Annotated in this window: 49 protein-coding genes, 1 tRNA gene and 1 CRISPR repeat array; of the genes, 28 read left to right on the plus strand and 22 right to left on the minus strand. The window is 40.5% G+C overall.

The genetic code is table 11. The annotated features are described in order from the left end of the window. Nucleotides 1–506: 506 nt before the first annotated feature. Entirely contained in the window at nucleotides 507–1,391 is an 885-nt protein-coding gene (locus QW284_09280; GenBank protein MEM0339856.1) for a cation diffusion facilitator family transporter, read from the minus strand. Nucleotides 1,392–1,548: 157 nt separating this feature from the next. Here QW284_09280 and QW284_09285 point away from each other — a divergent pair, with 157 nt between their 5' ends. Beyond that, nucleotides 1,549–2,880, plus strand: a complete 1,332-nt coding sequence (locus QW284_09285) for a SufS family cysteine desulfurase (protein MEM0339857.1) — start codon at nucleotides 1,549–1,551, stop codon at nucleotides 2,878–2,880. A gap of 1 nt (nucleotide 2,881) precedes the next feature. Here the strand turns inward: QW284_09285 and rpiA are convergent, their stop codons facing one another. The 5 genes from rpiA to QW284_09310 are packed head-to-tail and all read right to left on the minus strand — an operon-like array spanning nucleotide 2,882 to nucleotide 5,400. Next, nucleotides 2,882–3,586 carry a ribose-5-phosphate isomerase RpiA gene (rpiA, locus tag QW284_09290; protein MEM0339858.1) on the minus strand — a complete coding sequence of 235 codons (705 nt, stop codon included), beginning with the start codon at nucleotides 3,584–3,586 and terminating at the stop codon, nucleotides 2,882–2,884. Then, a complete protein-coding gene (locus QW284_09295; GenBank protein ID MEM0339859.1) occupies nucleotides 3,579–4,196 on the minus strand; it encodes a molybdenum cofactor guanylyltransferase in 618 nt (205 codons plus the stop codon). Before QW284_09295 ends, rpiA begins: the two co-directional genes overlap by 8 nt. Before the next feature lie 5 nt (nucleotides 4,197–4,201). Continuing rightward, nucleotides 4,202–4,507, minus strand: coding sequence for a hypothetical protein (locus QW284_09300; protein MEM0339860.1), 306 nt, complete (start codon nucleotides 4,505–4,507; stop codon nucleotides 4,202–4,204). A 14-nt stretch (nucleotides 4,508–4,521) separates the two neighbouring features. Further along, the gene (locus tag QW284_09305) at nucleotides 4,522–4,797 is read right to left on the minus strand and encodes a DUF131 domain-containing protein (protein ID MEM0339861.1); all 276 of its coding nucleotides are present in this window, start codon (nucleotides 4,795–4,797) and stop codon (nucleotides 4,522–4,524) included. Between the two features lie 57 nt (nucleotides 4,798–4,854). Continuing rightward, entirely contained in the window at nucleotides 4,855–5,400 is a 546-nt protein-coding gene (locus QW284_09310) for an NUDIX hydrolase (protein MEM0339862.1), read from the minus strand. A 232-nt stretch (nucleotides 5,401–5,632) separates the two neighbouring features. On the opposite strand from QW284_09310, the gene QW284_09315 reads away from it, so the two are divergent. Beyond that, nucleotides 5,633–6,538 (plus strand): TIM barrel protein, encoded by a 906-nt coding sequence (locus QW284_09315; protein ID MEM0339863.1) that lies wholly within the window; start codon nucleotides 5,633–5,635, stop codon nucleotides 6,536–6,538. A 722-nt stretch (nucleotides 6,539–7,260) separates the two neighbouring features. Here QW284_09315 and QW284_09320 read toward each other — a convergent pair. From QW284_09320 to QW284_09330, 3 genes are all read right to left on the minus strand, one after another. Then, nucleotides 7,261–7,752, minus strand: coding sequence for a 4Fe-4S ferredoxin (locus QW284_09320; protein ID MEM0339864.1), 492 nt, complete (start codon nucleotides 7,750–7,752; stop codon nucleotides 7,261–7,263). Next, nucleotides 7,739–9,067, minus strand: a complete 1,329-nt coding sequence (thiC, locus tag QW284_09325; protein ID MEM0339865.1) for a phosphomethylpyrimidine synthase ThiC — start codon at nucleotides 9,065–9,067, stop codon at nucleotides 7,739–7,741. Before thiC ends, QW284_09320 begins: the two co-directional genes overlap by 14 nt. Before the next feature lie 84 nt (nucleotides 9,068–9,151). Continuing rightward, nucleotides 9,152–10,438: direct repeats of the CRISPR family, unit length 25 nt; unit sequence CTTTCTACTCCCTTATGGGAGTTTC. 639 nt (nucleotides 10,439–11,077) lie between these two features. Continuing rightward, on the minus strand, nucleotides 11,078–11,257 hold the full coding sequence (locus tag QW284_09330) for a hypothetical protein (GenBank protein ID MEM0339866.1): 180 nt from the start codon (nucleotides 11,255–11,257) through the stop codon (nucleotides 11,078–11,080). Nucleotides 11,258–11,479: 222 nt separating this feature from the next. On the opposite strand from QW284_09330, the gene QW284_09335 reads away from it, so the two are divergent. Then, the gene (locus QW284_09335) at nucleotides 11,480–12,631 is read left to right on the plus strand and encodes a CBS domain-containing protein (GenBank protein ID MEM0339867.1); all 1,152 of its coding nucleotides are present in this window, start codon (nucleotides 11,480–11,482) and stop codon (nucleotides 12,629–12,631) included. On the opposite strand, the gene QW284_09340 is transcribed toward QW284_09335, so the two are convergent. From QW284_09340 to QW284_09360, 5 genes are all read right to left on the minus strand, one after another. After that, on the minus strand, nucleotides 12,628–13,419 hold the full coding sequence (locus QW284_09340) for a hypothetical protein (protein ID MEM0339868.1): 792 nt from the start codon (nucleotides 13,417–13,419) through the stop codon (nucleotides 12,628–12,630). The two genes, QW284_09335 and QW284_09340, sit on opposite strands and share 4 nt — an antisense overlap. Before the next feature lie 3 nt (nucleotides 13,420–13,422). Further along, the gene (locus tag QW284_09345; GenBank protein MEM0339869.1) at nucleotides 13,423–14,064 is read right to left on the minus strand and encodes an NAD-binding protein; all 642 of its coding nucleotides are present in this window, start codon (nucleotides 14,062–14,064) and stop codon (nucleotides 13,423–13,425) included. 299 nt (nucleotides 14,065–14,363) lie between these two features. Next, on the minus strand, nucleotides 14,364–15,707 hold the full coding sequence (locus QW284_09350) for a TrkH family potassium uptake protein (protein MEM0339870.1): 1,344 nt from the start codon (nucleotides 15,705–15,707) through the stop codon (nucleotides 14,364–14,366). Nucleotides 15,708–15,886: 179 nt separating this feature from the next. Then, nucleotides 15,887–16,288, minus strand: a complete 402-nt coding sequence (locus QW284_09355; protein MEM0339871.1) for a Zn-ribbon domain-containing OB-fold protein — start codon at nucleotides 16,286–16,288, stop codon at nucleotides 15,887–15,889. Between the two features lie 5 nt (nucleotides 16,289–16,293). Next, a complete protein-coding gene (locus tag QW284_09360) occupies nucleotides 16,294–17,436 on the minus strand; it encodes a thiolase domain-containing protein (protein MEM0339872.1) in 1,143 nt (380 codons plus the stop codon). 159 nt (nucleotides 17,437–17,595) lie between these two features. Between QW284_09360 and QW284_09365 the strand changes: the two genes are divergently transcribed. Together QW284_09365 and QW284_09370 are read left to right on the plus strand one after the other, a co-directional pair. Then, the gene (locus QW284_09365) at nucleotides 17,596–18,738 is read left to right on the plus strand and encodes a radical SAM protein (GenBank protein ID MEM0339873.1); all 1,143 of its coding nucleotides are present in this window, start codon (nucleotides 17,596–17,598) and stop codon (nucleotides 18,736–18,738) included. A gap of 103 nt (nucleotides 18,739–18,841) precedes the next feature. After that, entirely contained in the window at nucleotides 18,842–20,350 is a 1,509-nt protein-coding gene (locus QW284_09370) for a hypothetical protein (GenBank protein MEM0339874.1), read from the plus strand. Here the strand turns inward: QW284_09370 and QW284_09375 are convergent. Then, the gene (locus QW284_09375) at nucleotides 20,286–21,098 is read right to left on the minus strand and encodes a nicotinamide mononucleotide deamidase-related protein (GenBank protein ID MEM0339875.1); all 813 of its coding nucleotides are present in this window, start codon (nucleotides 21,096–21,098) and stop codon (nucleotides 20,286–20,288) included. The genes QW284_09370 and QW284_09375 overlap by 65 nt on opposite strands. A 173-nt stretch (nucleotides 21,099–21,271) precedes the next feature. On the opposite strand from QW284_09375, the gene QW284_09380 reads away from it, so the two are divergent. From QW284_09380 to QW284_09435, 12 genes are all read left to right on the plus strand, one after another. After that, a complete protein-coding gene (locus tag QW284_09380; GenBank protein MEM0339876.1) occupies nucleotides 21,272–22,192 on the plus strand; it encodes an ARMT1-like domain-containing protein in 921 nt (306 codons plus the stop codon). Nucleotides 22,193–22,266: 74 nt separating this feature from the next. After that, a complete protein-coding gene (locus QW284_09385) occupies nucleotides 22,267–23,616 on the plus strand; it encodes a rhomboid family intramembrane serine protease (protein MEM0339877.1) in 1,350 nt (449 codons plus the stop codon). 1 nt (nucleotide 23,617) lies between these two features. Beyond that, nucleotides 23,618–24,130 carry a molybdopterin-binding protein gene (locus QW284_09390; protein MEM0339878.1) on the plus strand — a complete coding sequence of 171 codons (513 nt, stop codon included), beginning with the start codon at nucleotides 23,618–23,620 and terminating at the stop codon, nucleotides 24,128–24,130. 15 nt (nucleotides 24,131–24,145) lie between these two features. Next, on the plus strand, nucleotides 24,146–25,783 hold the full coding sequence (locus tag QW284_09395) for an oligosaccharide flippase family protein (GenBank protein MEM0339879.1): 1,638 nt from the start codon (nucleotides 24,146–24,148) through the stop codon (nucleotides 25,781–25,783). A 67-nt stretch (nucleotides 25,784–25,850) separates the two neighbouring features. Next, nucleotides 25,851–26,954 (plus strand): aminopeptidase, encoded by a 1,104-nt coding sequence (locus QW284_09400; GenBank protein ID MEM0339880.1) that lies wholly within the window; start codon nucleotides 25,851–25,853, stop codon nucleotides 26,952–26,954. A 6-nt stretch (nucleotides 26,955–26,960) separates the two neighbouring features. Further along, complete coding sequence (locus QW284_09405; GenBank protein ID MEM0339881.1) at nucleotides 26,961–27,314, plus strand: MGMT family protein; 354 nt, start codon at nucleotides 26,961–26,963, stop codon at nucleotides 27,312–27,314. 64 nt (nucleotides 27,315–27,378) lie between these two features. Then, nucleotides 27,379–28,143: a hypothetical protein gene (locus QW284_09410; GenBank protein MEM0339882.1), complete on the plus strand. Its 765-nt coding sequence runs from the start codon at nucleotides 27,379–27,381 to the stop codon at nucleotides 28,141–28,143. Nucleotides 28,144–28,261: 118 nt separating this feature from the next. Continuing rightward, on the plus strand, nucleotides 28,262–28,840 hold the full coding sequence (locus tag QW284_09415) for a hypothetical protein (protein MEM0339883.1): 579 nt from the start codon (nucleotides 28,262–28,264) through the stop codon (nucleotides 28,838–28,840). A gap of 117 nt (nucleotides 28,841–28,957) precedes the next feature. After that, a complete protein-coding gene (locus QW284_09420; GenBank protein MEM0339884.1) occupies nucleotides 28,958–30,343 on the plus strand; it encodes a pyridoxal-phosphate dependent enzyme in 1,386 nt (461 codons plus the stop codon). A 154-nt stretch (nucleotides 30,344–30,497) separates the two neighbouring features. Continuing rightward, the gene (locus QW284_09425) at nucleotides 30,498–31,889 is read left to right on the plus strand and encodes a biotin carboxylase N-terminal domain-containing protein (GenBank protein MEM0339885.1); all 1,392 of its coding nucleotides are present in this window, start codon (nucleotides 30,498–30,500) and stop codon (nucleotides 31,887–31,889) included. A 39-nt stretch (nucleotides 31,890–31,928) separates the two neighbouring features. After that, nucleotides 31,929–32,210 (plus strand): transcriptional regulator, encoded by a 282-nt coding sequence (locus QW284_09430; protein ID MEM0339886.1) that lies wholly within the window; start codon nucleotides 31,929–31,931, stop codon nucleotides 32,208–32,210. Nucleotides 32,211–32,274: 64 nt separating this feature from the next. After that, nucleotides 32,275–34,674 (plus strand): DNA polymerase II, encoded by a 2,400-nt coding sequence (locus tag QW284_09435; protein ID MEM0339887.1) that lies wholly within the window; start codon nucleotides 32,275–32,277, stop codon nucleotides 34,672–34,674. Between the two features lie 5 nt (nucleotides 34,675–34,679). On the opposite strand, the gene dnaG is transcribed toward QW284_09435, so the two are convergent. From dnaG to QW284_09455, 4 genes are read right to left on the minus strand one after another with little or no spacing between them, the layout of a single operon-like run. Beyond that, entirely contained in the window at nucleotides 34,680–35,954 is a 1,275-nt protein-coding gene (gene dnaG / locus QW284_09440; GenBank protein ID MEM0339888.1) for a DNA primase DnaG, read from the minus strand. Nucleotides 35,955–35,980: 26 nt separating this feature from the next. Further along, nucleotides 35,981–37,063, minus strand: a complete 1,083-nt coding sequence (locus QW284_09445) for a tyrosine--tRNA ligase (GenBank protein MEM0339889.1) — start codon at nucleotides 37,061–37,063, stop codon at nucleotides 35,981–35,983. Nucleotides 37,064–37,079: 16 nt separating this feature from the next. Further along, complete coding sequence (gene pheT / locus QW284_09450; GenBank protein MEM0339890.1) at nucleotides 37,080–38,741, minus strand: phenylalanine--tRNA ligase subunit beta; 1,662 nt, start codon at nucleotides 38,739–38,741, stop codon at nucleotides 37,080–37,082. A 6-nt stretch (nucleotides 38,742–38,747) separates the two neighbouring features. Further along, on the minus strand, nucleotides 38,748–40,292 hold the full coding sequence (locus QW284_09455) for a phenylalanine--tRNA ligase subunit alpha (protein ID MEM0339891.1): 1,545 nt from the start codon (nucleotides 40,290–40,292) through the stop codon (nucleotides 38,748–38,750). A 117-nt stretch (nucleotides 40,293–40,409) separates the two neighbouring features. On the opposite strand from QW284_09455, the gene QW284_09460 reads away from it, so the two are divergent. From QW284_09460 to purB, 5 genes are all read left to right on the plus strand, one after another. Continuing rightward, a complete protein-coding gene (locus QW284_09460) occupies nucleotides 40,410–41,432 on the plus strand; it encodes an AIR synthase family protein (protein MEM0339892.1) in 1,023 nt (340 codons plus the stop codon). Between the two features lie 199 nt (nucleotides 41,433–41,631). Continuing rightward, nucleotides 41,632–42,111: a 5-(carboxyamino)imidazole ribonucleotide mutase gene (gene purE, locus QW284_09465; protein ID MEM0339893.1), complete on the plus strand. Its 480-nt coding sequence runs from the start codon at nucleotides 41,632–41,634 to the stop codon at nucleotides 42,109–42,111. Continuing rightward, a complete protein-coding gene (locus tag QW284_09470; GenBank protein MEM0339894.1) occupies nucleotides 42,077–43,198 on the plus strand; it encodes a 5-(carboxyamino)imidazole ribonucleotide synthase in 1,122 nt (373 codons plus the stop codon). The genes purE and QW284_09470 overlap by 35 nt, the downstream gene beginning before the upstream one ends. A 961-nt stretch (nucleotides 43,199–44,159) precedes the next feature. Then, a complete protein-coding gene (locus tag QW284_09475; GenBank protein ID MEM0339895.1) occupies nucleotides 44,160–45,269 on the plus strand; it encodes a formate--phosphoribosylaminoimidazolecarboxamide ligase family protein in 1,110 nt (369 codons plus the stop codon). A 10-nt stretch (nucleotides 45,270–45,279) separates the two neighbouring features. Next, nucleotides 45,280–46,623, plus strand: a complete 1,344-nt coding sequence (gene purB, locus QW284_09480) for an adenylosuccinate lyase (GenBank protein MEM0339896.1) — start codon at nucleotides 45,280–45,282, stop codon at nucleotides 46,621–46,623. Between the two features lie 57 nt (nucleotides 46,624–46,680). Here purB and QW284_09485 read toward each other — a convergent pair whose 3' ends face one another. Next, a complete protein-coding gene (locus QW284_09485) occupies nucleotides 46,681–47,448 on the minus strand; it encodes a metal ABC transporter ATP-binding protein (protein MEM0339897.1) in 768 nt (255 codons plus the stop codon). Between the two features lie 72 nt (nucleotides 47,449–47,520). Here QW284_09485 and QW284_09490 point away from each other — a divergent pair, with 72 nt between their 5' ends. The 4 genes from QW284_09490 to QW284_09505 all read left to right on the plus strand — a co-directional run bounded on the left by QW284_09490 (nucleotide 47,521) and on the right by QW284_09505 (nucleotide 50,855). Next, entirely contained in the window at nucleotides 47,521–48,510 is a 990-nt protein-coding gene (locus tag QW284_09490; GenBank protein ID MEM0339898.1) for a zinc ABC transporter substrate-binding protein, read from the plus strand. 4 nt (nucleotides 48,511–48,514) lie between these two features. Then, entirely contained in the window at nucleotides 48,515–49,384 is an 870-nt protein-coding gene (locus tag QW284_09495; protein ID MEM0339899.1) for a metal ABC transporter permease, read from the plus strand. Beyond that, nucleotides 49,377–49,754 (plus strand): ribbon-helix-helix domain-containing protein, encoded by a 378-nt coding sequence (locus QW284_09500; protein MEM0339900.1) that lies wholly within the window; start codon nucleotides 49,377–49,379, stop codon nucleotides 49,752–49,754. The genes QW284_09495 and QW284_09500 overlap by 8 nt, the downstream gene beginning before the upstream one ends. A gap of 441 nt (nucleotides 49,755–50,195) precedes the next feature. Next, on the plus strand, nucleotides 50,196–50,855 hold the full coding sequence (locus tag QW284_09505; GenBank protein MEM0339901.1) for a corrinoid protein: 660 nt from the start codon (nucleotides 50,196–50,198) through the stop codon (nucleotides 50,853–50,855). Nucleotides 50,856–51,065: 210 nt separating this feature from the next. On the opposite strand, the gene QW284_09510 is transcribed toward QW284_09505, so the two are convergent. Both QW284_09510 and QW284_09515 read right to left on the minus strand, forming a co-directional pair. Further along, complete coding sequence (locus tag QW284_09510; protein MEM0339902.1) at nucleotides 51,066–54,074, minus strand: beta-galactosidase; 3,009 nt, start codon at nucleotides 54,072–54,074, stop codon at nucleotides 51,066–51,068. A gap of 178 nt (nucleotides 54,075–54,252) precedes the next feature. Further along, on the minus strand, nucleotides 54,253–56,337 hold the full coding sequence (locus tag QW284_09515; GenBank protein MEM0339903.1) for a Sip1-related alpha-galactosidase: 2,085 nt from the start codon (nucleotides 56,335–56,337) through the stop codon (nucleotides 54,253–54,255). A 484-nt stretch (nucleotides 56,338–56,821) separates the two neighbouring features. Here QW284_09515 and QW284_09520 point away from each other — a divergent pair. Continuing rightward, nucleotides 56,822–56,900 (plus strand) — tRNA-Arg (locus QW284_09520). A 211-nt stretch (nucleotides 56,901–57,111) separates the two neighbouring features. Next, entirely contained in the window at nucleotides 57,112–57,297 is a 186-nt protein-coding gene (locus QW284_09525; GenBank protein ID MEM0339904.1) for a hypothetical protein, read from the plus strand. Nucleotides 57,298–57,610: the final 313 nt, after the last annotated feature.

A 57,610-nucleotide genomic window follows, 5' to 3' on the forward strand; every position in this document is an offset into this window, starting at 1 on the left:
GTTAGAACAGCTGGCAAATACCTCATATACCCACCAAAAGAATACCAAGAAAAGCTATCAAAACTACACAGAAAGAAGGTCAAGGTGATAGTAATAGAAGAAAGTAATTAGAGGTAATTAAAATTCACGAGAAGTGATATAAAACTCCCAACGGCTTAATCAATATTTTTAGCGTGAGATGTGTTCGAGATGTTGAAGATAGTCGTTGTAATGATGATGTTGTTGATCATAGAGAGTGTTAGAGCAATTAGAACAACAAATTCTACTACCTTGGGGCCTACCAATATACAAACTACCTTATTCGAGAACACGCAAAAATCAAAATTTATATAGAGTTTGGGTGAGGTAGAGTCAAGAAATTGCCACAAATATTTTTCAGCTCGAGAAAAGCTCCAACGAAATCAGTGGCAAAGAGAAGTAGCTACATAACCACATAAAAAGGTAGCATCTATGATGAGGGGCCTAAGCACTGATACTATGATGATAATTGCACGTACTGATCAAAGCTATTTCTTTTCCTTTATATTAGGCTCTACATGAACCGTTGCTTCCCAGCCAAGCCTTTCCCTAATCTTCTTTTCTATTTCTGACGCTATCTCATGAGCCTTGTCTAGGCTTGTATTTGGATCTAGCCTTATATGAAGAGTTACCTCAGTGTGCATGCCATATCTGTGTACATGTATATGATGCAAGTCCTTAACCATGGGGCTTACCTCACTAACTATTTTATCAAGCTCTTTAATTTCTTCATTTGTTGGAGCCTTCCCAAGCAATTCGCTAGCCGATTCGGTAACAAGTTTCACTGCAACAACTATTATCATTATCGAGACAACAATTCCGAGAACACCATCAAGCCACCACAACATCTCGCCAAACAGTATTGCCACGGCTAGAAGTGCAGATGCTATGGCATCGCTTCTGTGGTGCCAGGCATCAGCAATAATGGAAGATGCATTATATTTTTTACCTAGCCTTATAGCCCAAATCGCTAAAAGCTCTTTAGCTATAGCCGATGATGCTAGAACTATAACGAGTATCCAGCTAAAAATAAGGCCTTCTCTTGATAGAAGTTTGTTAAAGCTTCTTTGTATAAAGTCTATGCCAACCATTATAAGCATAGATCCGATAACTGTTGATGCAACGAGTTCTGCTCTACCATGTCCAAATGGATGCTCTTTGTCAGCTGGTTTATACCCTATCCAAAATCCAAGTATAACAACAACTGATGTTAATGAGTCCGATAGTGTGTGGATAGAGTCTGCTATAACAGCTATTGAATTGAATAGAACACCGTAGTAAAACTTTACTATGAAAAGTAGGGTGTTCACAATTATTGAGACTAGCCCCTCCAAATACCCTGCATACTTTCTCTCATCTTCTTTGCCATACATAGCTATTCACCAACAGGTTAGCGACCCAATAGGTTTATAAATAATTACAGGATTAGACCAGTCAAAACTATTGAGCTGTCTTTGTAGAGAACACTGTTTTTAGATGTAAACTTATATTTCTTTGGAGAAGAATATTCTGACGCTATGGTGTCTACTTATGCTAAACGTTGATGAAATTAGAAAGGATTTCCCAATACTGAATAGATTGATCCATGAAAGAAAGCTTGTCTACTTCGATAACGCAGCCTCTACATTAAAGCCTATCCAAGTTATAGACGCCATAGCGAATTTCTACAAGAATCACTATGCAAATGTTCACAGAGGCTTTCACACTCTCAGCCAAGAAGCTAGCCAAATGTATGAACAGGCACACGAAACGCTAGCCAAGTTTATAAACGCTTATTCATGGGATGAGATAATATTTGTAAACAACACTACAGAAGGTCTAAACCTAGTCGCATATTCATGGGGGCTTCACAACATCAATGAAGGAGACGAAATAGTTCTGACAGTTATGGATCACCACAGCTCCATGCTACCATGGAGACACATAGCCAAGATGAGAAACGCCAAGGTAAAATACGTGAATGTTACACCTGATGGCTACCTAGACTACAACCACCTAGATGAGATAATCACTGAGAAGACAAAGGTTGTGGCATTTCCAATTGCAAGCAACGTTCTTGGGACGATAAACGATGTTAGCAGAATAGTTAAGAGGGCTAAAGAAGTTGGGGCGCTCGTGGTTGCTGATGGCGCCCAAAGTGTGCCGCACATCCCAACAAATGTTAGAGAGCTTGGGGTAGACTTCCTGGCGTTTAGTGGTCATAAGATGCTTGGTCCCACGGGCAGCGGTGTTCTGTGGGGTAGGAGAGATTTGCTTCAAGAGCTAAAACCGTTCAAGGTTGGCGGAGACACCATAAGGGATGTAACACTAGATGATGTTGTGTGGCTCGACCCGCCATGGAGATTTGAAGCAGGTACACCAAATATAGAGGCGGCAATAGGGCTTGCAACAGCGGCCGAATATCTAATGAAAATTGGTATGGAGAATGTCAGAAGACATGAGATCGAATTGGTTGAACATACACTAAAGTTACTTGTAGAGAGTTTCGGAGATGAGATAAGGTATTATGGACCTAGAAACCCAGAACATAAAACAGGTGTGGTAGCATTCAATGTCAAGAATCTCCATTTCCACATAGTTGCACAAGCACTAGACTACTTTGGCATTGCTGTTAGATCGGGTATGCACTGTGCCCACCCACTTCACTACGCTCTTAGAATAAGTTATGAGGATCCCCCACCAACATCAATACCTAGCAATGTTGATGAAAGGCTCAAGAGATTTGGTAGTGTGAGGGCAAGTTTCTACATATACAACACTAAGGAGGAGGTAGGATACTTCGTAGGGACACTATCAATGATAATATCGTTGAGAGAGCAGCTGAAGACAAAGCCTGTAGAGGCTGTTTGTACAGGAACATAAGCTATACCTTGTTTTTCCTAAGGACCTCCACCCTATCGGGATATCCAACAATAACCTCGTCGGCCATATCCACAAATAGACCTGTTTCAACAACTCCTGGGATGCTCTTTAGGGTATATGCGAGCTCTCTAGCACTAAATTCTTGAGAAGGTCTAACATCGACTATAACACCCCTTGTATCTGAAACGACATAGCCGTACTTCCCACTTTTCACAAATCTTATCGTTGCTTCAAAACCCATCTCCCTAAGTCTCTTATATACAATGCTGAGGGCCTCAGGCAGAACCTCTACTGGTATTGCATGTTTTTCTCCAAGTCTATTCACAAGCTTTGTATAATCAACCATATAGATTCTGTAGTTGGATGCATATGCAATTATCTTCTCTAGTGTTGACGCCCCTCCACCACCTTTAATCATATTCAGTTCTCTGTCAACCTCATCAGCTCCATCAACATACACATCAACCTTATCAACAGTACTCAGCTGTAAAACAGTAAAGCCGTTTTCCACAAGCCTCTGCGCTGTATAGAGAGAGGCACACACAAACTTTGCATCCCCAAGTTCCCGTCTCTTCACCAAAAGATCTAGGAATATATCTACAGTAGATCCGGTCCCAACACCCAGTATCCTAGGCCTCAAATTTAATATCCTCTTCAAGGCCTCTTCAGTCGCTCTATACTTGGCAACATCAATAGAGCTAGACATGGGCATCGCCTAACAGTATATAAAATTGTTTTAGATCTTTAGGGGTATTCAAATTGAATAGCTCTTTATAGGGATCCATAAAAATTTTGTTGACATCTAAATATAGGATGTTTGCCAATCGACCAGAATTATCTAAGCATTTGGTTATGCTCAGCTCCTCTCTATGGAAACACCGTTCCAATAGAGCCAAAAGGCTGTTTCTATAAATAGCGAAAAGAGGTTCTTTATATCCTGTTGACCCCCATTTTGGTATACACGCATCTGCATCATCTGGACACATAGAGACCATTCTTTCAATGCTACTCACATCAACCAAAGGCATGTCACATGCAACGATAAAGACATTGCTAAACATATTCAGAGCCTGGTACACAGCTGGTAGAGGCCCCACCAAATAATTGTCGATTATAACATTCAATCCCAGGCTATAAACTTCTTCAGCATCATTCATTGAGACAATAGCATATACGTCCACAAAAAATCTTGTCTTCAAAATCTTGCTATATATGTAAAGGATCATGGGTCTGCCAAGAACCGGATAAAGACATTTATTAATACCAAACCCAAACCGCGATGATCTCCCACCCGCGAGGATTGCTGCAACCAGCAATTTATTTACACTACCTCATGTTTTTCAAAACTCCTTTGGAGGTTTCTAACATTTCTATATGTAATGTATCCAAAGATCATCAATATAAGTGCGATAATCAGCGCTACTATAATTAGCAGAATAGCCTGCGATCCTACACCAAAACATATTGGTATAAAAAATAGTAGAATGCAGCCACCTCCACTAACCTCGATACTGCCCATACCTGTAGCGGGATTCAAAAGGTAGATGATTAATGGAAGGAGAGCTGCGATGAATAGTAAGATAAACCCTGCTACAATTAAGATTATTCCAGCTCTATACAAATCCATGGCAGCCCACTTCGCTAGCTAGGTGCAAGAAGCTGGTTTAAGACTATAAAAGTAATGGCAACAACTATCGTTAGTACAATGGCTAATATCACAAGGATTTTAGAAACCTCTTTGTTTGTCCCAAAAACAAAGGGTATTGGCCCGATAATGACGACAGCCCCACCTTCAACCTTCTTTTCTTCTCCTCTATACCCCCTTAAAGATTCTATGAAAATGAGTAGAAAGCCTAGGAGAATTAGTGCAAATGCTGTAGCGAGCAACACCATGAATATTATGGGTATAATGCTCATATCCAAAGCCCGGCATCATAAGATACTGTTATTACACTTAAAACATTTTCTGTGTATCTAGCATTTACCACTTTTAGAGCAGTTTAGGTATAGGAGGATTGCCGCTAGAGACTTCAAATCGGCTATGCTATTGTCATTCAAGCTATTCAAATATTCTTGGGGAGTCATATAAACAACATTTATTATCTCCCCAGCCTCTGGCTGAGCACCAACAAATCTAAGCTTCTTAGCAACGAAAATTGTTTGAACCTCGTCACTGTAGCCTGGAGATACAAAAGCTCTTGCAAGGGGTGTGAGCTCCTCGGCTACAAATCCTGTCTCTTCTCTGAGCTCCCTCAAAGCAGCATCTTTCAAATCTTCATTATTTTCAACCCTCCCAGCAGGAACCTCCAAAACCCAGGAGCTGACAGAGGCTCTCCACTGCTTGACGAAAACAATTCTACCATCATCAAGAACAGGCACTATGACTACGGCCTTGCCAAATTTCACAAGATCTTTCTCAATAATGTTGTTCCTCCATCTAACAACTCTTCTATAGAGAGCCACCCTCCTACCTTTGCACACAAACTCGTCACGAAGTATCGTGGGCTCCTCGTCAAACATTTTTGCAACCCCTAACGAATTTTTATGTAATGAGGGCTTAATTAATGTATAAAAGGTGTTTTGATCCATAAAAATTTTGATGATGAAAACCGGTTTCAGTTGATTGATGAGATGGAGTTACCCATCTGAATAAAGCGGCGAATTAATTTCTAAAGGGATTAAATGTAATAAGTGCTGTAATGTTGTATAAGTTTATAACTCTCCCACAACAATAGTTTTGGGTGTGGTAGAAATGGCGAAAATCGTACTTGGCACAAATCTCAGCTGGGCTGTGAAAAGATGGCCAATGCCGGAGGATTGGAGCGAGATCGTGGCGAAGCTTGATATAAAGTATGTGCAGTTCTCATTCGACCTCCTAGACCCGCGCTCTACACAAGATGCAGTAGATCATATGGCGGGGCTCATACTAGATGCTGTCAAGAGGTATGGTATAGTTATACACTCAACGTTTACAGGGCTCGCAGCATACTCATTCAACCTTCTATCACATCCAGATCCTATTATGAGAATGGATGCCCTCGACTGGTATATAAAGGCAGCCGACTTCACAGCAAAGTTAGGTGTAAAGGCTACAGGAGGACACATAGCAGCAAAAAGTGTTAAGGACTACAACGATCCGGGCAGAAGGGCATACATAGACTCAGTTCTATACGATGCTGTAAGGGTTCTGAGAAGATATGCGCAGGCAAAGGGTTTGGAAATGATTCTCTGGGAGCCAATGCCAGTCCCAAGAGAGACTCCGTGGACAATGGCAGAAACAGAAGAGGTTTTGAGGAAGGCCAACGAGGGTTCGGGGGCGGCAGTTAAGCTCAATATTGATGTTGGCCACCAATGCACTTTGCAAGGTGCAGAGGCAAGCCCATATGAATGGCTAAAAAGATTTGCTCCGCAATCCCCAGGCATACACATACAGCAAACCGATGGAAAAGCTGATAGGCACTGGCCATTCACAGAAGAATATAACAAAATCGGTATTATAAAACCAGATAAAATAGTTGAAGCAATAGATCAATCAGGAGCTAAAGAAGTCTACCTCCTTCTGGAATATATACCACCATTCGAAGCACCAGACGATGAAGTTCTAAAGAACTTAGAGATCACAATCAAATACCTAAAGCAGTTTATGCCAACAACATAAATCAACTCATTTTTATCCACATCTTTATTATAAATTAAATTTAGATACTATAAAATCATGAAAATGTAACTACTTATGCCCACATTTCAGCTCCTCTTAAATAGGTTTAGCCAGCAATCTGTTTTTCCTATAAGCCTTTGAATCGCAAATAATTAATTGTCAATTGGGAATTGAAGAAAAGCTTTGGGTTATTATCACTATTCGCTTTAATAAGTTTTAGCTACTGTTAAAATTAAAATTGGGTATAGATATTTCACCTATTGACCGGGGATATTACAGATATCACCAAGTTCAAGACCTGCCATAGTCACTTTTCATCTGTCTCCACATCTGTGAAGCATCATGAGGCAAAATATCATCAATTTTTGCAAGTCCTAACTCATTTTTACTACATATCTTTACGAATTCTCATTTGTCATAGCCAGTTCCCAGCATTCTACAAGTTTGTGTATGTTTCTTGCCTAGGCCCCACAGACTTCTCAGTGAGTGCAAAGGTAAAAGGCAATATTCAGTTGATGCAGAGTTGTCTCTAGGGTAATTATCTTGCTATCGGTCTTGGCACCAAATTTGTTTTTCTCATTGTCTTTAGTAAAATGTTTGTTGTGACCCCAGTTTTCTGGTGTTTATTGTAAATTGTAATAAGCTGTCATCGTGTTATTCCCAATTCTCTTCATCGTAGCGGGCAAGCTCCGAAATTTGTAAGCTTAACATAAGAAAACTTACTAATGTTGCTCAAGTTCAAGCGATTTCTTGTACTCTAAGCTGTGTTGCTTGAGCTCTTCTAAAATCTCTGGACTCCTTTTTAGGAGCTTATCTACTAAGTGAAGATATCTTGCAACCCTTACAGCATCTGGTGATATCTCAATTAGTTTCTCACCATTAACTACAACATAATGTTTTCTATAGATCTTCTCGCCAAGTATATACTCAGCCTCGTTAACAGCTGCGTGAAGCTGAAAGCAGTGGGGGCTTCCATCAACTGTTACAACGGTTATTGACTTCGGCTTAGACGATCTAACTATACTTGCTATCTTCCCATATAGTGCCGGGTGCTCCCTCTCGGGACATGCATACAGAACCGTCTTCCCCTTCGCCATTTCCTCTACAATACGGCTATTTATGTTTCTCAGGCATGCTGATACTATGAGGAGGTCTCCTCTTAGACAAGGTGTTTTAACCCATGTGCTCCAAAGCCAAGATTCACACAAACTCATATGCACCTCCCTTCTCAAGCCTCTTCAAAAGACTCTCTACAGTTACCCCACCCCTATTCTTAAGCCATTTGTCTAGAAGCAGAAAGACGCAGTACTGTCCACACATGGTACAGCTCTTCAAGTTCCCCTCAAACTGTGTTCTAATGGCGAGAGTCTTTTTCGGGTCTGGAGATAGCCTTATCTGCTTCTCCCAATCGAGTACAGCCCTGGCTATGCTAATCTCAGCATCTACCCTACCAGCTCTAGAACCAAGCTTTACCAGATCCCCGGCATGGGCGGCTATCTTAGCCGCTATAAGCCCCTCCTTAACTTGCTCAGGATTTGGCAAACCCAGGTGCTCCGATGGTGTGAGATAGCATATGAGGTCTGCCCCAGCTGCAGAAGCTATTGCAGCACCTATAGCACTTGCTATATGGTCATAGCCAACAGCAGCATCTGTTACAAGTGGTCCTAGAACATAGTATGGGACACCCCCACTCAAGCTCTTCATAAGCTTGATATCCGCAACAACCTTGTCTAGCGTCATATGGCCGGGGCCCTCAATCATTACTTGAACCCCCTTGCTTATAGCATCTCTGGCAAGCCTGGCATTGTTTACCAGCTCAGCTATCTGAAGCTCATCATGAGCATCGAATATTGTTCCAGGTCTAAGAGCATCTCCAAGGCTTATAACAGCGTTGTACTCTCTGAAAAGCTCTAGCAGATACTCCCAGTGCTTGATGTATGGATTCTCAGAATTGTTTTCAAGCATCCACACAGCCAGCATAGAACCACCTCTACTAACAATCGGCATAAGCCTATCACTCTTCAAAGCCTTTTCAGCAAGCTCTTTAGATATCCCAGCATGTATAGTCATAAAGTCTACGCCATCCCTTAACTGCTTCTCAACAACAGAAATGAAGAAATCAGATGGTATAGACAGCCCATACCTAGCAACACCCTCAATCCAAGCCTGATAAGTAGGCACAGTCCCAAAGGGAAGAGGCCTAGAAGCATCAATAAGCCTCTTCCTAACCTCATCAAGATTACCACCAGTTGATAGATCCATTATAGTATCAGAGCCATACTCAACAGCAACCCTAGCCTTCTCAACCTCCATATCAAGATTAACGACAGTCCCACTAGTACCGATATTCACATTAATCTTAGTCGAAAGCCCATCACCAATAGCAACAAGCTTCACATCCCCCCTTCTAACATTACCAAAAACAACAATCCTACCACTTTCAACACCCCTCCTAACAAAATCTACATCAACACCTTCAATACTAGCAACACCCTTAACCACATTCTCATCAACCATCTTCCTAACCATTGCCAAACAACCAAAACAACATAGCATTTATGAATGTAAAACATGAAACACAGATATATAATCTTATCGCTATTCTACGTTAAACTTTCTACTCCCTTATGGGAGTTTCGGCGAAGTCCTCTGGGCTTGGCAGAGACAGATCGTAGCATCTTTCTACTCCCTTATGGGAGTTTCGTTGTTATTCTAATAATATGACCGCCCATATCAACTGTTTCAACAACCTTTCTACTCCCTTATGGGAGTTTCAAAGGGTATTGATTTGGGTAAGCTTAATGTTGATATGTGTAAAGCTTTCTACTCCCTTATGGGAGTTTCGCTTGGCATCATAAAGCTGGTTCTAGCGGGCTTTCTAATATCGATAGTCTTTCTACTCCCTTATGGGAGTTTCACTGGTATCTCGCTATCAGTATGCATACTTTCCAGTCGCTGAAGTTCGCTTTCTACTCCCTTATGGGAGTTTCCCATGAACACACCATATAGAGCCGCGAAAAATGAATAGATCTTTCTACTCCCTTATGGGAGTTTCCGGCTTAAGATATTCTCACGGTCTCACAATAGAGTGTAGAGCCTCACAGTCTCCTTTCTACTCCCTTATGGGAGTTTCGGGGGAGAACGCTGTAGAGAAAGCCCTCTGGCAGCTCTATTCTTTCTACTCCCTTATGGGAGTTTCCTGAGTTGCATCCTCAACAAAGCGTTGGCACCCATCCCAACCCAGCTTTCTACTCCCTTATGGGAGTTTCATGATTCAATTCTTTATATATAAAAACTATATAGCGGTCACTTAGACTTTCTACTCCCTTATGGGAGTTTCAGATGTAGCAGTGAGGCTCTGTGCGAAATGCTCAAACAAGAATCTTTCTACTCCCTTATGGGAGTTTCCACCTTTTTCTTCAGCTCCTCAACCTCTTTTTTGCTTTGCTGAGCTCTTTCTACTCCCTTATGGGAGTTTCTGCAGTCTTTAACAAGGCAATCACTATACACGGCTTCACAAGTTGCCTTTCTACTCCCTTATGGGAGTTTCTGGACGAATTCACATTGATAATACCCAGCGAACTAGCGAAGATAATGACTTTCTACTCCCTTATGGGAGTTTCAGGTTGCGGAGTTCGGCAAGACTGTGCAGGTATGGGGATCAGCTGTAATCTTTCTACTCCCTTATGGGAGTTTCCTGAGTTCTGTTTATATAATGTGTGCAGAGGGGTATATACTTTCTACTCCCTTATGGGAGTTTCAGGGAGAAGATAGTTAGGATGATGGCTGACGGCACATACAGGACTTTCTACTCCCTTATGGGAGTTTCACGTCTACAGACAGCTAGCGTTGCTGGTGAGAAGAGTTGAGCATAACTTTCTACTCCCTTATGGGAGTTTCTTGCATTCACACTTATATCTTTTCTATAAAAGCCTTTTCCTGTTTCTGCTTAAAAAGCTTTTTGACTCTAATCAGAAAGTCCATAGACTCATCGATGGCCTATGCCATGTGTGTTCCGATGGGAAGGAGTTGACTTTATGTAGGTGTTCCGATGATGCGATGAAAAGAATTGAATGTGTTTGTTCCGACGACCAAGAATAGACTGCAATACCGAGAAAGAGTTGATTGGTTGTTCATGGGTGTGGTGAAATTGGTTTTGAATTTGCAGAGGTTTAATGGTGATGACCCTATTAAAAAATATGTTTTCTAGATTACAATGGGGCTTGTATGGTATATGGAGATCTGCGGCTATTCAAGATAACTATTGTTTGATTGTATATTCGATATTTTTCAGTAGCTTCTGTGTTCTTTTTATGTATTAGGGTTTTCTGGGTGCTCTCAATGGGGTTTTAATGTGCTCAGTTGGGTGTGTAGTCATCATCTTCAGTTATTTATCAGATACTGGCGGTTTCATCAGCTAATGTATTTTTAATTGTTGTAGTGAATTAGTTGTTTCACTATGTTTTTAGATATTCTTTTTTGAGAAAAATAAATGGTTTGGTCTTCGGATCATCACGAATTGGAATCATTAATGTTGGGTTAGTCGTAGATTATTGCTTCTTTAAGGGTTGGTTCATGTGATAGTGGTGTTAATATGGGGATTGGGCTACTTGGGGCATATCTGTTACATTTATGTGGTTTGATCTCTCCGAAGATGCTACATATGATGGTGTTGCCGCGGATTATGGCGTGTTTGCAAGAGGAGCATCTAAGACTCATGCTCTCAACCAATTTATATCTAGGCTAATCTGATTTATATATTTTTAAGCTTGATGTGGTTCTGATTAAAACCTGTATAATATTTGCTTTCATTGTAATATAAACTAGTTTAACTAAAATGTGTGTCAATGGCTAACGAATTAACAGATTGTTGGCAGGTCACAGTCTGGGAGGCAAAGCTAAAATAGCTGTAGTGTATAATACAGTAGTGTGGTGGTAGTTTTGCCTACTGTACGTGAATTGTTGACTGAGCCTCCGATTATATTGAAACCTACTATGAGGATAGGTGAAGTATTGCCCAAGATGAAGGAGCATAGAATTGTTGCAGCTCCTGTTGTAAATGATGACAATGTGTTAATTGGTGTTTTGAGCTATAGGAGCATTCTTATGAAGGGTGTTGGCAGGGACACTAAGGTTCAAACTGTTATGGAGCCGCCATACTCACTCGACGAGAACCTAGACTTTGACAGAGCTATTATGGCGTTTGTCAATTGGAGGGCTAGGGAAATACCTGTGATAAATGCTAATGAGGTTGTGGTAGGGATTGTCTCTAGAAACATTGTATTAGATTATATGCTTAGAAATGGGCTGGTGCCATCTGCAACAGTAGACTCTGCAATGAGCAAACCAGCTATAACAATTGAGGAGGGCGAGAGTATAGCTAGGGCAAGGTGGCTTATGCTGAAAAGCGGTATCTCAAGGCTTGTTGTAGTCGATAAGACTGGGAGGGTGGCAGGGGTGATAACATTGAGCGATATAGTTGAGAGGCTCTACACTATTAGACTGAGTAGAAGAAAAGGCTATGAGTGGATACAGAGCGAGGAATCGTTTTTAGCAGCTCCAGTAGCAGACTATATGACCAGCCCCCCAATCACAATTCCATCGGGATCCAGCCTAGCTAAAGCGATAAGCATTCTACTAGAGAATAGAATATCCGGAGCCCCTATAGTCTCAGCCGACGACAAGCCACTGGGGGTTTTCAGCGGGTTGGATGCGCTGAAGCTTTACCTAGACCAGCTAAAGATTTCCATGCCTATAGAGGCTAAGCTATCCCAGGTTGTGAAAGAGGATCTTACTAAGCTTCAGATAGAGAAGCTTGTCAACAGCTACCTATCAAAATTCTCAAGATATGTAAATGTGATAGACTTTAAACTAGCTGTGAAAGAAGAGACGAAGACTGATAAAGAGGGCAGAAGAAGATACAATGTTAGGGTAAGGGTAGTTACAGATTCTGGTGCAGTAACATCACAATCCATATGCTGGGATCTGCCAACATGTGTTAGGGAAGCACTTGAAATCATTGAAAAGAGATTAAGAAAACAGGTTGAGAAAATAGTTACAGCGAAAAGAAAGAAGAAGAGAGAAGGTGACTAGAGAATTTCAACTCTAAACCGATTGGCAATACTTTTTGAAAGAGCTTTGTAGACATCGGATACACACAATGTTGTGGCTCCAGGGGTTCGCAAACCGACTTCTACTAGAAATGATGCTTCCCCCTCTTTCACCTCCAGCAGCCTAATATCGTTAATGCTTGCCACAAACCTTGATCTCGATAGTATTTCCCTAACGGTATTGACAATTCTGTCTATATCCAGCCCATGTCCATATACATCCAATCTGAATTTCAGTATCTGGAGGGACTGTTTAACAATAACAGAGTTTAAAACCTGTCTATACGGTATAAAGACTATTCTATTGTCTGGAGTGAGTATCTCCATAAAGTTTCCCTCTAGCAAAACAACCTTGCCTTCATATGCACCATCATCTACATTGACTTGGATGTACTCGCCATCTCTTAGAAGCCCAGAGGACACAAGTATCAAATAGCTGAAGGTGTTTTCTATGAGCGACCTCAAAGAGATTATCACAACAATGATTATGATGATTGCTATGGAGATAGAGAACCAGAGTGTATACTGAATGAAGCTGGATATGGCTATTGGTATCACAATTAGTGCAGATAGCACTAAAACTATGATTTTTATCAACTCCTCTGCTCTTCTAGATATCACACCCTTTATTCTAAGCCCTCTAAGAATCCTTCCAATGGTAACATATATGGCTATTACTATGGCGATTGCAACAACTATGTAGAGAACCATATATAGAATGCTTAACTCAATTGTTATAGGCCCTAAAGAAATGTTGCTGGCATTACCCACTCGCTACTCACCGAAGAGCTTGCTTATCAACTGCTTTTCACCAAAGATAGCAACTATGTCGCCAGGCTCGATAGTGATGTTATTTTCTAACGATATTGGAGACCCGTTTCTAATTATAGCAATGACTTTTATCCCCTCCTCCTCCAGATCCTTAACAGTTCTCGAAACTATTCGCGAAGCAGTGGAAACAGTGTGGATTATAATGCTTTTATCGCCAAAATCAATAAAATAGGTATCGAAAATCCTTGCTAGAATATCGTTGCTCAGCTCCTTTGACTTCACTATAACCTCGCTTACAATACCATATGTCTTCAGAAACCTCCCAACAATGTTATTGTTGACAACAACTATTATCTTCGGTATTTTCATTTCTTTTGCAAGCATAGAGACAAAAACATTTACCATGTCATTGTCATGGGTGGCCACGACAGCATCTGCCTTGTCAAGCCCCACCTCAAGATAGAGCTTCTCATCAAATAGATCTCCTGTGAATACAGGTATGTCAAATTCTCTAGAAAGCATCTCAGCATCTTTCTGGCTATCTGTAACCACAACAAAATCTCCTTTCTCGTAGTCAAGCTCCCTCCTTATAGATTTAATAAGTTCTACAACCTCTTTTGAACCTCCAACAATGAAAATCTTCATGTTGCTGTCATCTCATCAAATATTTGGTATATGCTACAATAGCATCTAGATATTGAGAATTTGTAACCTCTTTTAAAACTTTTTTGAATCTTTATAGCCTCGCATACCTGCTCCAACGAAACTTACTAAATATATCCCCTAATGCCTCATAACACCCTGGGAATGTTTTTCCACATTAAAAAGCCTGGCAACTGCCTATCAATAAGGTTTGTAGTCAGCCCTACGGGATTGGGGTTTGAGTTTTGTGGAAAATGTTATGTGTAAGTTGCACCAAACATTTCTTTGGCTTGCCCAGAGCTTTACAATAATGCTTTCCTTCTATAGTAATAGCCTATCAACAGGTAGAGGGGTAGGAACTCCAGTCTGCCGAAGTACATTGCCATGATCAGAATTACCTTTGATGCTATAGGTATTGTCGGGGTTGTTATCCCTACGGAGAGCCCTACGCAGGAGAGTGCTGAGGTTACTTCAAACATGCTGTCTACAAAATCGTAATTCGTTATATTGGCTGTTACTAGGCTTAGGTATAATGATAAAGACAAGATGATTTGCATTAAAGCGTATATGATTATATATGTTATTGCCGAGGTTATCTCCTCATCGTCTAGCACCTCCTCTCCTAGCTTTTTAGTGATTCTAAAGCCTTTTGGCAGAACAGATCTCTCTACATCCCACAGAATACTCTTCAACGCTATCAAAACCCTCTTAGTCTTTATCCCACCGGCAGTCGAAAACGTTGCTCCGCCAATGGCCATAGAGATTATTAGTATAATTTTAAATATTGTTGGATATTGTTGTATATCTCCTGCCTGAAAACCCGTTGTTGTGTAACCTGATACCACATGGTATACTAGTGGCACTATGAGACTACCCATATTCAGTGAGATGGACGCCAACATTGTTACTAGAATCAATGCTGAGAGTATTGCGAAGAAGCCTTTTGTTTCAGGGGATTTGGCAAACGCTTTGAAATCTCCTGTCGACAGCTTGTATAGGTCCCTGAAGTTGAGTGCTCCTATAACCATTATTATAGATGTTGTTACCAAGACCATCGAATTTCCTCTAGAGAACCAGTAGCCAATGTTCTGGTCCTTTGTTGACATGCCACCTGTTGCCATAGCTGTCATGGAGTGTGTTAATGAGTCTAGGAAGCCCATGCCACTTGCTATAAGCAGTATAGTGCCGAAAATGGTGTAGGCAGAGTACATCAGAAACAGGTCTATTATAGACCTCCTAATTGTTGCAACTAGTTTAGCTCCTCTCTCAACAGGATATATCCTGATAAGCGATGCATGGAGAAATGGGAGTATTGTACCAGCCACAACAACTGTGCCTAACTCTCCAAGCCACTGAGTCATAGCCCTCCACACAAGAACTACATAGGGTATGGACTCCAAGTTCTCAAGTATCGTTAGCCCCGTTCCACTGAACCCGCTGATAGACTCGAAGAAGGCGTCTAGCGGGTCTATGCCTGGTGTGGAGATGTAGATTATTGATGTTGTTATTGGTACAGTGATCCAAACAAGGGCAACAGAGATCATAGCATCCAATGGATTATCTATTAAATACCTCCTCAGCAAATATGTGATAGAGCCCCAAAAAGCAAGTAGAATGGTGCAAGCCTCTAGATACTCTATCGACACCCCATACCCGTTGAAATTCCCTGTGTACAAGTAGTATAGAAGAAATGAAATGCCATTGACCGTGGCTATGACGACTAGAGCCAGGTTTATTTGGGAAACAGCCGAGGCTATTGCAAAAAATCTTCTCAGCTTTTGTCACCACGGCGATTACTGTCAAAAAATACTGGTTTTGTAGGTGGTTAAGGTATTGCAGGTGTGAATTTGATTCCGTATACTATCAATCCCTCGTCTGACTCTTCCCAAATCCTTCTCAAAGTCGCTTCAACAGGCATGCCTATATATACCTCATCTGGCTTCACATCTGTTAGTGGCGCCAAAACCTTTACACCGTTTTCAAGCTCTATCAACGCTATTATGAGTGGTGCTAGATGTCTATACCCCTCTGGAACTGTATACTCTATTGTATAGCTTATCACCTTTCCCCTCTTCGGCAACTCAACCTTTTCCACCTCAAGAGATCCGCAATATGGGCATGCAGGCTTTGGCGGGTAGAACACCCTACCACATTTTCTGCATTTAGAGCCCTCTAATCTGTATCTAGCCCCCCTTTCTCTCCAAATCCTCGCAGGAGACATCCTCATGTAGATCACCTCTTCAAAATAGTTACAGTTGTTAGTGTTGCAACACCCCCAGTATTCATGGCAAGTCCATAATCAGCTTTGCCCACTTTAACACCCGGGAAATCTCCTCTAAGCTGCATAGCTATCTCAGCCACTTGATAAACCCCTGTAGCGCCAACTGGGTGGCCCCTCGCCTTCAGCCCTCCACTCAAATTGATAGATGGTTTGTCTCCCGCTGCAAATCTACCGTCTTTTATAAGCTTCCACGACTCTCCCAACTCAGCAAAGCCGAGCCCCTCAATCGATAGAAGAGCTGTTATTGTAAATGCATCATGTATCTCTGCAACATCTATATCCCTTGGTCCAACACCAGCCATCTTATACGCTTTTTCAGCTGCTATCCTAACGCTCATTGGGTTGAGCAGATCCTCCCTAGATGCTAGGTCAAGGCCGTCGCTTCCCATGCCAACTCCAACTATCTGGATAGGGGTATCACTAATTTTTCCAGCAACATCCTCTGAAGCTAGTAATACAGCAGCTGCTCCATCGCCTATAGGTGAAGAGTCCATCAATCTTATTGGATCTGCTATAACAGCCGATTTCAAGACATCCTCTACTGTTATTTTATTTCTTAGCTGTGCATAGGGGTTTTGAGAGCCGTGTTCATGCATTCTAACAGGCCATATTGCAAGATCCTCTCTCTTCGCTTCGTATCTATGCATATAGAGCCTCATTACAAGGGCGTTGAGCGCTACAAAACTCGTTCCATATATTGCCTCGTGCTCGAAATCAGCTGCTTGTGCTAGTGCGGCTGTTGTTGTTGTTGTTGGGTAGTCAGACATCTTCTCAACCCCAATAACAAGCACCTGGTTGTATAGCCCTGAGGCAACAAGTGCATAGCCAGCCGCTATAGCATGTCCCCCACTTCCACATGCAGCCTCTACCTTGAATCCCCCTCTACCTCTGAGACCAATTGCATCTGCAACCAATGCAGCTAAAGAGTCTTGCTGGAAAAGCGAGCTGCTCATCATATTACCAACAACTATGGCCTCCGGAGAAAACAGTTTAACGTCGTTAACAAGGTTTTTCACAGCCATGTGAACAAGCTCTTGGAATCCCTTGTCATAGTGCCTATCAATCTTCGCCATGCCAACTCCTGTCACGAACACCCTTCTCAAACTGCATCACATTGCAAATGTTTTTGTACAAGGGTTATATAAAGCATATTTTTCCGTAAGGCCAACCATATACTAGATGTCTTGAGTCATGCCCACTGAACTGTGATGAGTATCGGGGTATAGGAAGAAAAGTTGATGGGTGATGCCACTATGGAGTTTAGGACTCATTATTGGAGTATGCTAAGACCCGATGCCGTGGAGGCGCTACATAACGAGGTGTTTAGAAAGGTTCTAAGCTGGTACTACTCAGTGTTGGTAGAGGACTACCCAGCTAAATTCCACATTGTAAAGGTCGTTCCAATACCAAGTGACATCAATATAAACTCTTGTGATGAGGAATGCTTGTGGGGTGTTCACCGAGAACTTGAGAAGAACTTCCTATCGCTATGGAGAGAGGTTAGGAAAGAGGGCATAAAATTCAGAGAGTTTAAGAAGAGGTATGGAGAAGTGCCTAGAAGCTTCCTCGACTTGAAAATAGCCATAGCTAAGAGCATCCTGAGAAACTGCAGGTTTTGTGAATGGAGATGTGGAGTCGATAGATATGCTGGAAATAGGGGGGTTTGCAGGCTGGATTCGAGGACCTATGTACACAGCTGGTTTCTGCACATAGGTGAGGAAGCGCCTCTAGTGCCCAGTGGAACGATATTCTATGGGAGCTGCAACTTCAGGTGTGTATACTGTCAAAACTGGGATATATCACAGGAAAACCCGTTTAGCGGGGTTGTTGTTGAACCACGGCAGCTAGCATTAATGCAAAAAGAGCTTAGAGATAGTGGTGCGAGGAACATCAACCATGTTGGTGGTGAGCCAACACCGAATCTACACATAATTTTGGAGAGTCTAAGGTATCTAGATGTGAATGTTATACAGTTGTGGAACAGTAATTTCTATATGAGTCTAGAGTCGATGGATCTGCTAAAGCATGTGATTGACATATGGCTTCCAGACTTCAAATATGGTAACAACGAATGTGCCTTGAGGTTATCAAAAGTCCCTAGATACGTCGATGTTGTTGGCAGAAACCATAAGATTGCAGTTGAATGGGGGGACATGATAATAAGGCATCTGGTTCTGCCAAACCACATAGAGTGTTGCTCGAAAAAAGTTTTGAAGTGGATTGCAGACAACCTGCCGCTGGACAGAGTGTTGGTGAACATAATGGATCAGTATAGGCCAGAGTACAAAGCATTTGAATACAAAGACATTTCGAGAAGGCCCTCAGCAAAGGAGTTGGAGGAGGTTTTCGACTATGCAGATAAGCTAGGAATTCTCTGGAGAGATATATCGAGATAGACAAAGCCAAGTTGAGAAGGATTCATCGAAGTGGCAAACAATTTGTGCTCCTGCTTAAAACTCTGTTTTAGAAGATATTGTGTAGTAGCTGAGGATTCTGACTATGGAGTTGAGAGACATATTGAAACACTATTCTAACCCCATAGTGAAAGAGACTATATTTGATTACTGCAAAGACAGGTGGGTTGCGGTAGAGGGAGCAGTCGAGAATAGCAGAATATTCGTTAGATATTTCGGTAAAAAACCTCTGAAGCTCGACAACATGAATACTCTCCTCGATATTCTGACAAAATATAGGCACTTGAATCCTAGAACAGTCTACGCCTCTCTCAACATTTACGGCAAGTTAGGTGCGATAGAAGACATTGAAAACCCCCTCAACATTGCTGCTACAACACCTTTTTGGGATATAGATGTTGAGGGTTTGGAGAACTGGAGACTAGCCATAGATGCTGCAAAAATCATAGTCGACTTTATAACGAGTAGATATGGCCAGCTGAAATCTTTGTACATTGTCTGGAGTGGTGAGGGTGCTCATGTGAGATTGCATGAGAGGGCAATACCCCCAGAGATCTTTGATACCTATAGCCCAGTTGATGTTGCCTATGCCATTGTTGAGTATGTGCTTGAGAATGTGAAGGATAAAATATCTGAGTTGGCTCAGAGGTCTGGGGGCAAGGTCAAGGTGGAGAATCTTGTAGACCCCAAAAGAGTTTTCACAGCCCCGCTATCTATCCACAGAAAGCATGATCTAGTCGCTGTTGTCATAGATGCTAAAAACATGGATTCATTTGATATAAGCTGGGCTAGCATCAGAAACTTCAAAACAGATGACTCATGGAAATATTTTAGCCCTGGAGAGGCCGAAGCTCTTGTTAGAGATGCTATAAAGATTCTCTCAGAGAAGAGACATAGATATAGAATAGCTATAGGATCTGGCAAGAGAGTTTTAGCTGAAGGGGATATAGATAGGTTCAATGTTATGGCAGTTCTCCAGGCTGCCAGATACTACCTCCTGACGGGAGATCTTGAAAAGGCTAAGAGCTTTGGATTGAACAGAGCTATCTTCTATGCATATCTCAAATATTATGGCAGATTCAAAGCCCATAGCAAGAGAAGAGAGGGGCTAAAGGAAATCGAGCCGACAACCCTGGGCCCCGAGGATCTTGCAACCAAAGGGTCTCCCAAATCTCTGCCCATCGAAGATGGCGTTGAAACATCTAGTGATGGCTTTTTCATGATTGGTGGTAGGGTTCAAACACCAGATGAATTCGATAGAAATGTTGTTAGAAAAATAGAGGCAATAGCACCTTTCGACATTGTTTGGGAGGCTACACTAAAATACATCTCAAGGTTTCCTAAACACATTCTAGTCGATCCACAAAAGTTTTACAAACATGTCTATGAGCCTGTAAGAGACGGTTTTACGAAGAAAGTTGTTGAGGAGATTATAGAGCCTCCACCGCAACAACTATACGTTAAAAAGGATGAGAGGAAACCAGTCGATGTTGAGCCTATAATAAAACATGCTTCCCTAATGAAGTGGGCTAAGAAACCCTCGTCTCCAACCTCTCAACAGATGCAGAGTAGGGATGAAGAGAGTCAGCAATGAATTTTGCAACATCTTCAGCTATTTTAATAGCTTTTTCACTGCTCTCATCTGAGGCCATTATATATAGCTCTATAACTGGCTTGCCAAGTTCTTCTCCTCTTGGATGCGACTTGACATATATCCTAGCGAATTTCTTAACGGCTTTCTCGATGAATGGAGCTAAGGAGGCCTCTGGAACACCCACCAACCTAATAGTTATCTCTGCTATGTGAATACTTGGACCAATGCTTTTTAGCCTTGGCTCAACCCAGCCCTCCCACATACTCATCATCTCATTTGGGACGCCAGGCAGGGAAACAATGATGGTGTTTTCATGTTCTATCCAGCTGCCAGGGGCTGTTCCAATAGGGTTTGGAATTGGCTTTGCACCCTCTGGTAGATAGGCCATTTTAATCCTCTCTGGCGTTAGTGGCAAGCCCCTCTTATCGTACTTCTCCTTAACAGCTTTGAAGGCCTCTTCATTTAGAATAAGTCTTCTATTCAAAGCTTTTGCAACGGCTTCCAAAGTTCTATCATCGTATGTTGGTCCAAGACCCCCTGTTGTTACTATGACTCTGGGACTATCATGCAATAACACACTACTTAAATATTTCGAGACAATCTCAACATCATCAACAAGGGTTATTACACCTATGACGTTGAAGCCAAGTAAAGTAAGTCTTCTGCCAATGTAAGCAGCGTTTGTGTTTACAACTCTTCCCTGAACAAGCTCTGTACCGATTGTAAATATCCATGCAGTGTAGCTCATGGATAATTCGCCACGGTGTGCTATCTGATTAAGTTTTAGATTTTGGCTTAATAAATATGTTTAGCAATTTCGTGAAGCTTTTTATAAAAATTCTTTAATCTGGCTATCCTTCTCACTAGGCTACGCATCCAGGTTTGGCCAAGGCCCTGCACAAAAGGTGCCTTGAGTTGAAGATGTATCCACAGTGTGTGGTATGTCAAATTAATGTTCGTTATAGGGATTTGGAGAAAGCGAGGAACATGAACAATAACGAGAAGATAGCTGTGATGAGCAATGTTATTGGCATTGTAAAAGATTTTATCGATGAATGTTCAAAAGAGACAGCATACCCTTGTGTACCAACTATTCTTGCAACAAAGCTATTCAGATTTATGAAAAAGGTTTTAGGCAGCGATGATCCTTATCTAGATGAGAAAATAGCTTCTCATAAAGAGGCTTTAAAGCTTTACGATAGTGTTAAGAAGATTGTTTTTAGCGAAGCTGATGTTGGCAAGCAGTTAGAGAGAGCCATAAGATTTTCTATACTTGGCAATCTCCTCGACATTGGTGTGCTCAATTACACCCCTCCAAAGGTTGAAGAGATTATTGAAAAGGCTTTGAAGATGGATATCTATGGGGATCTCATCAAAGCTATAGACATTTTGCTAAACTCGAAAAATGTTGTTGTGATACTTGATAACGCTGGCGAGGCTGTTTTTGATAAACTGTTAGCGGATGTTCTAAGAGAGAATGGCGCAAAGGTTTACGCCATTGTTAAGGGCAGGTCCTTCCAAAACGATGTAACGATAAAAGATGCTTTTGTAGCTGAACTCGATAAAAGTTTTGATGTTGTGCTCGATACTGGGACTGACGCCTCTAGTATTTTCTTAGATGAGTTGAGGGAGGAGGCAAGAAAAGCTATAGAGGAGGCTAATGTGATAGTTGCGAAGGGTATGGCTAACTACGAGTATATCACAGAGGTTGAGAGGGTCCTCGGCAAAACGGTTATATACCTTCTAGTAGCAAAGTGTATGCCAATATCTATCGACACAGGAATACCGTTGGGCAAAGCAGGTGTTTTAGTCCACAGAGCTAGACGAGTAGATTCTATGTGAATACCAAAGCTTTATAAAACCTGGATAACACTGTGCTTAGACACTTGGAGACTTTGTAGTGGTGCATCAAAATAATGTCATATGAGTACATGTGGATGGGAGAACAAAGAAAAAGGCCTGTAGCTACAATAGCCATTGTAGCCATAAACGTTGCTGTATACCTATACACGTCTTACCAAAACTTCTTCGCTCAGACAACAGATGAATGGGTCAACACCCTCTCATACATACCAGTTCTCCTCCAAACACCGTCTCAATGGTATAGAATTATAACAAGCATGTTTACACATGCAGACATATTCCACATATTCTTCAACATGTGGTTTCTATACTTCTTCGGCTCCGAAGTCGAGAAGAGGTTGGGCAGCCTAAAGTACCTAATACTCTATTTCGCCTCTGGTCTCCTAGCAATAGTTTTCCACACAGCCTTCATACCGATAGGAGGTGGCATAAACCTTGTTATCCCAGCTCTCGGAGCCTCTGGAGCCATAAGCGGTGTGCTTGGAGCATACCTAATGCTTTATCCAAGAAGAAAGCTGTCAGGCTGTTATCTAATACTGATAATACCTCTGTGCTTCACAATGACAGCATCGTGGTTTCTTTTGCTGTGGTTCGCCACACAGGTTATCTACGGCTATCTCAAGTTCGGTGGCGTAGCATTTTTTGCTCATGTCGGCGGGTTTGTGAGTGGAATTGCACTTGTATACCCCTTTGCCAGAAGGAGGGAAGCTACGGTAGAGCCGCTATACCAGCCATTCTTCATGGAGTGGAGGCATAGACCCGGTCTCGGAAGAACACTCAAAGCAGTTCTTGCAATACTTCTACTAGCCGTTATTGGCGGAGCAGCATACGCAACATTGATAGCCCCATCGATGAGCGGAGTCTACATGTACACAATAAGGGTTGTTGAAAATGGTGGGATCATGTCAGAGGACCAGGCATTCTTCTCGCCACCAAGCGACTCTGTGCCTCCATCTACTGACAACCCGAGGATCGTCTTTAACAGGCTTCTATGGTCTGGAATGCTTGTAAATCCTAGCTATCCAAGCAATGAGGTTGTTAGGTTGCAGTTTTCAGGTAGAATTAGAGATCCCAACTATGGTCTGAACATAAGGCTTTCAGTTGATGGTTCAGCCATGTATGACTCGAATCACATTCTAAAAAGCTTCAACGGATCTATAAAAACCGATGTTATTAACGTTGGATACTATTGGCTGTGGCCTGTAGCAAGCATAGGCGAGTACAAAACATTTTCTGTCAGCATCGATGGAGAGGATGTTGCAGGCAATGTCGGCCCCACAATAGTCTTTCCATTTGCAGGGATCTCGACACTTATGTCAATTCTAGCGCTATACATATCCATATACAAGGATCGTGAAATAGCCGAAGAGGAGCTGTGGTTTGTAACACCGTTTCAGATATAGGATGATCGAATTGAGTGCGCATGGACATGAACACCTTTTTGTTGATAGATTCTCTATATGCTTCATAGTCACAAGCGATAGTGTTTTAAGAGGCTTGAAAACCGATGAGATAAGGCCTATAGCAGAGAATCTTGGTAGCCTATGCCCAAAGGCTCTTTTAAATGGCTATGTGGTTATAGGCAATAGTATTGGGGATATAAGGAAGGTTGTTCTAGACAATGCAAATAGATGCGATGTGATTGTCGTGTCTGGGGGGACTGGCATAAGCAGGAAAGATGTTAGTGTAGAAGCTGTCGAGCCTGTTGCAGACAAGGCTCTGCCGGGTTTTGGAGAGCTCTTTAGAGCTATGAGCTATAGAGATGTTGGTGCTAGAGCATATCTATCGAGAGCCTCTGCCTATGTTGTAAACAGCTCCTTGGTCTTCATTGTGCCGGGTAATCCAAGCGCTGTCAAACTGGCGCTGGAGATAATATGTGAAATGGCTCTGCATGCGTTGTACGAGGTAAGGAGATGAATAACTGCTGAGGGTATGCACATATTGACAGACGATGGAAATAGCGGTGAATATTTAATAGAGTCTCTAAGGCTTGCCGCGGGAAACACATTTATTCTATTTCTTGGCGAGTTTCTATACAATTTGATACTAGCAATAGGTTCTTTCTTCATTGCTAGGATTCTTGGTAGCGAGGGATATGGTGCATTTTCTCTAGCTTTGGTGCCCCCGCTCTCACTTGTTTCGCTAATGTCTCTAGGGATAGACACGGCCGCAACTAGGTACATACAAAAATTTCTTGCTGAGAAGAGAAGAGGGTATGCAGTAAGGGTTATTAAAGCATCGCTTCTTCTTAGACTTAGCATAAACCTAGTTGGATTTGCGCTATGCTTTTTGCTTTCAACACAGATGGCACAGATGTTTACTAATAGAGCTGAGCTTGGGCCATATGTTAAGGTAACATCCATTGTAGCTCTTTTCCAAGGTCTCTACAGCTTGTTTTTAGCAATTTTCATTGGTATGAACATGGCTGTGGGCGCATCTATAACAAAAGTTGTTTACAGCATTTCGAAGATCGTCATATCGATTTCTCTTCTAGCAATATTTGGCATGGGTGTTATGGGGGCTTTGCTAGGGAATATTGCTGGATATGCAATCTCGCTGGTTGCTGCTACAGCCTTTCTAGTAATATTGTTGCGCAGGTCTGGCAATGATGAAGCTGGGGATGTGAGGGGTATTACTGTAGAGCTTCTACGCTATGGCATACCACTATACATTTCGTCGACAGTCTCTATAGCAGTTTCTATATATCAGAACCTTTTATTGGCATATACACTACCACTTACTGACATAGGGGGTTATAGAGCTATATCCAATTTTAGTGTGCTCATATCAGTTGTATCCGCACCTATCTCTGCATCGCTCTTACCCCTCTTCACACAGTTCTATGCAAGGTCTCAGAAGCTTGATGAGCTACTCGATCTATTGAATAGGTACACAGCCTTTGTTTTAGTGCCTGTTACTATGGCTGCAATGATATTTTCTAGAGAGCTCATATACCTTTTCTACGGCTCTCAATATCTATTTGCCTATCGATATCTCCCCCTACTGCTTGCGCCAAACCTGTTATCAGGCCTTGGAGGAGTTACCGTGCCAGCCTTGCTGAATGCTGTTGGAGATACCAAGGCAAATATGAAGGCATCTATAATATCTTCAATAGTTCTTGTAGCAACATCTTATATACTAACCATTGTTCTTGACCTTGGTCTGTGGGGATATCTAACATCTCTTCTAATATCATCGATTGTAGGTACCATAGCAGCTATACAGTATGCTAAGCGATACGTGATGAGGGTTGTTAATGTTAGGGAAAGCATAGGAATATACGCTGCATCGGCTGTAGCGCTAGTTGCTGTTGTCCCAATATTCTATATTCCTATTCCAAGGCTTGTAAGCTTGTTTAGACTTGCTGTTGGATTCACACTATTTGTCTTGGTTTACATAGCTTTATCGATTTATGCTCGAATAATTGGCGAAGCCGATATAAAATTCTTTGTAAATGCATTTAGCAAATTCCCGCTGGTAAATGTGGTGATGGATATTTTGGCGAGATATGCCATTGCCTTGACCAAACTTGTGAACAGCTCTAGGAGGGGGCGCAAGAACCTTCAATAGCTTTTTTGCATTCCCTTGCAAGCTTTTAAATTAAGAACACATACTGTATACATTGCTGGGTGTGAACATGAGAGATATCGAGAAATATGCGCGTCTAATTGTAGACTATTGTGTGTCTGTAAAGAAATTCGATGAGGTCGCTATATATGGTTCTGTAGAGGCGATGCCTCTTATCAGAGAGATTTGGAGAGAGGCTGTTGTTAGAGGTGCTTATCCGAGGCTTATAATAAACGACGATTATCTATCAGAAGTGTTTTACAGATATGCCCCCAAGGAGCTCCTCGAATATGTTTCGCCTATAGACAAGTTTATTGCTGAGAAAATTGCTGTGAGAATCTCAATTCTATCACCACAACACTCAAAACCGTTGGTAAACGTCGACCCAGACAAGATTAGACAGAGATACAAAGCAATTAGAGAGATTAGAGATATTTTCACCAAGAGGGATGCTGCTGGGGATCTGAGATGGGTTGTAGCACCCTATCCAACCTATGCCATGGCACAAGAGGCAGGGATGTCGCCCATAGAATTCGAAGAGTTTGTATATAGAGCTGTAAAGCTATATGAGAGCGATCCTGTCAGGGCCTGGATTGAGCAGGGCAAATGGCAAGAGAAGATAGCTAATATGTTGTCTAAGGTTGACGAACTTAGGATAGTGTCAGAGAACACAGATCTTCTCGCTAAGGTTGGTGGGAGAACGTGGATAAACGATGATGGGAGAAACAACATGCCTGGTGGAGAAGTTTTCTCGGCTCCACACGAAGACGGTGTCGAGGGGTTCATAGAGTTCGAGTTCCCAGCAGTGTATAGTGGTGTTGAGGTTGAGAGAGTGAGGCTCGTATTTAGGAGGGGAGAGGTTGTTGAGGCAAATGCTCTAAAAGGTGCAGAATTTCTTAGGAAAATGCTTGAAGTTGATGAAGGGGCTAGAAGAGTGGGCGAAATAGCATTTGGGCTAAACTATGACATCAATAGATTCACGAAAGAGATACTATTCGATGAGAAGATTGGTGGCACAATGCACATGGCTCTAGGCTCAGCATATCTAAGAACTGGTGGAAGGAATATGTCCTCGATCCACTGGGACATGGTAAAGGATATGAGGAGAGGAAGGGTATACGTAGACAAGGATTTGATATATGAGAATGGCAAGTTCATAAAAGATGTTGTGTAGATAGAATTGATTGTTATAGAGATAAATAAGGGTAGGGTAATTGTTAGAAAATGGAATATGAAAGACATTGAAGAAGCTGTTTATGTACTTGTTCAGCTGATTCCAATAGGATGTGTAACAACGTATAAAGATATTGCAAATGTATTAAAATTAAGCCCTAGGCTCGTTGCGAAGATACTAAGTAGAAACAGAAACCCCATAGCAATACCCTGCCACAGAGTCATAAAATCTGATGGGAAATTGGGAGGATATACACTCAATGGAAGAAAAGCTCCAAAGCTCAAAGAACTTCTTTTAAGATTCGAGGGATTTAACAGCTGCATATACAGCTTAGCTAAATTGCTTGAAGCAAATGACTAATTCATCAACTCTTAACCACTGACCTTATTTACCAGCTAGCAAATAAGTAACTATGTGGAGCTAAGTGTCTGGATCTATGAAGAAGATAAAGATTCCAGAAGAGTATAGCCTGACATCGGTAGACGACGTTCTTAGGTTATTCTCTCTACAACAGATTCCTATAGATAATGTAGATGGATCTATAATTCTATCAGTGAAAGAGGGTTTGCTGAAAAAGGTTGCGAATATATATAGGGTATATGTTTGGATAGCTGGAAAAAGTCTTTTCTTTGGGTTATATAGCGAAAGTGGTTTAACAGCTTTTGCTAGAATGGATAGAGAAAAAGACACAGCTTTGCTCAGTTGCATCGATAAGAAATACCAAAGGCTCTGTGATGAGGTATTTAAGTTGTTGAGCAAAGGTATAGAACATGCAACAGAAAAAGGCTTAAGAACAGTAGAGATGGAAAGTGTTAACAGATTCAGGCTTACTGATACATATGAGAAGTTACTTGATGGATTTGCAGAAATAACTGTAGCTTCTGCGGCAATCAAATACCCGGCTGTTGAGCGAAGGGTTCTAGAATCAATTGCTACGGAGTTTAGCTCTGTTCAAGATATTATAGACTATATTTGCCGGAGATACAGCTCAGGAACCTACATAGCAGTTGTGCTGGCACAAGAGTGGATGTTCGCACTGGCAATAAACATTGATATGAAGGAGTATACACCATCTTATATAAATTGGGCAACAAACATACGAGTTGTTGGGTATGAAGCCATCAAAAAATTAGAGCAGCATCTATATGAAGCAAACGTGAAGTTCCACATATATAGAATGACCCAGTAAGTTTCTCTTCTATCAATTCAAATCCTATGAAAATTGTATTTCATGAACTTTCCATAGGATACCTTTTATAGTCGCTAAACAACATAGGTAAATAGACCCGCGAATAAAGGTGAAAGTCGTGGACGCAAAGAGATTCATACTAATAGCTATAGCGGCAGTAGCTATAGCATCGATAGTGGGAATAGCAACACTAAGCTATGTCGAGGCACAGACAAGTAATAATAACAATGGGAATAAATGTATATGTCAATGTGGCAACAAGACGATAACTATCAATGTTCCATTGTACAAAACATTCAAATGGCAGATACAAATAAAATGGCAGAATCCATTTGGCTTTAGAGTAAGAAAGGGTGCTGTTCAGCAAAACATTGTTGTTAGCGATGAATACAAGCAGAAGGTATTAAACATAATTCAATCTGATGCCAATGTAAGTAGGCTGCTTGCAGAAGGATACAATGTAACAATGATTAGACCAGTGTTCCAAGCATATGTCCAAGGCGATGGAACCGTAACACTGAGGGCTAGCCAAGCTGTGGCTGTACTGAGTATAAAAACAAGTAATAAAGTTGGCATAGCCTATGTATTTGTAAATGTCGATCAGGGGAAGGTCGAAAAGATAGTCACATTTGAGAGGACAATAACAATGGCAAGCAACGTACCAACAACTACCACAACCCCTAGTACAAGCTTGTAAGCCTGCAACATGTTGAATACATGAACCAATTCAAAAATAATATATTTTTTTATTATCCACATTTAATAGGATCTTAAATTCTATACTACATAGACCACATAGATTAGGTGCCACATTTTGCACCTAGTCTGCCCTGTATGTGGATCTGCCTATGAATTCGATATATACTCTAAGCTATGTCCAAAGTGCGGCTCACCACTATTTGTAATGCATAATGTTTCACAAGACACATTCAAAAGAGTTTTGCAAGAAGCTAAGCACAGGTGGAGCTTTGGTGTCTGGGGTTTTCATGAAGTTCTACCAACAAATTCTATTGGGAAAACCATTGGAGAGGCGTGGACACCAATTATCAGAGTTGACAACTTCAGTAGAACTACTGGTGTTGAGACGCTAGTGAAGAACGAGTCAAGAAACCCGAGTGGGACGTTCATTGATAGGGGAACGGCTGTCGATTCATATGTGGCTCATGTTAATGGCTTTAAAGATGTTGTTTCTGCTTCAACAGGTGACTACGCTATATCTTTGTCAATGTATTCTAAACTCTACGGCCTTAATACAACACATTATGTCCCTGCTTTCATTGAGCAGTGGAAGAGATATGTGCTAATGATATTGGGTGGCAAAGTTGTTGAGGTTGAGGACTATTCAAATGCTGTTAGGAAAGCTATGAGGGTCTCGAACAAAAATAATAGTTTCTTATCACTACCTCTATCTCCTACAGTCATAGATGGCTACAGGACAATTGTGTTTGAGGTTGTCAATATTTTAAACGAAATCGATTGGATTGCCACACCTGTGGGCGATGGTGTACTAGCCACATCCATTCTAAAGGGCTTAAGAGAAATAGAGATCTATTTAGAAACTGAAACACCTAATATATTGGCTGTGAAACTTGGAGAAGAGGGGGATAAAATCAAAGACTTTTCAAAATCATTCTTAACAGAGTTGGGCGGCGGCATACTCAGAGACACGTTAGATAAGATACTAAGTGAAAAAGGAGTTTTTGTAACAGTCGATAAAGAAGCAGTATATTCAGCAACAAACGAAATTGCCTATTATGATGGTCTCTTAGTAGATCCTGTTGGCGCAACAAGTTTGGCAGGGGTTAAAAGAGCTGTGGAGCTAGGAGTTATTGATAGAGGAGATAAGGTACTAGCTATAGTTAGCGGTAGCCCATCAAAAGACACATACATTCTCTTCAAGGTTCTGGAGTATGGTGGAAGAGGAGTAGAAAAATTTCTTAACTTTAAAGAGGGCTACATAAGTGAGGTGCAAATAGACATTCTGAAGATACTCTATGAATATCGACAAATTCATTTATATGAAATATGGAAAAAGCTTCGAGCCATGGGACATAAAATATCTCTTCAAACTGTATATAGCCATATAAAGAAACTATTGGATAAAGGGTATGTGAAGGCTCTTGGTGTTGATGGAAGGAGGAAGATATATTCGATATCAGAGCTTGGAGAAGAATATCTAGAGAGTATATATAGTAGATAGTGGAAAAGATATATGGTTATGGTATGGCTTATTTTTGCAGAGGAGGCTAAGTCGATTAGGATACAGCACAATTCTTCACAATAATTACTTGTGACATGTTAGCAAGCCTTATAATACCCTTGTACAGCTAAGAAAAGAAAAGTGTGTTATTCTAATGGTTGACAGAATAAACAGGTTATTGATAGCTAACCGCGGAGAGATAGTGATAAGGATAATCAAAACTTGCAGAAAATTGGGCATAAAGACAATAGCTGTTTATACTAGCGTTGATAGTGATGCTATGCATGTTAAGCTTGCTGATGAAGCCTATTCACTGGGTTCCGATCCCTATGGCTATCTAGATATAGATAAAATCGTTTCGGTTATTAAGAAGGCTGGTGCTGATGCTGTTCACCCTGGTTATGGCTTCTTATCTGAAAACGCCAATTTTGCTAAGGCTGTTGAGGATTCTGGGGCGATTTGGGTTGGCCCAAAATGGAATGTGATAGAACTCTTAGAGTCAAAGTCCATGGTAAGATCAATTGCTCACAGCATTGGAGTTCCGATAGTGCCAGGCTCTATAGCTCCTGTCACGCTTGAGGAGGCTAAGAAGATTTCTGAGGAGGTTGGCTTTCCTGTTTTGATTAAAGCTGATAGGGGTGGTGGTGGTAGGGGTATTAGAATTGCCAATAATTTAGATGAACTTGAAAGGCTTTTTCTGATTGCATCAAAAGAGGTTGAAACATCATTTAAAGGTTCAAAGCTCTACATAGAGAAGTTTCTTCCAAAGGTAAGACACATAGAGATTCAAATACTTGCAGATACCCATGGAAATGTTGTTGCTCTTGGTGAAAGAGAGTGTAGCATCCAAAGAAGATATCAGAAAGTTATCGAGGAAGCACCATCGCCCATTATAACAGATGATCATAGGAAGAAGTTATATGAATATGCAATAAAATTTATGAAACATGTCAAATACGTCAATGCAGGCACCATAGAATTTATCAGAGATGAGAAAGGAAACTTCTATCTAATTGAGGTTAATAAAAGGATACAAGTTGAACACCCAGTTACAGAAGCTGTAACAGGGATTGATATTGTTGAGCAACAAATAAAGATAGCTGAGGGAAGGGAGCTAGAAATAAGAGATAATATATACAAATTTAATGGCCATGCAATAGAGGCTAGGGTTTATGCCGAAGACCCAGACAAGATGCTTCCATCACCTGGGAAGATATCATGGGTAAGGTTTCCAGATACCAAGAATGTTAGAATAGACCATGCTATTGCGCCAGGGGTGGAGATACCACCTTTTTATGATCCGATGATAGCAAAGGTCATTGCTTGGGGAAGCACAAGGGAAGAGGCCAGGAAAAACCTAGTTAACGCACTATCAAACTTTGAGATTAGTGGTATTAAAACATCGATACCACTACTTATAGAGATTCTGAACACCAAAGAGTTTATCAGTGGAGATTACAACACATTATTCTTGGGATATTACCTAGAGCAGAGAAAAATATCCAAAAATGCATTGGTTAGTGGAAACAGAGAAAAAGTTTATTAATGTTGCCATAGCAAAGTCTATTCAGTTGGTGTGCCTAAGATGAACAAAGACAAGATGGTTGGAATAGCATTAGTTGGAGGAGCTGCAATACTTGCAGTCCTAATAATCTACTTGCTGTTTTTAACGCCGTTCGACATACTCACAATGAAGATAATAATTACACTTGCAGTTGTTTTGCTAGCAGCTGTCGTTGGCTGGATAGGCTACACACTTGCCACAACGCCACCTCCAAAGCCTATTGAGGAGATAGAGAAGGAGATTGAGGAAGAGCTTAAGAAGCTTGAGCAAGAGCAGAAGCAACAGGAACAAAAGAAGGCATAGCTACTTTAATAGTGTACTAAACTTATAATCTTTTTAATCTAGCTATTATAGAATGGGCTTTCTAATGAGTGAAAAGATTATCAGTGTATATGTTCTTGATGCAAGTTATGAGGTTGTTGGATCAGAGCCCCACATAGTGATATGGGGGATTGATGATGACGGCAACAGGGTTCTGTTGAGGGATAGGAGATTTAGGCCTTATTTCTATGCGATAATAGATGACTCATATCTAGATAAACTCGATATAATAAAATCTTCTGTGAAGAGACTTAGCAAACCAAAATCACCTGTAACATCTATTGATGTTGTTGAGAAAAGGTTTATGGGGAGACCTGTTAAGGCTCTTAGAATAGAGACTACTATACCAGAGTTTGTAAGGGATTATAGAAGCGAAGTTGCTAGGATACTAGGGGTTAGAATGGTTGTTGAGGCTGACATAAGATTCTCGCTCAGATATCTTATAGACAACGATATATATCCATGTACATGGCACAGGTTTAGAGTTGTTGAAAAGACCAGGTCGCAGGAGTATAGAGTTGACAAAGAGTATGAAGTTTTAGAGGTTTTGGAGAGAGATGAAAGTAGATTGATGCCACCGAAACTCAAGGTCTTGGCTCTAGACATCGAGGTTTATAATCCTCGTGGTGCTCCCAAGCCCGATAGAGACCCTGTTATAATAATATCTCTTATGAATTCAGATAACGAGGTTCTTCTTCTCCAGGCCCAGGGAAGGGATGACAGGCGTTTAATCCAAGAATTCATAGAGTATGTGAATAGGTATGATCCTGACATAGTTGTGGGGTATAATTCAAGCAACTTTGATCTCCCGTATCTTGTTGAGAGAGCTAGGAAGCTTGGTATGAGACTGGATATTTCTAGGAGAAGGGGTGTAGAGCCATCTAAGAGTGTCTACGGCCATGTATCCATTCCTGGGAGGCTACATGTAGATCTTTATGACTATGCTGAGGAGATAGCTGAAATAAAGGTTAAGTCTCTTGACGAGGTTGCAGAATACTTTGGCGTTATGAAGAAGAGTGAAAGAAGGAATGTACCCTGGTATGAGATCTACAAGTATTGGGATGATGAGAATCTCAGGTCTGTTTTGCTAGAATATGCTAGAGATGATGTTGTTTCGACCTATGGCATAGCTGAGAAGATACTGCCGTTTGCTATGCAACTCTCAAGCATAACAGGTCTTCCACTGGATCAGGTTGGCTCTGCTAGTGTTGGGTTTAGACTTGAATGGTTTTTGCTTAGAATTGCTAGAATAAGGGGAGAGCTGGCACCTAATAGAGTTGAAAAAGAATATGAACCATACAGAGGAGCAATAGTCTTAGAGCCTAAGAAGGGTGTTCATGAAAATATTTGTGTATTAGACTTCTCAGCCATGTACCCAAGCATAATGATGAAGTATAATATTGGGCCTGACACGCTTGTTCTAGGCGAGGAATGCAACAACTGTTTCGAAGCCCCTGAAACAGGCTATAAATTCTCTAAACAGAGCGAGGCTTTCTTCAAAACAGCTCTAAACATTCTAGTGAATGCCAGAAAGAGTGTGAGAGAACTCATGAAGAAGCTACCAGTAGAATCTCCAGAGTATAGAATACTTGATGCAAGGCAAAGAGCCTTGAAGGTTCTTGCAAATGCTTGCTATGGCTACATGGCTTGGACAGGGGCTAGGTGGTATTGTAAAGAATGTGCAGAAGCTGTAGCAGACTTCGGTAGGGAGACTATTAAAAAGGCCATAGCCTTTGCGAAGGAGCTTGGACTAGAGGTGATATACGGAGATACAGACTCCCTATTTGTGAAATATAATAAAGACTTTGTAGAGAAATTCATAGAGGTTGTCGAGAAAGAGCTTGGACTAGAGATAAAGATTGATAAAATCTATCAGAGGGTGTTCTTCACAGAAGCTAAAAAGAGGTATATAGGTTTAACAGAGGATGGTAGGATAGATGTTGTTGGTTTTGAGGCTGTTCGTGGGGACTGGGCTGAGATAGCCAAGGAGATGCAGGAGAGGGTTGCAGAGATAATTCTCAAGACCATGGACCACAGAAAGGCTATAGAGTTTGTAAAAGATGAGATTGAGAAGATTAGAAAACTAGCATCTCAAAATGCGATAGATATTCAAAAGTTTGTTATATGGAAGACTATCACAAAGCCTATTAACGAGTACGAGGTTGAAGCACCGCATGTGACAGCAGCTAAGCATCTTATTAAGAGTGGGTATAGTGTTGAGGTTGGGGATAAGATAGGATATGTGATTGTGAAGGGAACTGGGAAAATATCTGATAGAGCAAAACCATATATGATTGTTGATGCCAGGGATCTAGACATAGATTATTATATTGAGCACCAAATAATTCCAGCTGTGCTAAGAATTCTAGAGTATTTTGGTGTCAGTGAGAAGCATTTGAAAAGTATTGGAAGAGCTGGCAAGTCTTTGTTTGACTACAAAAAGTAGTTGGTTTATGATGCTAAGCTAAAGATGTCTTGGAATGTAACAACAAATACATTATCAGGCTTTTTACTGACATTACCTATTCTAACACCGAGAACAAGTTTAACACCTTTCTCAGAAGCTGTATCCAATAGCCTTTGCGTTATCACACCATCAAATACAATTGCCTGTACCTTGCCATAGTCCATTTGCTGAAGCCTCTCAACGAGATCCCTTACATGAATTCTTTCAATCACGTTCCAATTGCTGTCAAAGAGTAATGCCTCTAAAGTACCAATCAGTTTCTTACCTTCTTCAACAATTTTTATAGGCACCTCAAAGCCTGCAACAGGTTTGGCCTCTGCTACCACAGTCGGCGTCAAGGTCTTGATCTCTGCTTCTGGTGTTGGAGCAACAACTTGTGGTGGTGGGGTTACAACTTCGGTTACCTGTGACACAGGTTTAGCTTCTGCCTCGGTCTTCTTCTCTATGCTTTCGAGAAACTGCTTAGCTGGAACAAGGTTCTTCAATGCCTTGGCTATCTCTTTACCTGTTAGTTCCTCGACTTCTTTGCCTTGTGGTGCTCTTGTCACATAGTCTATGTCGGCTATCTTAATGACCTCCCTAGCTATTAGCTCCCCAGCTCTATCGCCATCAACAAAAAGTATAGCTGTTTTCCTAGCTGCTAGCTTAACTATGCTTTCTGGTACCTTAGAGCCGTGTGCACCCTCTAATGCAATCACATTTCTATAGCCATATCTCAACATATTTAATACATCAGCTCTTCCTTCAACGATTATGATTGTGTCAGCAGATTCTATGTCTGGTCCTGCAGGAAGTTTCTCAGGCCCATAGTAGATGAGCTCTGCTATTCTAACGCCCTCGCTTATCTTATTTAGAATCTCTTTTATGTCAGGGGCTTTCTCGACAAAGTATTTTCTTGCTATCTCACTTGCTCTTTCCATGATCTTCTTAAGCTTTTCTGCACGAACATCAACAATATCTATGATTTGTATCCTTGCTTGGTATGGCCCAACCTTCTCAACATTCTCTATTAGTGCTGCCAGAAGCGCTGTCTCTATTCTGTCTAGGTTTGATGGTATCAGTATCTCTCCAACTGTTTTGCCTTTTTCAGTCTTTATCTCAACACTGATTCTACCTATTCTCCCCTTGTCCTGCAGATCTCTGAGATCGAACTCCTCTCCAAATATTCCCTCTGTAAATCCGAAGATAGCGCCAATTATATCTGATTTCTCTACCTCCCCATCAACTTCTATCCTAGCTCTAATAACATATTTTGCCATTGTGCTTCACCAAATCATCTCACTGCCTATCTTGTAATACTTTGACTTATTTTTTCGAGATCTAGCCAAAGCTCTTTCTCACTTTGTAACACAGATCTAATTGGGCTCACAATCTTTATAAGTTCATTTGCTACAGCGTTTTTCAGATCCAGGGGATGCAGAACACCTTCTCTATACAGCTTTTCAAGCTCTTCATAGCTGTAGATCTCTATTGTTCCTCCATACTCAGGTTTTCTCTCTATAACAAACCTCCTGCTCCCCTGAGCAAATATTATATATCTTGCTATCGCTATTACAGGATTTGCCTCAACCTCTCTAGGGGGGCAATAAGCTCCTCTAATCTTTTTAGCTATTATATTGTCATCGTCTGTTAGAAATATTGCTTCTTCAGGTTTAGATTTGCTCATTTTAATTTCTGAGAGAGCATCATCAATCTCCATGGAGGTGACCATTTTTGTAGAGCCTTTTAAGGAGGGTAGAAGTGGTGTGTGTATTGCTATAGGCTTTTTATAGCCAAGCTTCTCAGCAACATCTCTTGCGAGCATGTGGGCCTTTCTCTGATCCATACCGCCTAAGGCAATGTCCAAATCCATTTGGAATATGTCGGCAACTTGCATGAGTGGGTAGATGAGTTTCGAGAAGTCTAGCTCCCCCTCGCTAGCCTTTCTCCCCATTATTGTCAACGCTCTTTTTACTCTACTCAAACTGGTTTGCTTAGCTATCCTAATTATCTTCTCCCAGTATTCAACCCTTTCAACAAGCTCCTCAGCATAAACCACCTTCACCCTTGACATGTTAACGCCTATAGCCTCTAAAACCCTTGCAACATGCTTTGCAGCAGCTCTTATAAGCTCCATATTCCCCCCAAGCTTATCATTTATCCACGCATGCCATGTAGCGGCAAACAGAATCATTTCAACACCTGCATCAACAAGATCCTTAAATTTGAACATCCATATAAGCCAGCCAATATGGCTAATGCCACTTGGCTCAAAACCTATGTATCCTCTAAGTCTTTTACCCTCTTCAAATGTTTCTCTAAGCTCCTCCTCGGTCACAATCTCCATGGTGTTTCTTTTGATGAGCGCAAGTCTTGTGTCTACATCCATATTGAAAAACCTTCTGCTATTTACCTACTAATAATGTGTATAATATGTTTATAGATACCTCGGCTAATGTAATTGGATAGAGTATCTCGAGTTTCTCAAGCTTCTCTGGATCTACCTCCCCCAAAAAACCAACTAGCTTGTTTCCCACATATACATCAGCACACCTACCCCTCATAAACATATTGCTACTGCATGGTTTTAGAACAAGCATTTTATCCAATTCAAGCTCTCTAGCAATAGCATATAGCGTTGCATGCATCTCCTCAAATCTTGTCTCACTATCCATTATAGCCCAGCAAGCCCTCAAATCGTTTTTCCATCTATTGTAGCATTCACTACATTCTGTAACAACTTCTCCAATTTCAAAGACCTTAACAGGCTGTGGAACATACTGTGAATTTTTCAAAATGTTTATTATTGACTCTGCCAAGGTTGTTCTCAAAGCGTTTATTTCATTCGATGGTGCATTAACAACTATTGGTGTATTCTTTAGTTCTAGGATCTCTGCAATGTATTGAGGTATTAGAGTCAATGTGTTTAGCTCTATGAATCCAAGTCCAATCAAAACATCTCTTATAATATTTGCAACATCTCTTTGGTCAACACCTCTTCTAACAATAGGCCTTGGTTCAACCTCTACAAATCCAAGCTCCTCATAGCCTATGCCTATCACTATATCCTCTACGACATCAACTGGGTGTAGAACGTCTATTCTATAGTATGGAATTGTTATAGTCATTCTATTGCTACCTACACTATCTACATTGTAGCCCATTCTCTCTAAGGCTCTTTTCACCACCTCCACATCTTTGCTAGCATCAATACCTAGCCACGTAGATATAAACCCTAGATTCAATTCCATTGTTCTTGGACTAATATTTGGTGTTACAATCTCTTTATCAGGATACCTAATTATTGCGCCTAGAACTTCTCCGCCATAGAATGTTAGGGAATGTACTATTGTGTTTAGTACGTTATTGACAGAGTCGAGGTCTGTTCCAGTAACATCTATTAAGATATTCTTGCTATTCTCTGTTAACCTTGTAATATCACTATTTATTACAGGTGGTAAGGAGATGACCTTTTCGTTTGATAATATGGCTGGATGTAGTGAGCCATTTAAAGAGATAGAGCCATAGAGCTTTCCTTGATCAGTTTGTGAAAGAACATCTCTTATCCTAAACTCTCTATAGTCATGCAGAGGTATCATGGTAGTCTTATCTATGTCAACATCTTTGTACACAAGTATTGTTGATGGCAATTTGTCTAGGTCATGAAGACCTATGGCAACTTTTTTCCGTCCCCTACCAAATGTTGTGTGTAGCCTCTCTTGGAATTCTATTAATAGCTTTAGTCTCTCTTCATTGAGTTTAACATTTGTTACAGCAGCAACAGCTATATAGGGTCTTTTTGCAGGTGGCTCAACAAATACTCTGAATGGGAAGTTCCTTAGAGAAGGTTCAGAATATCTATCCAATCCCATATACATTCTAACGGCCTTTGCTATCCCCTCCACAGAAAACATATCTATTCGATCGCTCTGAACCTCTACAGCTATATCTCTATCCTCAACCTCTGTTTCGCATTTCAATCTAAACAGAATATCCCTCAGTTTATCAACGTCCGATATCTCAGTCATCTCCATTAGAAGACCTATTCTAGCTCTGACAACAGGCATTTCGCACTACCTCATATACAACCTTTTAACATATGGGAACGTTCTTGTGAATTCAATGTCTTTAGAGAATAGAAGCCTTATATCATCGATTCCATATACAACCATAGCCAGTCTCTCTACACCCATTCCCCACGCCCCAACAGGCGTATCAACACCTAGGATCTCCAGAACCTCCGGTCTGAACATTCCAGCCCCAAAAACCTCTATCCAGCCATATCCAGGGACATACCCATAGCCTTCAACACTAGGCTCTGTAAATGGGAAATAAGCTGGCTTGAATCTAAACTTCTCTATCCCTATAGCCCTCAGGATCTGGGCTAGCAAGCCCAGAAGCTTCCTAAAGTTGAATCCGCGCTCCATTATAACCCCGTCAAAGTTTGTGAACTCTGGCGAGTGCCTAGGATCTGGGTTGTCTCTTCGGAAAACCCTCGAGATTGTATATAGTCTTGCTGGAGGCTTTCTATTGATTAGATGCCTTGCTGTCACAGCTGTTGTATGTGATCTCAGTATAAGCTTAGATGCTTTCTCGTAAGACCATTTATATCTCCATCCAATGCTTCCACAGCTTCCACCAGTCTCATGAACACCTCTAGTCCTATCAACAACATCTCTAAACATGGATAGATCTGCATAACCCTCGACAACAAGTATGTCGTGAATGTCTCTTGAGGGGTGATCCTGGGCCTGGAATAGTATGTCGAAATTCCATAGCTCAGGTATTATATAGTCATCGTTTATCTCCTCGAATCCTAGATCCTCCATAACATCTTTTATCATATTAACAAACTCTTTAAAGAAATGTTTCTTACCCGGATAGATTGTTGGGGGCAAGGCGTCTAAATTATAGGCTTTGAGTATGAAGTTTCTCCAGCTACCAGTTGCAAGCATATCGTGCGTTAACTTTGAAACAGCTGGTTTTTTGTTTACAAGCTTTGCAGCATCTTCATACGGTACAGCAAGTCTAACAATTCTTCTCTTAGATAGTGAAATACTTATGAGTCTCCTCTTAACAAGTTCTTGAAACACGGCATCATTTTTAATGTTCTCATCGATTTCTCTTGCATTTGAAAACTGTGTAAGTATCTCTTTATGTCTTTTAAGGGGTGTGAAGTTCTGCAGACTTGCAACGCCTCTTTCTATCCTTATCCAACCCCTTCTAACAGCCCAGTTAATACCTATAGACGCTATTGGCTCTCTCAGCACATTTCTAATATCATCGATAGTTGCCGAGCCTCCACGACTCTTCACATATTCAGCAACCTTTTCCTCTGGTAGGGCTTCTATGTATGAAAGCCCCTCCTCGGTTGTTTTGCCTATGTAGATGCTTTGCTCGTCTACTTTAACGATGCCCTTTGATTTGAGGAGCTCTACTATCGAGTTCAAGCTCTCTAGGTTAAGCTCTGTCTCTTTTGCTAGTTCACTAAGTTCTATAGGCTTGTTAAGTTCAACAAGTTTTTTAAGCACATCGAATTCGCTTTTAGACAATTGAACCTCTAAAACAATTATAGATGCACCACTGCAAAATCTATTTGGCTGTATACATCTATGCACAGGAATGGCTTTTTATTTTTTATTGCTAAAAGCATCTGGGCTAGAATTAAATGTGTTAAGCATTGCCAAAGATTTAAATTGTTTAAAACAGTTATTCTAAGCTTATGGGTTTAAAACATGTCTGCCAAGCTACCGCCAGATATGTTGCTTAGGTATATCTTTAGCAGGATAGGCTCTAGAGATCCTTCGGTTATTGTAGGCCCCTCGATAGGTGAGGACGCAGCTATAATCGATATTGGCGAAGACAAGGTGCTTGTTGTCCATGCAGATCCTATAACAGGTGCTGTAGAGCATATTGGCTGGTTGTCCGTGCACATAGCCTGCAACGATATCGCTGTTAGAGGTGCTAGGCCTAGGTGGCTCGTGCCTGTAGTGCTCTTGCCACAGTCGGCTGATGATAGGCTTGCAGACGAGATTTTTAGACAAATGGATGAGGCGGCTAAAGAAGTTGGCGCAATGATTGTCGGTGGCCACACAGAGTTTACTTTGGGTCTTTCAAGACCCATAATATCTATGACAGCTATGGGTATTGCAGATAAGAGGCGATTTGTTGTAACAAGCGGTGCTAGAGTTGGAGATGCTGTTATAATGACCAAGACCGTTGGTGTTGAGGGAACAGCTATACTGTCAACAGATTTCAGAGATGCTCTACGCAACCTAGGCATCTCTGAGGATGTTCTGAACAGAGGAAGAGAGTTCATTAGAAAGGTAAGCATTGTTAGAGAGGCACTTGCGCTTGCTGAAGCAGGGTTAGCGACATCTATGCATGATCCGACAGAAGGTGGCTTGATAGGAGGCTTAGCGGAAGTGGCATATGCATCTAGGAAAACTATTGAGATATGGGAAGATAGAATATCTGTAGCCATGGAGACTAGGATAATAGCTGATGCACTTAAAATAGATCCGCTGAGGCTCATAGGTTCTGGGTCGCTAGTGGCAACTGTGCCAGAGGACAAGATATCTAAGGCTATAGAGATTCTTAGAGTCCTAGGAGTTGAAGCAGCTGTTATAGGAAGAGTTTTGGATGTCAGCGATGCCTATGTCGTTATACATAAGAGGGGTGGAAGTGTAGAGAAAGTGACAGACATATACATTAGAGACGAGATATACAGTGTTTGGGAACGTTTACAAGGTAGGTGAGTTAGAGAAGATAGAAAAATTTGTGTTGGTGGCTCCAACAATTGTTATGAGCATTTGTAGATCTCGTATTCTCTATTCTAGGTAATGTTTTGCTATAATTGTTTTATAAATGTTAAAATATACATTGTCTGTGTAAATAACTCGTTTTTAAGTCTTGCATCTGTTTAATATATACTCAAGTATATTTGTGGTGATGTCTATGCCTAAGGTTGCTGTTATAATGGGTAGTAAGAATGATTGGGAGTATATGAAAGATGCCGTCGAGGTTCTTAGACAGTTTGGTGTTGCGGTAGAGGCAAGGGTTGTTTCTGCACATAGAACACCAGAATTCATGTTCGAGTTCGCTAAAACAGCTGCTGAGAAGGGCTTCGAGGTTATAATCGCTGGTGCGGGTGGTGCAGCACATCTCCCTGGGATGGTTGCATCGCTAACCCATCTGCCTGTGATCGGGGTTCCCATACCATCTAAGTATTTGAATGGTCTGGACTCTCTCTTATCAATTGTTCAGATGCCCTATGGAACTCCTGTTGCAACTGTTGCCATAGGCGGTGCTCGAAATGCTGCTCTACTTGCTTTGAGGATTCTGGGTATAAAGTATCCTGAGATTGCTGAAAAGCTGAAGAGGTTTGCGGAGGAGATGAAGAATGAGGTTCTCTCTACAAGACTTGAGCAGGGTTAGAGTTGGTATTCTTGGTGGTGGCCAGCTAGGGTGGATGATGGTTCTAGAGGGTAGGAAATACCCACTAAAATTCTTTGTCATGGACTCTCCAGAAGCGCCAGCCTGTAGAGTTGCTGACAAGTGTTTCAAGCCAGATGAGTATAGGGAGATGATAGACTCTGTAGATGTTGTAACCTTCGAGTTTGAGCATGTATACGAAGAAGCCCTTAGATATGCACATGAAAAAGACAAGCTTTTGCCAAGTATCGAAAGTGTTGAGCTTAAGAGACAGCGGTGGAAGGAGAGGGTATTCTACAAAGAACACGGCATACCAACGCCGAGATTCTTCATAGCGTATGATGCGGAGGAGGTGTATAGAATAGCTAAAAACGAGTTCAACTACAAATGCGTTATCAAGCAGTCGACAGGAGGCTACGACGGAAAGGGACAATATCTCATAAAATCCAAAAACGACTTAGATAGCAACATAGATTCTATTAAAAAGATTCCAGACGTTTTTGTAGTTGAAGAGTTTGTGGAATTCGATTACGAGGCATCTATAATAGCTGTTAGAACCTTTGATGGAATGTTCAAAACATATCCACCCACATACAATCACAATGAGAAAGGAATTCTAGTGTACAACTACGGTCCAATAAGCAATGGGTATATATCGATGAAGATGACAGAAATAGCCAAGAAATTAGCAGACTCTCTAAACTATGTTGGTGTAATGGGGATAGAATTCTTTGTTAGAGAAGATGAGATACTAGTAAACGAGTTTGCGCCAAGAGTGCACAACACAGGGCACTACACACTAGACGCTGCATTCACATCCCAATTCGAAAACCATGTAAGAGCGTTGCTAGGGCTAGAAATAGGCGAAACAAAGCTTCTGTCTTGCGGTGGAATGGTAAATATTTTGGGTCTGAACAACCCACCTCTAGAGGTACTAAAATACGGAAAACTCTATTGGTATGGAAAAAACGAGGCTAGAAAAAGAAGGAAGATGGGGCATGTAAACATAGTTGGAGAAACATTAGAGGAGGTAAGAAATAAGATTGGTAAGGTGATGGAATTACTGTATCCAAATGGATTAGATCTATAGAAGTATTTATGACAAGTCTAGAGGTCTGACTTTTATGTGGGTCTTCATCCCTCACGGTTTCCTCTACCCCCACCTGTGGGAGCCTAGCTTCATCGCCTTAGCCTCCTGCATCGCTCTGCTAAACTCCCTTGAGCGAGGGTAGAGGGGTTTGGGGGCTTCATCCTTATCTCGCAACTGCCCACAGCTCGTCAGCTTCCCCACATCTCATATACTAATTGGTACTAATAGGTTTATAAGTGATGAAGAAACATGATAGCATATAGAGGGTTGAAGAAACTCGGATACACACAATGAGCCTACTAACATAAAATCTCAACACTTTCACGAAGTTGCAGTGTTTCTAGAACTGAAAAACATTTATCAAATCAACGTTTAAATTAAACATATAAGCACAAAAATTTCCACAGAAAACTAAAGCATTAAACATGATGAAACGGCTGTAAGCAGAGATGTGAAGAACCGTGTTTAAGCTGATTATGCTTACCAAGTATTGTCAATAATATAATCTATGTTAATTCGTAAGGGAATTTCTACATAATACTACTTCTTCATCTTTTAATAAGTTGCTAATATATTAATAATCCATCATCTGACGAGGCTAATGATTATGCAGATAGGGTTCCGCTACTTAATAAATAGAAAAGATATCATTTGGCAATTCACTAAGCAGTATCCCATATAAATATTCAGAGTTAAGATGGAGGTAGCAAGCATCTGTAAATAATTCATTCATAATGGAAACAAGATTGTGTCTTCATTAGTAGTGGGTACGTATTTACGGAATTGGTTAAATTCATAGATATTGCAATAAAGGGTTTCTAACATAGTTTTGCAGAACAGGTCTAGTTATGCATTGTTATTTACATGTCTTTCCTCGTTCCATTTAAAAAGATGTGTTATACATGGTTATTTAAACATAAAGCATATATTTGATTAAAATCATATGTTTTTGGATCAGATTATGAGTGGGAAATCAAACATTAGAGAGATTTTAAATGGTTACAAACTAAGCGAATTGAGCATTGCAACAATAGCCAGTCATTCTGCTCTTGATGTATTTGATGGTGCTAAGGATGAGGGTTTCAAGACTATAGCTGTGTGTCAAGGAGGTAGGGAGAAGCCATATTTAAGATTCAAGAGAGTTGTTGATATTCCAATGATTCTTGATAAGTTTTCCGATGTTGTTAAACAAGAGAACGTGGAGTTTCTAAGAATGCACAGCACAATATTTGTTCCCAATAGGAGTTTCTCTGTCTATGTAGGCTATGATAATATAGAGAAAAACTTTGCTGTACCTATATTTGGCAATAGGTATCTTCTAAGGTATGAGGAGAGGGTTGGGGAAAAGACATACTATAGAATTTTGGATGATGCTGGTATTAGAAGACCAAAGACTTTTTCAAATCCAGATGAAATTGATAGACCTGTCATGGTTAAGATGCCCCACGCTAGAAAGAGGGTTGAGAGAGGTTTTTTCGTTGCTATCGACAGGGACGATTTTTGGAAAAAGTTTAGAAAGCTTGTTTCAGATGGTGTCGTAAGAGAAGATGATTTGCCTAAGGCATCTATAGAAGAGCTTGTTATCGGAGCACACTTCAATGTAAACTACTTTGTTAGCGTGGCTAGAAAGGATGTTGAGATAATATCTATTGATAGAAGAATTCAAACAAATCTAGATGGGTTTCTAAGACTTCCTGCAAATATTCAAACAGAGCTAAGTGAATACATAGACATTGAAATGATTGAGATAGGCCATGAAATGGCCACCATAAGAGAAAGCATGCTTGAAAAACTCTTTGATATAGGCGATAGATTTGTCGAGGCATGCAAGAAAGCTGAACCACCAGGTGTAATTGGACCCTTCACACTTCAGCTCTTTGTCACATCCGATATGGATGTAGTTGTATTTGATGTTGCTTTTAGAATTGGTGGTGGAACCAACGTTCACATGGGTATAGGTGGACAATATAGCAAGCTCTACTTTGGTAAACCAGTGAGTATGGGGAGGAGAATCGCTATGGAGATTAGAGAATGCATTGAAAACAAGTGCCTAGAAGATGTCGTGACATAGGGTCTCTGAAATGGATAGTGTATGTGTTTTTGATTGGAGGTATGGATCGGCTGAGATGAAGAATATCTTTAGGCAGAACTCTATTGTTAGAAGATATATAGATGTTGAGCTAGCCATTATGAGGGGTTTGGAAGAGGCTGGGCTAGCGCCAAGAGGTTGCGCAGACAGCATTAAGATTTGTGCACAGAGCTTGAAGCCAGAGGAGATATATGAGAGAGAGACTGTGCTGGGCCATGACATAGCTGCGCTAGCATATATTCTTGGTGAGAGGTGTGGAGGGTGTGGAAAGTATGTTCATCTAGGTGCAACAAGCTACGATGTTGTTGACACAGCGTGGGCGCTAATCATAAGGGATGCTCTTAGAGTCATTAAGAACAGGCTTGAAAAGATTATTGATAGACTTTCAGAGTTGAGTAAGAGGTATATAGACACTATAATGGCTGGTAGAACACATGGGCAACACGCTATACCGATTACACTTGGATTCAAATTCGCTAACTATGTATATGAGTTTTCCAGGGGGTTGGAGAGGCTATGCGAAGCGGAGAAGAGGGTTGTTAGAAGCAAGATCTCTGGCGCTGTTGGAACCATGGCGGCGTGGAGAGGGAGGGGATTGATAGTAGAATCGGTGGCATCTAAAGAGCTTGGGCTAGAGCCGCATGCCATATCAACTCAGGTTGCACCAAGAGATGGCTTTGCAGAGCTTGTTTTAAGCCTAGCCATACTTGCTAGCCAGCTTGACAGATTTGCTCTAGAGGTTAGAGAGCTCTCTAGAACAGAGATAGGGGAGGTCTACGAGGCTGTTAAAAGAGTTGGTAGCAGCACAATGCCTCAGAAGAGAAACCCTGTTACAGCAGAGAGGATATCCGGTTTAGCAAAAATTGCAAGAACACTTGCACTAGCAGCTCTAGAGAACATTCCGCTTATGCATGAAAGAGATTTGACAAATAGTAGCAGTGAGAGAATTCTAATACCACATATCTTTCTAGTGGTAGACCAGATGCTCGTAGACATGGACAAACTGCTAAGCGTTATACACATAGATGAGGAGGCTATGAAGAGAAACATTGAGCTTACCAAGGGGGCCATAATGGCGGAGGCTGTCATGGTTAAGCTCGTTGAGAAGGGTATGCCGAGACATGAAGCACATAAGCTGTTGTCCGAGCTTGCATCTAGAATTGGATCGGAGGATTTCTATACAGTCTTGCTAAAAGATGAGAGAATTGCAAAGTATCTATCAAAGGAGGAGATCAGAGAAGCATTGAATTATAGAACCTATTTAGGCAACTACAAAGAATTGATAGAAAGATCTCTAGACTATGCACAGAAGATAAGGCAAAAATGCCAGATATGATGTGACTCTAGGCGCCAACCAGAAACATGCTATGATTTATCATGGTTTGTTCGATCATCAGACATGATAATCGCATACATGTATGTGGTTAGCGAATTCCACTATCGATTCTCCATAGAATTCTCTAAGAACGTTGCCTACTAGAACATTTTCTGGCTTGTCTGCAACGTATTTCCCCTTTCCAATAAGCAGTACAAGGTCTGTGTACCTCAGAAGCATCTCAGGATCATGGCATGTTGCAATAACTATTTTTGATTTGCTTAGAGACCCGATGAGATTTGCTATCTCGGCTTTTCCCTCAGGATCAATTGATGAGAGGGGCTCATCTAGTAAGATAATAGGTGTGTTACAAGCAATGGCTCTAGCTATGAAAATCCTCTGTCTCTGTCCTCCAGACAACCTCCATATACTCCTCCCCCAAAGCTCCTGTCCAATACCAACAGACTGTAGAGCATCTCTAACAACTTTTCTTAACTCCATTTTGCTTATGCCCACTCCTCTCTTTCTATAGCACAAATCAGCACCAAATTCAACAAATTCCCACACACTAATTGGAAATGCCTCGCCTTGTTTTGTTGTAACTATCTGAGGAGAGAATGATATGAACCTGCCGGCCTTCTCGCTACTTCCAGTCACGTCAACGTCATCGATATAAATCCTTCCATTCAATGGCTTTATCAAGCCTGCTAAGGTTTTTAGAAAAGTTGTTTTGCCGGCACCATTAGGCCCCATCACCTGTACTAGAGAGGGCTTCTCGATATAGATGTTAATATTTCTAACTAGTGGCTTGTCAAAACCAATGTCTAGGTTTACTGTCTTTAGCATATGCAACACTGTTGTGCACAGAATCTAGAAAAGCTTATATAGTTTTGTGCACAACAAACATTGGTGAGGGCTATGGAAGTGCTGAAACAAGTTGCCATAATCATACTACTGTTGTCTATGCTTATAGCGCCCTATACAACAGCTAGTAACGGAAATGGACTTGTAGTTGTTGTTACCTTTCCATTTCTATACAACGATGTTAAAAAGCTTGTTTGCCAAGGAGACTCTGTTCTACTTCTTGTGAAGCCGGGTATAGATCCGCATGAATATCAGCTTACACCATCTGATATAGACACACTTAAGGTGGCAAGTCTAGTAATATCAACAGCTCATGCACCATTTGAATTGCAGATAGAGAAACTTGTTGCTAGTGGTGAACTCAATGCAGCGCTTGTTGAGATAACTAAAATACCTGGTATAATCTTCTTGAAGCATCCTCAAACTGGTCAGATAAACTACCATGCCGTGATATTCTATCCTAAGAACTATGAAGTTTTTATAAGATATGTTGAAAATGTTTTAGAGACTTTAAGACCGGAATGTTCAAATGTTTATAGAGAGAATGCAAAGACGCTATTAGCAGAATTAACACAGTTGACCAACAATACAAGAAGGTTACCAGGCTATATAGCAGTCATAGACACACCACCTATTCAATACGTTGCTGCATGGCTTGATCTGAATATCTCATACATTTTGCTAAGAGATGAGGAGACTCCTGTGACGCCCCAAGATTATCAAAATGTTGAGAACATTATTAAGACAAGCAAAAATGTTGTTGTACTTGTAACACAAGGATCTACAGCTTCTAGCAAACTAGAGGAGATGGCTAGAACATATGGAAAACCCTTTGTAGAGCTCCCAAATCCTCTGGTATACAATGGAACCCTAGATTATCTGGAGAAGGTTTCGCAAATCATAAACAACGCTAATCTAATTACAAATACAAAAACATCTGTTGCCGAAGCTCATACAAATTTGTATACAATAACCACTATTATTGCAATCTCTATCCTCGTCATAGCACTAGTTGTTTTCGCTGTTAAGAAGAGGGTGGTGTGATGCCATGAAAGCCTTTGCTATAATTCTCACTATTCTAGCGCTTGGAGCTGCAATCTACACAGCTATCTACATGCCGCTGACATGGTTTATGGTATTTGCTTTTTCATCTCTTCTCTACGGTTTTATAAGCCCTGTTATAGCTGCCAGAAGACTATTTTTTCTAGCGACGGAGGCTCCTCACATGGCTCTATTTTCTGTTGTCCTAGGCATAGTGGTATACAAAACAACTAACCTCTTGAACGAGTTTCTATGGGCTTTAATAATATCGATTATTCTAATAAATGTTGTGGGCCATCTTATTAGAGCTGGTGTAGACCCAGATGTTGCAACATCGGTTATGGTTTCTCTAACTGCTTCTGGAAGTGTTGTGGCAACATACTATGTTTTAACATTCTATAGTGTTCAATACAATCTATGGGCATTTATTCTTGGGGATCCCCTGCTTGTAACATCCCAAGAAGCCCTCCAGCTAACTATAATAGCTGTGGCATCTGCTCTAGCCACAGTATACCTGTATATGTTTGGCGTTTATATGGGTGTGGATCTAGACCATACAAAGCTCTCTGCCAGGAATATCTGGCTATACGACACAGCGATATACACACTATTGGGGATCTCATCAGTTGCCCTCCTAAAGATTGTTGGTTTCGTACTAGAGCATGTTCTTCTAACACTACCAGCAATAATAGCATCAACAGTCTCTTCAAGTTCCAGAGAAGCCCTCCACACAAGTGTAGTATCGGCAGTTGCATCATCGTTTCTTGGGCTACTGCTATCAACAAAACTCAACATTGCGCCAGCGGGTGGCATAGGATTTATAACTCTTTCTATATATCTAATAGCAAGGGTTCTCTCGGCGAAAAAACATGCCTAAGAAAAGGTTTGGGGTATCTATAGAGGCAACGCTATACTCAAAAATAGACGAGATAGCGAAGAGTCTCAACATCAACAGGTCCGACTTTGTTGAAGAGGCTTTGAAAAACTATGTGAGAGATCTCAACCACTTTGTAGTAAATCACAACTGTTGTGGGCTCATAGTAGTTGAAGAGCCCGAGAACATAGAAATTGAGAGGATATTATCATTAAATAAAGAGGTAGTTGTAAATTATAGTCATTACCACATAAATAATAGATGCATATACACGATAATTGTTCAAGGAAACTCAGCAGATCTGGCAAAATTCTATAGTAGTATCTCCAAGGTTAAGAGTGTTAATAGGAGGTACATCCCATTACATGCATAATGATACAAGACATCCTATGCTCATTTCATCTTTTACATCAACAACTATTCTATAAAGGATATTGATGTATTTTAGAGGCAAACCCTACATGCATATCTCTTATACATATCCCTTCTTTTCACTGTTAGAACCCAAAGCTCCTCAACATAACCCTTTACACTACTTATAACAAAAGTCGTTACGTAGACATTTGGTTTTTGGATTGCGAATTTCTCTATGCTTTATTCATATACTAATAAGGAGAAGCAAAAACGTACAAGCTTTTGGTTGTATAGGAAATTAATGAATTTGAGAGCTTTAGAGATTTTCGAGCCCAGAGGTTGGATATTTCAATTTATGTAATATCAATAAAATCGTTATAGCAATGTATAAAATCTTTATAAAAACCTTTTATATGTCTTCTATTTATTATATTATGGAGTCTTTTGGAAAGGTGATGACATGAGTCAGGAAATCTTAGATAAAATTAAAGAGTCTCTAGGTAATCTAGATATGGATTCAACTCTAAATTATGTTAAAATAGCTTTGGAGAAGGGTATTGATGTTAAAAATATTATTAATGCTCTTGCAGATGGTATGAAAATTGTTGGAGAAAGGTATGAGAAGGGAGAGTATTTTGTAGCTGACTTAATTGTATCTGCAGAGATATTTAATGAGGTTATGAACATATTGAAGCCAAAGATAATAGAGATGAGGAGAGAGGTCAAACCTATCGGAAGGGTTGTTATTGGCACTGTCTATGGAGATATACATGACATTGGGAAAAACCTTGTGAAAACATTTCTAGAGGCAAACGGTTTTGAAGTTATTGACATTGGTATTGATGCTCCGCCAGAGAAATTTGTTGAAGCTGTGAAGCAGTATAACCCAGATATAGTCGGTATGAGTGCTCTGTTAACATCAACAATGACCCATATGAAAGATGTTATAGATGCATTAAAGAAAGAAGGTTTAAGAGATAAGGTTAAGATTATTGTTGGTGGCGCGCCAATAACCGAAAAATTTGCAAAAGAGATCGGAGCCGATGCCTATGGAGAAAATGCATTTATAGCAGTAGAAATATGCAAAAAACTAGTAGAAGAGCTAAGAAAAGGAAGATAGTTTTTGTGAATAAGTCAAATTAGTGATATTTTGGCTTACAAATTAGTATCACTATAGACAAAATGTACAACGCTGTTAAGATGTTGAACAGAAGTCTGTGGATTCCATTGTATTCTTTTGTATCTTAAAGTAAGATGCATAGGGAAATTCAATCATCGTTATTTTCCTTATCGTGAAAATAACGATGATTGAAACTTTGGAAGATGATACTCACATTAATGTTAGTTCTGCTTTTAGATGCATATAATATGGCTTCAAGTCAATAATGTTTATAGATGCTTCGTTGCTTATAATGTGAAGCATTATCGCTATCATATTTTTACCTTTTCGCACAATGGTCTCTGGGATATAGAATTCGGTTTGCGGTCCCTCATCTACATATCTGCCTAGGAATTGATCATTGAAGTATATTAAAGCCCTTATTCCACTTCCTTTTAGCACTAGTTTTAGTGGCGGTATATTATCTTTGTACTCTATAAATAACTTGCCTCTAATCCATACTATATTGCCTTCTCTGTTCCTGATTATTATAGGCAATTTTGTTTTTTCCCAGCTAGAATCATTATAGTTTTCAGTAAACCATTTCTCATCTAATCCTTTTGTTCCATATTTAACTTTCCAAACTCCTTCAACAAGCTTTTGATAAACTTTGATTACCGGATATAGTGTTGTTGATATCCCTTCAACTGCTATCGCAATTTCGTTTTCTCCATCAATTAAGTGATCCGTTATATCTGTAGGACCTGTGTATATGGTGATAAACTTTTTGTTTATGAACAGAAGCGTTCTTGGATAATAATTGTCAGTAGCTCTTCCCAGGTCTAGTATATATCTCCCAATTTTTTTATTGATAACGATTTTCTTTACATATAATCCCCTACCACTTGATATGTTTTCAACTTCGATAGTTTTTACAGCCCCCTTGCTATAATCATGCAATATTTTCTCAATATCAATTGGATTATGCAGGAACATGGGTTTGCTAAAGTCTTTTCCATACGGGAATCTATATTCGATGTAAAGCCATTTATCTAAAGATATTTCATCTACCTTACCTAGATATATCCCTCCAACGACACCATTAGGAATATATATAAGGCCATCATTTGTATGTCCAGTAGACTCTAAAACTATATGTAACCTGTTAAGGCCTTCTCTCAAAGCTTTTGATGCGTCAGCCTCTATGCTATGATAACCTGATGAGAGGGGAACACCATTTAATATTGCAGTAGCATAGTCGTTGAAGTAGCTCATGTAAATCATCTTATTCCTTAAATTATCCATATCCTCTTTACTTAAATTGAATTCTATGCTGTAAGTAACATATCCATTGAAAAGCATACCTAAACTCTCTAAAGGTTTTCTAGGCTCTATAGTCATAAAACCTTTTTGTTCCCCCTCCTCTGCAATCCTCAACTCCTCTCCAATATTCAAGACAATTTTTTCTTGTTCTTTACACAAATCTATTTTAGATATGTATAGAATTCCATAGAGATTTTCAACGCCAACTTCTCTCCCTCCAAGCAGAATCTTTGTTATGGGTTTTGGAGACAGTATTGTTATAGGTCCACAGCTATAATCATCGAGTTCAAGCTCTATTGAAACCCTATCTCCATCTCTCTTTGCAATACCAACAAAGTAGATATTTGAGACTATGGTTATAGGAGGTTTGAAGTCGTCTATATACCACGTCCTATCAGCTCTGCTCCTAGAGACAGCCAGTATGTATAACTCATATTCACCAGATCTTAAAACAGCTATTTTATCGCTTTCTCCATGTACATAACTAATAATAGTTCTGCTACCTTGCTGAGATACATACACATCTCTTGTAAATACAATGTCCATTTGCTGATTGGACTCAATATCAATTTCTCCACGCTCTAAAGGATCTCCATAAACAATCAAAACAGTTTTCTTATCAAAAGCATCTATGAGTAGGGGCTCGGAGGATGTGAAGAGTAGTTTAAATGGAGTTCCAGGAATACGATAATTAGCTAAAACAATCTTTGCATTTCTTTCAGGAACTCTTACAAGACCTTGCAGCGGATATGTTGAATCCCTGAAAACTATTTTTGTTTGCTGAGGAGATGACCCAAGATTTCTCAAAACAATTAATGCCGAGTTATCACCTCCAATTCTTGTGAATACATCTAGCCCTGTCACAGTTGTTTTGACGCCGTCTTCAACAGGTTTCGTCTCTGCTATGAAATCATTAAAGGTTTTTGTAAATAAAGCAACTCTTTTAATTGTGTAGTATCTCTTCGAAAGCTCTCCCCATTCCCTGATCGCAGCCTCATAATCATATGTAGTTGTTATATACTTTCCTGCGTAGTACCCTGGATTTGTCCCTCCATGGAACATATATATGCTTATACCATTTATCCCCATACCAATAGCAGTTTTCATTAATACCTCGGTCCATTCGGCTGGAAAACTCCCTCTATTAGTTGGTAGAGATGCACCAAAAGTTGAAAACCAACCTCCCTCTAGCTCCATGAACATCTTTGGCATACCCAGCTGGGTCTTCACATAACCTCTAACCTTATCGTCAAAGCCTTTTACATCCCATGGGGATGGATAACTATCGATTGTATTTATTATTGGGGTTCCCTCAACATGCCAATCTTCGTTAGTTATTATCGGAATGTCATTGACATATTTTCTAGCAATTTCATAGAGCTTCATAAGATACTTTACATCCCCCCAGAAATACTCATTTTCAATTTGTAAAACAGCTACAGGACCATTATTTGAAACAGTATATTTTGCTATAATAGGCAATATAGTTGAATACCACTTTTCAGAATATTTAATGTAGTTCTCATCCAGAGACCTTAGAACAGCTACTTTGTTATAGAGCCAGTTTGGATGTCCCCCACTATCCCATTCAGAGCATATGTACGGGCCCGGTCTAGCTATGAAATAGAGCCCAAGATCCTTAACGATTTTCATATAGCTCTCCAAATCTCTGCTAAAGGCTTTTGACTCGTATGGAGATGGTGGGATAGAGTCGCCAAATATAGCAAGATTTTCTACGGGTTCATGCCAATTCCAGGCAATGTAACTTGCAACGCAGTTGAGCCCAGCTCTCTTAGCCTTTAAAATTCTATCAAACCACATACTCTTTGGAATTCTAAAATAGTGCATTTCACCGCAAAATAGAAACATCTTTTTATCATTTATAGTGAAAAATTCATCTCTATAACCAACACCCATAAACCTTACCTCTAGAACTCTATAATAACATATAATTTATGGGCTGAAAATAAAAAGTTTGTAGAGGTCATCATTGCTATTAAAAATGCAATCGATAATCCTAGCTATACTCATCAAACAAAAATATTATATGAATTACTGTGAAGTTTGCTGATGTAAATCTATTGTATTAATATGATTACACCTCTACGGTATGTCCTTCTCCAATAATTACCTCTTTAAATACGCCATTTGTATAGTATACAAGGGTTCCAGAAGCCTTGGTCGTAACAAATACTTTATTGCCTAGCCTATATACTGTTATTGGGTATGGTGGCAACACATATTCTTTTAGTCCTATAACAGCTTTTTCATTTTCTATAGGTGTAAATATTATTACTTCAGCTTCAAGTTCTTTTAGTTTTATATCAACCCTTTCATTTTTATCTATGACACCCTTTTTACCACTAAACACCATATAGTATGCATACCTCTCATCTGCTATGCTATATGGCAAAACATCGAGGTTCACCCTCTCCTCGATCTCAACCCCATCTCTATTCACATTCATTACCGCTAATGCGTACGAGTCTCTAATTCTTGAAGCGATCTTTAGCAATACATTTTCATTGTATGGATCTCTAAACAAGATGTCTTTTGTTGGTAGACCAGGTTCGTCAACCTTGACTGTTTCCCCACTTGGTAGCACAATTTTCTTCAGCAAATCAATGTTTGTTTTCTCTGGATGTCTATCAGTTATATATATGGGGCCACCACTAAATACCCTTGAAACTGCATGTATAGTTGCATAAGGGTCATAGCTTATCCACATATCGTAGTCTGGATATGCTATGTGGCTAAACAGCAATGAGTTGTAGACACTAAACATTGTATGTAGCTTTGCATCTGCTTTCCAAAACGGTATATAGTCTATTGAAACCCTCATAGCATTGCTCAGGAAGTAGTTGCTATAGTCTTCAGGTGCCATAGACATGCAATTCAATATGTCTAGTCCATTGATTTTAGCTGCAACCTGTAGAGCTATCTGAATATTTTTAGCTGATTCGCCAACAGTTTCCTCACCCCAGTAAAGTGCATGTATAGACCACTGGTTGTCTACCTTAACAAAGTCAAAGCCATTTCCCTTAACCCACTTGAGGAACTCTATATAGAGCTTCAAAGCCTTTTCTATTTGTGGTGAAGGGACAAAGCTATCTGTAATGGGAAGCTTGAATCCTTCAGCTCCAATCTTCTCAGAAACCTGTTTCTCAAACCCACCCCAGTGAATGTTTATAGTATGCCAAAGACCAGTATATTCAATGCCCAGTCTCTTCAATTCATCGACAACAGCTTTCAATCCTTTTGGAAACCTCTCATTCGCATTCAAATCAGCTAAAACCCTCATAAACCACTCCCTACCCTTTCTAACCTCTTTTTGCCAGCCATCATCTATGATGGCCCACTTGACCGGGACACCCCTATCAATCAATCCCCTAATAATTTTAATGACATTGTCGTGGGATAGATCATCTGTTAAAAGGGCATTCCACGAACACCATCCAAGCTTATCTATAAATAATGGTTTCCTCTTCATTTCTCTAATTTTTAGAACTGCTTTCCTAGATGCATGCTCAACACTTTTTCTAATGGTTTCATAGGGATTGCTCGAAATACCTATCGACATAATCCAGGATTTCCTAACATAGAATCTTTCTTTTCCTAGGAATAGAGAGATCTTTAAGCCCCTCCCCATATAGGCTGTCACATCACCATTGCTAAGAAGTAAAACCGCTACAAAATCTCTTCCTATGCTCCCCAAAGCAAAGACTGTATAACTGGGTATACTATTTGCATCAACTATCACGGGGTATGTCCAACACGGGAATCTCTTAGCAAAGTCTATATGCGTTACATCGCTGAATTCTGGGGGATACTGAGGTGCTTCACTGGGCCTTGAAGCAGTAGGGTTTTTGTCAACAGCTAGCAGATTGTAATAAGCAAAGGCTTGCGGGTATATCGAAGTAGCATCTGGGTGAAGGGTTAGAGCCAAAACCCTGTCGCAAAATCTAATCTCCAAATCAATTTCTGCAAATATAAAGCTATTCAAAGGCTTTGACGATTCGACTTCAACACCAACCAAACCATCCTCAAAAACTATTTCTGTGGCAGCGCTTTCGCATCTAAACAACTCTCTACCAGCATTAGATTCAACTAGAGAGCACCTCTCTCTAGAACCATCAGCATAGATTATACTGAAATTCGAGATTTTCAAAGGAAAGCTCATTTGCTTCACAGAAATTTGAAGAAAGGAAAAGTTAAAAAAGCTTTATGTAAAAGTTTACATAAGAAACTCTATAATGTAGGTTCAAGCCTTTCTCAATTTAGGATCGAACATGCCATATGAAGCAATTCCTATACAAACAAGAGAAGATGTCACGACAAATTAAGCCACGAACTGCAAATCATCACCACACGATTGGAGTATTAGACCAGCTGTTAAACCACTTGAAAACCTGCATCTATTATCAATAAATTATATTCTCCAAGTATACCATAGTTTAGATATAGAGCAAAACAAATGCTATAAAGGCATAAGATGCTACATATAGTAGCAGGATCCACTAAAGCTATTTTGCTAATGTAACTGGCACCAATTTAATTTACTCTAAGTGGGAAAAATATGATTCAAATATAAAAATACATCTACGTACTATAATTTGCAAATCCCGCAAATCTAATAAGAGTTTTAACCACAAAGCAAACACAAAGGGCCCGTAGCTCAGCCAGGAATAGAGCGCCGGCCTTCGGAGCCGGTGGTCGGGGGTTCGAATCCCCCCGGGCCCGCCATATTATGATCTCGCTGTATTGTGTAGTTTAAGTATTAAGTATAATGCTAATGACGGCACCACAGTATTTTTAGTCATATTTTTGTATACACTTCGATAATACCCTTTCAAACCACGTCAAAGTGCTATAAAGATACCATAGTTTATGTTATTAGAAACCATGGTTCAATTTGTGGGAATTCTATGAAATCGGACAGGAAAATTGCAAACCCGTGGATCATGATAGAGAGCCATACAGTGTATTCTTAATAGAACACTTATCGAGACCATCACGAAAACCTCATAGTGTAGCTGTTATTACATGGTATGGGGGTAGTAAAGTAAACTATGTTGAAGAAGCGGCAGAGCCAAATAATATTGAAGAAATTACGGCTGGATCTCGTGTCCCAAAAATATGAAGACTAAGCCTCTAAAGACCGATTCTTCTACAAAGCCTACCCCGAATATATAGTTAGCTAAGATTAAGGACTTTCTAACACCTAATGTTGCTAGCAAAATTATCGATATAAGCAAAGCTGTGCCCATCCGCCCTTAAACCGTACGTATGTAGGTAGAAGCCAATACTTCTAGACCTCTAGCAAATATAGTATCGGGTGTCTAGAGGTCTGACCTTTATGTGGGTCTTCATCCCTCATGTGTCTCTCTGCCCCCCGCCTGCAGGAGCCTGGCTTCATCAGTCAGCCTCCCCCATCCCTCTACCAGACTCCCATT

Origin of the sequence: Ignisphaera sp., assembly GCA_038735125.1 — an archaeon.
GTDB lineage: Archaea > Thermoproteota > Thermoprotei_A > Sulfolobales > Ignisphaeraceae > Ignisphaera.

What these genes read in the sequence shown, in the direction of transcription:
- QW284_09280 (MEM0339856.1), bottom strand. Translation starts at nt 1,391, where the DNA reads ATGTATGGCAAAGAAGATGAGAGAAAGTATGCAGGGTATTTGGAGGGG.
- QW284_09285 (MEM0339857.1), top strand. Translation starts at nt 1,549, where the DNA reads ATGCTAAACGTTGATGAAATTAGAAAGGATTTCCCAATACTGAATAGA.
- rpiA (MEM0339858.1), bottom strand. Translation starts at nt 3,586, where the DNA reads ATGTCTAGCTCTATTGATGTTGCCAAGTATAGAGCGACTGAAGAGGCC.
- QW284_09300 (MEM0339860.1), bottom strand. Translation starts at nt 4,507, where the DNA reads ATGGATTTGTATAGAGCTGGAATAATCTTAATTGTAGCAGGGTTTATC.
- QW284_09305 (MEM0339861.1), bottom strand. Translation starts at nt 4,797, where the DNA reads ATGAGCATTATACCCATAATATTCATGGTGTTGCTCGCTACAGCATTT.
- QW284_09310 (MEM0339862.1), bottom strand. Translation starts at nt 5,400, where the DNA reads ATGTTTGACGAGGAGCCCACGATACTTCGTGACGAGTTTGTGTGCAAA.
- QW284_09315 (MEM0339863.1), top strand. Translation starts at nt 5,633, where the DNA reads ATGGCGAAAATCGTACTTGGCACAAATCTCAGCTGGGCTGTGAAAAGA.
- QW284_09320 (MEM0339864.1), bottom strand. Translation starts at nt 7,752, where the DNA reads ATGAGTTTGTGTGAATCTTGGCTTTGGAGCACATGGGTTAAAACACCT.
- thiC (MEM0339865.1), bottom strand. Translation starts at nt 9,067, where the DNA reads ATGGTTAGGAAGATGGTTGATGAGAATGTGGTTAAGGGTGTTGCTAGT.
- QW284_09330 (MEM0339866.1), bottom strand. Translation starts at nt 11,257, where the DNA reads ATGAGTCTTAGATGCTCCTCTTGCAAACACGCCATAATCCGCGGCAAC.
- QW284_09345 (MEM0339869.1), bottom strand. Translation starts at nt 14,064, where the DNA reads ATGAAGATTTTCATTGTTGGAGGTTCAAAAGAGGTTGTAGAACTTATT.
- QW284_09355 (MEM0339871.1), bottom strand. Translation starts at nt 16,288, where the DNA reads ATGAGGATGTCTCCTGCGAGGATTTGGAGAGAAAGGGGGGCTAGATAC.
- QW284_09365 (MEM0339873.1), top strand. Translation starts at nt 17,596, where the DNA reads ATGGAGTTTAGGACTCATTATTGGAGTATGCTAAGACCCGATGCCGTG.
- QW284_09370 (MEM0339874.1), top strand. Translation starts at nt 18,842, where the DNA reads ATGGAGTTGAGAGACATATTGAAACACTATTCTAACCCCATAGTGAAA.
- QW284_09375 (MEM0339875.1), bottom strand. Translation starts at nt 21,098, where the DNA reads ATGAGCTACACTGCATGGATATTTACAATCGGTACAGAGCTTGTTCAG.
- QW284_09380 (MEM0339876.1), top strand. Translation starts at nt 21,272, where the DNA reads ATGTATCCACAGTGTGTGGTATGTCAAATTAATGTTCGTTATAGGGAT.
- QW284_09385 (MEM0339877.1), top strand. Translation starts at nt 22,267, where the DNA reads ATGTCATATGAGTACATGTGGATGGGAGAACAAAGAAAAAGGCCTGTA.
- QW284_09390 (MEM0339878.1), top strand. Translation starts at nt 23,618, where the DNA reads ATGATCGAATTGAGTGCGCATGGACATGAACACCTTTTTGTTGATAGA.
- QW284_09395 (MEM0339879.1), top strand. Translation starts at nt 24,146, where the DNA reads ATGCACATATTGACAGACGATGGAAATAGCGGTGAATATTTAATAGAG.
- QW284_09400 (MEM0339880.1), top strand. Translation starts at nt 25,851, where the DNA reads ATGAGAGATATCGAGAAATATGCGCGTCTAATTGTAGACTATTGTGTG.
- QW284_09425 (MEM0339885.1), top strand. Translation starts at nt 30,498, where the DNA reads ATGGTTGACAGAATAAACAGGTTATTGATAGCTAACCGCGGAGAGATA.
- QW284_09430 (MEM0339886.1), top strand. Translation starts at nt 31,929, where the DNA reads ATGAACAAAGACAAGATGGTTGGAATAGCATTAGTTGGAGGAGCTGCA.
- QW284_09435 (MEM0339887.1), top strand. Translation starts at nt 32,275, where the DNA reads ATGAGTGAAAAGATTATCAGTGTATATGTTCTTGATGCAAGTTATGAG.
- dnaG (MEM0339888.1), bottom strand. Translation starts at nt 35,954, where the DNA reads ATGGCAAAATATGTTATTAGAGCTAGGATAGAAGTTGATGGGGAGGTA.
- QW284_09445 (MEM0339889.1), bottom strand. Translation starts at nt 37,063, where the DNA reads ATGGATGTAGACACAAGACTTGCGCTCATCAAAAGAAACACCATGGAG.
- pheT (MEM0339890.1), bottom strand. Translation starts at nt 38,741, where the DNA reads ATGCCTGTTGTCAGAGCTAGAATAGGTCTTCTAATGGAGATGACTGAG.
- QW284_09460 (MEM0339892.1), top strand. Translation starts at nt 40,410, where the DNA reads ATGTCTGCCAAGCTACCGCCAGATATGTTGCTTAGGTATATCTTTAGC.
- purE (MEM0339893.1), top strand. Translation starts at nt 41,632, where the DNA reads ATGCCTAAGGTTGCTGTTATAATGGGTAGTAAGAATGATTGGGAGTAT.
- QW284_09470 (MEM0339894.1), top strand. Translation starts at nt 42,077, where the DNA reads ATGAGGTTCTCTCTACAAGACTTGAGCAGGGTTAGAGTTGGTATTCTT.
- QW284_09475 (MEM0339895.1), top strand. Translation starts at nt 44,160, where the DNA reads ATGAGTGGGAAATCAAACATTAGAGAGATTTTAAATGGTTACAAACTA.
- purB (MEM0339896.1), top strand. Translation starts at nt 45,280, where the DNA reads ATGGATAGTGTATGTGTTTTTGATTGGAGGTATGGATCGGCTGAGATG.
- QW284_09485 (MEM0339897.1), bottom strand. Translation starts at nt 47,448, where the DNA reads ATGCTAAAGACAGTAAACCTAGACATTGGTTTTGACAAGCCACTAGTT.
- QW284_09490 (MEM0339898.1), top strand. Translation starts at nt 47,521, where the DNA reads ATGGAAGTGCTGAAACAAGTTGCCATAATCATACTACTGTTGTCTATG.
- QW284_09495 (MEM0339899.1), top strand. Translation starts at nt 48,515, where the DNA reads ATGAAAGCCTTTGCTATAATTCTCACTATTCTAGCGCTTGGAGCTGCA.
- QW284_09500 (MEM0339900.1), top strand. Translation starts at nt 49,377, where the DNA reads ATGCCTAAGAAAAGGTTTGGGGTATCTATAGAGGCAACGCTATACTCA.
- QW284_09505 (MEM0339901.1), top strand. Translation starts at nt 50,196, where the DNA reads ATGAGTCAGGAAATCTTAGATAAAATTAAAGAGTCTCTAGGTAATCTA.
- QW284_09510 (MEM0339902.1), bottom strand. Translation starts at nt 54,074, where the DNA reads ATGGGTGTTGGTTATAGAGATGAATTTTTCACTATAAATGATAAAAAG.
- QW284_09515 (MEM0339903.1), bottom strand. Translation starts at nt 56,337, where the DNA reads ATGAGCTTTCCTTTGAAAATCTCGAATTTCAGTATAATCTATGCTGAT.